Origin of the sequence: Caulobacter sp. SSI4214 (assembly GCF_012184455.1) — a bacterium.
GTDB lineage: Bacteria > Pseudomonadota > Alphaproteobacteria > Caulobacterales > Caulobacteraceae > Caulobacter > Caulobacter vibrioides_E.
This window is the reverse complement of the sequence record NZ_SZWJ01000020.1, coordinates 1-54,355: the sequence shown is the minus strand read 5'-3', so window position 1 is coordinate 54,355 and position 54,355 is coordinate 1. Positions and strand designations below refer to the sequence as shown.

The 54,355-nt window shown below is 66.4% G+C and carries 58 protein-coding genes (1 of these 58 cut by a window edge); 38 read left to right on the top strand and 20 right to left on the bottom strand.

The window, feature by feature from the left end; all coding sequences use genetic code 11:
- The 5 genes in view from sufD to FCU40_RS08515 are tightly spaced (at most 14 nt apart) and all read left to right on the top strand, a layout consistent with a single transcriptional unit that may run on beyond the window.
- Positions 1–32, top strand: partial view of a Fe-S cluster assembly protein SufD gene (gene sufD / locus FCU40_RS08535; RefSeq protein WP_168074363.1) — the final stretch only. The gene continues 997 nt to the left of window position 1, outside the view; only the last 32 of its 1,029 coding nucleotides appear in the window; the start codon falls outside the window, past its left edge; it ends in the stop codon at positions 30–32.
- Positions 29–1,297, top strand: a complete 1,269-nt coding sequence (locus tag FCU40_RS08530) for a cysteine desulfurase (protein WP_241693573.1) — start codon at positions 29–31, stop codon at positions 1,295–1,297. Before sufD ends, FCU40_RS08530 begins: the two co-directional genes overlap by 4 nt.
- A gap of 8 nt (positions 1,298–1,305) precedes the next feature.
- On the top strand, positions 1,306–1,665 hold the full coding sequence (locus FCU40_RS08525; RefSeq protein ID WP_004615274.1) for an SUF system Fe-S cluster assembly protein: 360 nt from the start codon (positions 1,306–1,308) through the stop codon (positions 1,663–1,665).
- Between the two features lie 14 nt (positions 1,666–1,679).
- A complete protein-coding gene (locus FCU40_RS08520) occupies positions 1,680–2,072 on the top strand; it encodes an iron-sulfur cluster assembly accessory protein (RefSeq protein ID WP_168074359.1) in 393 nt (130 codons plus the stop codon).
- Positions 2,072–2,272 (top strand): hypothetical protein, encoded by a 201-nt coding sequence (locus FCU40_RS08515; protein WP_168074357.1) that lies wholly within the window; start codon positions 2,072–2,074, stop codon positions 2,270–2,272. Before FCU40_RS08520 ends, FCU40_RS08515 begins: the two co-directional genes overlap by 1 nt.
- A gap of 19 nt (positions 2,273–2,291) precedes the next feature.
- Here the strand turns inward: FCU40_RS08515 and FCU40_RS08510 are convergent, their stop codons facing one another.
- Positions 2,292–3,092: a lysophospholipid acyltransferase family protein gene (locus tag FCU40_RS08510; RefSeq protein WP_168074355.1), complete on the bottom strand. Its 801-nt coding sequence runs from the start codon at positions 3,090–3,092 to the stop codon at positions 2,292–2,294.
- A gap of 11 nt (positions 3,093–3,103) precedes the next feature.
- Positions 3,104–3,664 carry a TetR/AcrR family transcriptional regulator gene (locus FCU40_RS08505; protein ID WP_168074353.1) on the bottom strand — a complete coding sequence of 187 codons (561 nt, stop codon included), beginning with the start codon at positions 3,662–3,664 and terminating at the stop codon, positions 3,104–3,106.
- A gap of 100 nt (positions 3,665–3,764) precedes the next feature.
- On the opposite strand from FCU40_RS08505, the gene FCU40_RS08500 reads away from it, so the two are divergent.
- From FCU40_RS08500 to FCU40_RS08490, 3 genes are read left to right on the top strand one after another with little or no spacing between them, the layout of a single operon-like run.
- The gene (locus FCU40_RS08500; protein WP_168074351.1) at positions 3,765–4,736 is read left to right on the top strand and encodes a glycosyltransferase family 9 protein; all 972 of its coding nucleotides are present in this window, start codon (positions 3,765–3,767) and stop codon (positions 4,734–4,736) included.
- Positions 4,737–5,141, top strand: a complete 405-nt coding sequence (locus FCU40_RS08495; RefSeq protein ID WP_168074349.1) for a DUF6165 family protein — start codon at positions 4,737–4,739, stop codon at positions 5,139–5,141.
- A complete protein-coding gene (locus FCU40_RS08490) occupies positions 5,138–5,545 on the top strand; it encodes an ACT domain-containing protein (RefSeq protein WP_168074368.1) in 408 nt (135 codons plus the stop codon). The genes FCU40_RS08495 and FCU40_RS08490 overlap by 4 nt, the downstream gene beginning before the upstream one ends.
- On the opposite strand, the gene FCU40_RS08485 is transcribed toward FCU40_RS08490, so the two are convergent.
- Both FCU40_RS08485 and FCU40_RS08480 read right to left on the bottom strand, forming a co-directional pair.
- Entirely contained in the window at positions 5,532–6,347 is an 816-nt protein-coding gene (locus FCU40_RS08485) for an enoyl-CoA hydratase/isomerase (protein WP_168074347.1), read from the bottom strand. The genes FCU40_RS08490 and FCU40_RS08485 overlap by 14 nt on opposite strands.
- Before the next feature lie 133 nt (positions 6,348–6,480).
- Entirely contained in the window at positions 6,481–7,542 is a 1,062-nt protein-coding gene (locus FCU40_RS08480) for a GGDEF domain-containing protein (protein ID WP_168074345.1), read from the bottom strand.
- Positions 7,543–7,736: 194 nt separating this feature from the next.
- Between FCU40_RS08480 and FCU40_RS08475 the strand changes: the two genes are divergently transcribed.
- Positions 7,737–9,194, top strand: a complete 1,458-nt coding sequence (locus tag FCU40_RS08475) for a coniferyl aldehyde dehydrogenase (protein ID WP_168074334.1) — start codon at positions 7,737–7,739, stop codon at positions 9,192–9,194.
- Positions 9,195–9,288: 94 nt separating this feature from the next.
- Here FCU40_RS08475 and FCU40_RS08470 read toward each other — a convergent pair whose 3' ends face one another.
- Positions 9,289–10,839: a DEAD/DEAH box helicase gene (locus tag FCU40_RS08470; protein ID WP_168074332.1), complete on the bottom strand. Its 1,551-nt coding sequence runs from the start codon at positions 10,837–10,839 to the stop codon at positions 9,289–9,291.
- A gap of 221 nt (positions 10,840–11,060) precedes the next feature.
- On the opposite strand from FCU40_RS08470, the gene FCU40_RS08465 reads away from it, so the two are divergent.
- Positions 11,061–11,354: a succinate dehydrogenase assembly factor 2 gene (locus tag FCU40_RS08465; protein WP_168074330.1), complete on the top strand. Its 294-nt coding sequence runs from the start codon at positions 11,061–11,063 to the stop codon at positions 11,352–11,354.
- A gap of 21 nt (positions 11,355–11,375) precedes the next feature.
- Positions 11,376–14,843, top strand: a complete 3,468-nt coding sequence (gene mfd / locus FCU40_RS08460) for a transcription-repair coupling factor (protein WP_168074328.1) — start codon at positions 11,376–11,378, stop codon at positions 14,841–14,843.
- A 49-nt stretch (positions 14,844–14,892) separates the two neighbouring features.
- Here mfd and FCU40_RS08455 read toward each other — a convergent pair whose 3' ends face one another.
- A complete protein-coding gene (locus FCU40_RS08455) occupies positions 14,893–16,008 on the bottom strand; it encodes a beta-ketoacyl-ACP synthase III (protein WP_004615291.1) in 1,116 nt (371 codons plus the stop codon).
- Positions 16,009–16,232: 224 nt separating this feature from the next.
- Here FCU40_RS08455 and FCU40_RS08450 point away from each other — a divergent pair, with 224 nt between their 5' ends.
- Complete coding sequence (locus tag FCU40_RS08450) at positions 16,233–16,766, top strand: porin family protein (RefSeq protein WP_168074326.1); 534 nt, start codon at positions 16,233–16,235, stop codon at positions 16,764–16,766.
- 61 nt (positions 16,767–16,827) lie between these two features.
- Here FCU40_RS08450 and FCU40_RS08445 read toward each other — a convergent pair whose 3' ends face one another.
- Positions 16,828–17,307, bottom strand: coding sequence for a DUF805 domain-containing protein (locus FCU40_RS08445; protein WP_168074324.1), 480 nt, complete (start codon positions 17,305–17,307; stop codon positions 16,828–16,830).
- A gap of 157 nt (positions 17,308–17,464) precedes the next feature.
- Here FCU40_RS08445 and FCU40_RS08440 point away from each other — a divergent pair, with 157 nt between their 5' ends.
- From FCU40_RS08440 to FCU40_RS08430, 3 genes are read left to right on the top strand one after another with little or no spacing between them, the layout of a single operon-like run.
- A complete protein-coding gene (locus tag FCU40_RS08440; RefSeq protein WP_004615297.1) occupies positions 17,465–17,848 on the top strand; it encodes a hypothetical protein in 384 nt (127 codons plus the stop codon).
- On the top strand, positions 17,848–18,762 hold the full coding sequence (locus FCU40_RS08435) for a sterol desaturase family protein (RefSeq protein WP_168074322.1): 915 nt from the start codon (positions 17,848–17,850) through the stop codon (positions 18,760–18,762). Before FCU40_RS08440 ends, FCU40_RS08435 begins: the two co-directional genes overlap by 1 nt.
- Before the next feature lie 9 nt (positions 18,763–18,771).
- On the top strand, positions 18,772–19,065 hold the full coding sequence (locus FCU40_RS08430) for a putative quinol monooxygenase (RefSeq protein WP_168074321.1): 294 nt from the start codon (positions 18,772–18,774) through the stop codon (positions 19,063–19,065).
- 21 nt (positions 19,066–19,086) lie between these two features.
- Here FCU40_RS08430 and FCU40_RS08425 read toward each other — a convergent pair whose 3' ends face one another.
- Entirely contained in the window at positions 19,087–20,067 is a 981-nt protein-coding gene (locus FCU40_RS08425) for an NAD regulator (protein WP_168074320.1), read from the bottom strand.
- Positions 20,064–20,711 (bottom strand): HD family hydrolase, encoded by a 648-nt coding sequence (locus FCU40_RS08420; protein WP_004615302.1) that lies wholly within the window; start codon positions 20,709–20,711, stop codon positions 20,064–20,066. The genes FCU40_RS08425 and FCU40_RS08420 overlap by 4 nt, the downstream gene beginning before the upstream one ends.
- 105 nt (positions 20,712–20,816) lie before the next feature.
- Here FCU40_RS08420 and FCU40_RS08415 point away from each other — a divergent pair, with 105 nt between their 5' ends.
- Both FCU40_RS08415 and FCU40_RS08410 read left to right on the top strand, forming a co-directional pair.
- The gene (locus tag FCU40_RS08415; RefSeq protein ID WP_004615303.1) at positions 20,817–21,629 is read left to right on the top strand and encodes a universal stress protein; all 813 of its coding nucleotides are present in this window, start codon (positions 20,817–20,819) and stop codon (positions 21,627–21,629) included.
- A 109-nt stretch (positions 21,630–21,738) separates the two neighbouring features.
- Positions 21,739–22,110 carry a hypothetical protein gene (locus tag FCU40_RS08410; protein WP_004615304.1) on the top strand — a complete coding sequence of 124 codons (372 nt, stop codon included), beginning with the start codon at positions 21,739–21,741 and terminating at the stop codon, positions 22,108–22,110.
- Positions 22,111–22,138: 28 nt separating this feature from the next.
- Here FCU40_RS08410 and FCU40_RS08405 read toward each other — a convergent pair whose 3' ends face one another.
- The 5 genes from FCU40_RS08405 to FCU40_RS08385 all read right to left on the bottom strand — a co-directional run bounded on the left by FCU40_RS08405 (position 22,139) and on the right by FCU40_RS08385 (position 27,084).
- A complete protein-coding gene (locus tag FCU40_RS08405) occupies positions 22,139–22,954 on the bottom strand; it encodes a hypothetical protein (protein ID WP_168074319.1) in 816 nt (271 codons plus the stop codon).
- Between the two features lie 81 nt (positions 22,955–23,035).
- Positions 23,036–23,905 carry a MoxR family ATPase gene (locus tag FCU40_RS08400; RefSeq protein WP_168074318.1) on the bottom strand — a complete coding sequence of 290 codons (870 nt, stop codon included), beginning with the start codon at positions 23,903–23,905 and terminating at the stop codon, positions 23,036–23,038.
- A gap of 95 nt (positions 23,906–24,000) precedes the next feature.
- Positions 24,001–24,567, bottom strand: coding sequence for a UDP-4-amino-4,6-dideoxy-N-acetyl-beta-L-altrosamine N-acetyltransferase (gene pseH, locus FCU40_RS08395; RefSeq protein WP_168074317.1), 567 nt, complete (start codon positions 24,565–24,567; stop codon positions 24,001–24,003).
- On the bottom strand, positions 24,564–25,283 hold the full coding sequence (locus FCU40_RS08390; protein WP_168074316.1) for a glycosyltransferase family protein: 720 nt from the start codon (positions 25,281–25,283) through the stop codon (positions 24,564–24,566). Before FCU40_RS08390 ends, pseH (FCU40_RS08395) begins: the two co-directional genes overlap by 4 nt.
- Before the next feature lie 4 nt (positions 25,284–25,287).
- Positions 25,288–27,084 carry a tetratricopeptide repeat protein gene (locus tag FCU40_RS08385; protein ID WP_168074315.1) on the bottom strand — a complete coding sequence of 599 codons (1,797 nt, stop codon included), beginning with the start codon at positions 27,082–27,084 and terminating at the stop codon, positions 25,288–25,290.
- A gap of 195 nt (positions 27,085–27,279) precedes the next feature.
- Between FCU40_RS08385 and flbT the strand changes: the two genes are divergently transcribed.
- From flbT to FCU40_RS08315, 14 genes are all read left to right on the top strand, one after another.
- The gene (gene flbT, locus FCU40_RS08380; protein ID WP_004615312.1) at positions 27,280–27,705 is read left to right on the top strand and encodes a flagellar biosynthesis repressor FlbT; all 426 of its coding nucleotides are present in this window, start codon (positions 27,280–27,282) and stop codon (positions 27,703–27,705) included.
- Complete coding sequence (gene flaF, locus FCU40_RS08375) at positions 27,665–28,027, top strand: flagellar biosynthesis regulator FlaF (RefSeq protein ID WP_004615313.1); 363 nt, start codon at positions 27,665–27,667, stop codon at positions 28,025–28,027. Before flbT ends, flaF begins: the two co-directional genes overlap by 41 nt.
- A gap of 249 nt (positions 28,028–28,276) precedes the next feature.
- The gene (locus FCU40_RS08370; protein ID WP_004615314.1) at positions 28,277–29,098 is read left to right on the top strand and encodes a flagellin; all 822 of its coding nucleotides are present in this window, start codon (positions 28,277–28,279) and stop codon (positions 29,096–29,098) included.
- Between the two features lie 276 nt (positions 29,099–29,374).
- Entirely contained in the window at positions 29,375–30,199 is an 825-nt protein-coding gene (locus FCU40_RS08365; RefSeq protein WP_004615315.1) for a flagellin, read from the top strand.
- A 119-nt stretch (positions 30,200–30,318) separates the two neighbouring features.
- Entirely contained in the window at positions 30,319–30,678 is a 360-nt protein-coding gene (locus tag FCU40_RS08360; protein WP_168074314.1) for a flagellar protein FlaG, read from the top strand.
- Positions 30,679–30,865: 187 nt separating this feature from the next.
- Complete coding sequence (locus tag FCU40_RS08355) at positions 30,866–31,702, top strand: flagellin (RefSeq protein WP_168074312.1); 837 nt, start codon at positions 30,866–30,868, stop codon at positions 31,700–31,702.
- 79 nt (positions 31,703–31,781) lie between these two features.
- Positions 31,782–32,336, top strand: coding sequence for a UDP-4-amino-4,6-dideoxy-N-acetyl-beta-L-altrosamine N-acetyltransferase (pseH, locus tag FCU40_RS08350; RefSeq protein ID WP_168074310.1), 555 nt, complete (start codon positions 31,782–31,784; stop codon positions 32,334–32,336).
- A gap of 77 nt (positions 32,337–32,413) precedes the next feature.
- Entirely contained in the window at positions 32,414–35,293 is a 2,880-nt protein-coding gene (locus FCU40_RS08345; RefSeq protein ID WP_168074308.1) for a hypothetical protein, read from the top strand.
- Positions 35,294–35,364: 71 nt separating this feature from the next.
- Positions 35,365–36,057 (top strand): hypothetical protein, encoded by a 693-nt coding sequence (locus FCU40_RS08340; RefSeq protein ID WP_168074306.1) that lies wholly within the window; start codon positions 35,365–35,367, stop codon positions 36,055–36,057.
- A 17-nt stretch (positions 36,058–36,074) separates the two neighbouring features.
- Positions 36,075–36,473, top strand: a complete 399-nt coding sequence (locus tag FCU40_RS08335) for a hypothetical protein (RefSeq protein ID WP_168074304.1) — start codon at positions 36,075–36,077, stop codon at positions 36,471–36,473.
- A 158-nt stretch (positions 36,474–36,631) separates the two neighbouring features.
- Positions 36,632–37,144, top strand: a complete 513-nt coding sequence (ssb, locus tag FCU40_RS08330) for a single-stranded DNA-binding protein (protein ID WP_168074302.1) — start codon at positions 36,632–36,634, stop codon at positions 37,142–37,144.
- A 193-nt stretch (positions 37,145–37,337) separates the two neighbouring features.
- Complete coding sequence (locus FCU40_RS08325; RefSeq protein WP_004615325.1) at positions 37,338–37,754, top strand: hypothetical protein; 417 nt, start codon at positions 37,338–37,340, stop codon at positions 37,752–37,754.
- A complete protein-coding gene (locus FCU40_RS08320; RefSeq protein ID WP_004615326.1) occupies positions 37,747–37,959 on the top strand; it encodes a helix-turn-helix transcriptional regulator in 213 nt (70 codons plus the stop codon). Before FCU40_RS08325 ends, FCU40_RS08320 begins: the two co-directional genes overlap by 8 nt.
- A 130-nt stretch (positions 37,960–38,089) precedes the next feature.
- Positions 38,090–38,859 (top strand): IS5 family transposase gene (locus FCU40_RS08315; protein ID WP_241693571.1). Its coding sequence is split into 2 segments (ribosomal slippage): positions 38,090–38,411 and positions 38,411–38,859, totalling 771 coding nucleotides; the frame shifts between segments, so codons are not numbered across the junction.
- Here FCU40_RS08315 and FCU40_RS08310 read toward each other — a convergent pair.
- Entirely contained in the window at positions 38,856–39,404 is a 549-nt protein-coding gene (locus FCU40_RS08310) for a GNAT family N-acetyltransferase (protein ID WP_168074298.1), read from the bottom strand. The two genes, FCU40_RS08315 and FCU40_RS08310, sit on opposite strands and share 4 nt — an antisense overlap.
- Positions 39,405–39,723: 319 nt before the next feature.
- On the opposite strand from FCU40_RS08310, the gene ppdK reads away from it, so the two are divergent.
- The 5 genes from ppdK to FCU40_RS08285 all read left to right on the top strand — a co-directional run bounded on the left by ppdK (position 39,724) and on the right by FCU40_RS08285 (position 46,123).
- Positions 39,724–42,411: a pyruvate, phosphate dikinase gene (gene ppdK, locus FCU40_RS08305; protein ID WP_168074296.1), complete on the top strand. Its 2,688-nt coding sequence runs from the start codon at positions 39,724–39,726 to the stop codon at positions 42,409–42,411.
- Between the two features lie 94 nt (positions 42,412–42,505).
- Positions 42,506–43,192 (top strand): class I SAM-dependent methyltransferase, encoded by a 687-nt coding sequence (locus FCU40_RS08300; RefSeq protein WP_168074294.1) that lies wholly within the window; start codon positions 42,506–42,508, stop codon positions 43,190–43,192.
- Between the two features lie 67 nt (positions 43,193–43,259).
- Positions 43,260–44,633 carry an APC family permease gene (locus FCU40_RS08295; protein ID WP_168074292.1) on the top strand — a complete coding sequence of 458 codons (1,374 nt, stop codon included), beginning with the start codon at positions 43,260–43,262 and terminating at the stop codon, positions 44,631–44,633.
- 102 nt (positions 44,634–44,735) lie between these two features.
- On the top strand, positions 44,736–45,194 hold the full coding sequence (locus FCU40_RS08290) for a heme-binding protein (protein WP_168074290.1): 459 nt from the start codon (positions 44,736–44,738) through the stop codon (positions 45,192–45,194).
- An 11-nt stretch (positions 45,195–45,205) separates the two neighbouring features.
- Complete coding sequence (locus tag FCU40_RS08285) at positions 45,206–46,123, top strand: DUF4861 family protein (protein WP_168074288.1); 918 nt, start codon at positions 45,206–45,208, stop codon at positions 46,121–46,123.
- 129 nt (positions 46,124–46,252) lie between these two features.
- Here the strand turns inward: FCU40_RS08285 and wrbA are convergent, their stop codons facing one another.
- Positions 46,253–46,852, bottom strand: a complete 600-nt coding sequence (gene wrbA, locus FCU40_RS08280; RefSeq protein WP_004615334.1) for an NAD(P)H:quinone oxidoreductase — start codon at positions 46,850–46,852, stop codon at positions 46,253–46,255.
- A gap of 80 nt (positions 46,853–46,932) precedes the next feature.
- Positions 46,933–47,631 (bottom strand): pirin family protein, encoded by a 699-nt coding sequence (locus tag FCU40_RS08275; protein ID WP_004615335.1) that lies wholly within the window; start codon positions 47,629–47,631, stop codon positions 46,933–46,935.
- A gap of 143 nt (positions 47,632–47,774) precedes the next feature.
- Here FCU40_RS08275 and FCU40_RS08270 point away from each other — a divergent pair, with 143 nt between their 5' ends.
- Positions 47,775–48,674, top strand: coding sequence for a LysR family transcriptional regulator (locus FCU40_RS08270; RefSeq protein ID WP_168074286.1), 900 nt, complete (start codon positions 47,775–47,777; stop codon positions 48,672–48,674).
- A gap of 6 nt (positions 48,675–48,680) precedes the next feature.
- Here the strand turns inward: FCU40_RS08270 and FCU40_RS08265 are convergent, their stop codons facing one another.
- Both FCU40_RS08265 and FCU40_RS08260 read right to left on the bottom strand, forming a co-directional pair.
- Positions 48,681–50,279, bottom strand: a complete 1,599-nt coding sequence (locus FCU40_RS08265; protein WP_168074284.1) for an ice nucleation protein — start codon at positions 50,277–50,279, stop codon at positions 48,681–48,683.
- A 194-nt stretch (positions 50,280–50,473) separates the two neighbouring features.
- Entirely contained in the window at positions 50,474–51,799 is a 1,326-nt protein-coding gene (locus FCU40_RS08260) for an Hsp70 family protein (protein WP_168074282.1), read from the bottom strand.
- Positions 51,800–51,941: 142 nt separating this feature from the next.
- Between FCU40_RS08260 and FCU40_RS08255 the strand changes: the two genes are divergently transcribed.
- Positions 51,942–53,123 carry an NAD(P)/FAD-dependent oxidoreductase gene (locus FCU40_RS08255; RefSeq protein ID WP_168074280.1) on the top strand — a complete coding sequence of 394 codons (1,182 nt, stop codon included), beginning with the start codon at positions 51,942–51,944 and terminating at the stop codon, positions 53,121–53,123.
- Positions 53,124–53,162: 39 nt separating this feature from the next.
- On the opposite strand, the gene FCU40_RS08250 is transcribed toward FCU40_RS08255, so the two are convergent.
- Positions 53,163–54,355 (bottom strand): DbpA RNA binding domain-containing protein (locus FCU40_RS08250; RefSeq protein WP_175582065.1); only part of this gene is annotated, 1,193 nt, incomplete at its 5' end.

Genomic DNA, 54,355 nt, shown 5'->3' with positions numbered 1-54,355 from the left:
GGGTCGCCCGCAAGCTGGGGAGCGAGGCATGACCAGCGCCGCGCTGACACCCCCATCCCCAACCCCTTCCACGCAAGGGGGAAGGGGCTTGGACGTCGCCGCGATCCGCGCTCAGTTCCCGATCCTGGCGCGAGAAGTCCACGGCAAGCCGTTGATCTATCTCGACAGCGCCGCCAGCGCCCAGAAGCCCGACGCGGTGTTGGACGCGATGATGGGCCTGGCGCGGACCTCCTACGCCAACGTCCATCGCGGCCTGCACACGCTGGCCAACGAAACGACCGAAGCCTATGAAAAAGCTCGGGAAACCGTGGCGCGCTTCATCAACGCCGACCGCGACGAAATCGTCTGGACCAAGAGCGCGACCGAGGCGGTGAACCTAGTCGCCAGCTCGTTCGGCCTAGGCCTGAACGCCGGCGACGAGATCGTGCTCTCGGAGATGGAGCACCACGCCAACATCGTGCCGTGGCACTTCCTGCGCGAGCGCAAGGGCGTGGTCCTGAAGTTCATCCCGGTGCTGGACGACGGGTGTCTCGACATGGAGGCCTACAAGGGCCTGTTGTCGGACAAGACCAAGATGGTCGCCGTCACCCACATGTCGAACGTGCTTGGCACGGTCAACGACGTGGCCGAGATCGTCCGCCTGGCCCACGCGGCCGGCGCGCCGGTGCTGCTGGACGGCTGCCAGGGCGTGGTTCACGCCAAGGTCGACGTCAAAGCCCTGGACGTCGATTTCTACGTCTTCTCCGGCCACAAGCTGTACGGCCCGACCGGCATCGGCGTGCTCTATGGCAAGGCCGAGCGCCTGGCGGCCCTGCCGCCGTACCAGGGCGGCGGCGAGATGATCGGCTCGGTTTCGCTCGACAAGATCACCTATGCCGACCCGCCGCACCGCTTCGAGGCCGGCACCCCCGCGATCCTGGAGGCCGTGGGCCTGGGCGCGGCGATCGAGTGGCTGAACGGCCTGGACCGCGACGCGATCTTCGCCCACGAGCACGCCCTCTACGAACGCGTCGCCGAGCGCCTGCGCGGCGTCAACGGCGTGCGGATCCTTGGCGAGGCTCCCGGCAAGGGCGCGGTGCTGTCCTTCACGGTGGAGGGCGCCCACGCCCACGATATCGCCCAGGTGCTGGACCGCTACGGCGTCGCCGTGCGCGCCGGGACCCACTGCGCCGAGCCCTTGATGCGCCGTTTCGGGGTCACCTCGAGCGCCCGCGCCTCGTTCGCCCTATATAACACCGAGGCCGAGGCTGACGCGTTCGTGGACGCGCTGGCCAAGGCCCGCAGTTTCTTCAGTTGAGCCGCTTCATGACCGACGCCGCCGCCGCTCCCGAACCCGCTTCGGCCCTCTCGCAAGACGAGCTGAACCGGCTGACCGACCAGCTGATCGAGAAGCTGAAGACGGTCTACGACCCGGAAATCCCGGTCGACATCTATGAGCTGGGCTTGATCTACAAGGTCGACGTCTCGGACGACAGGGACGTGGCCATCGAGATGACCCTGACCGCTCCGGGCTGCCCGGTGGCCGGCGAGATGCCCGGCTGGGTCAAGGATGCCGTCATGGAGATCCCGGGCCTGAAGTCCTGCGCCGTCGACCTCGTCTTCGATCCGCCGTGGGACGCCTCGCGCATGAGCGACGAGGCCAAGCTGCAGTTGAATATGTTCTGATCGGTTCGAACGCCATGGAAGCCGCCGTCTCGCCCCGTCCCCGCCGCCCGCGCCCGAAGGTCGTCACCCTGACCGACGCCGCGGCCGCGCGCGTCAAGGAGATCATGGCCAAGGCCGACAAGCCTTACGTGGGCCTGCGCGTGGGCGTGAAGAACGGCGGCTGCGCCGGCCAGGAGTACGTGTTCGAATACGCTGAGGAGAAGGGGCCGATCGACGAGGTCGTCGAGGACAAGGGCGTCACCATCCTGATCGAGCCGAAGGCGGTGCTGTTCCTGATCGGCACCGAGATCGACTACGAGGTGACCAAGCTGTCCTCGAAGTTCGTGTTCCACAATCCCAACGAAACCGACGCCTGCGGCTGCGGCGAGAGCGTGACGATCCAGCCGGCGGCCGAGGTTCAGGACTGATGCTCGCGAGAACCCCCGCCTGCGTCGAATGCGGTCTGCCGTGGGGCGCGCCGAGCTTCAAGCACGAGGACGAGGCGCCGCTCTATTGGTCGGATACCGGCCTGCTGTGCTCAAGCGGCTGCGCCCAGACCCACTTCGGCAAGCGGCGGGCCGAGGGGACGTTCGTGGCGATCCCGGCGGAGTGTCCGGTCGAGGTTTGAGCCGGGCGAAACCTTCTCCCTAGGGGATAGGCTTCGCTGTAACGGCCTTCGTTTCCATCGGCACGTTCTTCCGCCCATCCCATTCCACCAGCACCGACTCCCGCGCGGGCGCGCCGTGCGCCTCCGCGATCAGTTCGTTGGTGCGTGTCTCGATCACCGACTCCAGCAGCCGCATGAAGTCTTCCTTCTCAAGACCCTGAGGCAGGGGCGGCAGGAACGCGACGGTGGCCACGCCGGGAGTCTTTTGCTTTTCCGTTTGCCGCCAGAAGCACCCCAGGTTCGTCGCTACTGGCACGACCGGCAGGCCGAAGTCCTTGCTCATGTGATAGACGCCCGTCCGGTAGCGGAACCGCTCGCCGGGCGCGGCCAGGTGGCCTTCGGGATAGATCAGGATGCGCCGACCCTCGGCCGCGACCTGGGCCGCGCTCTTGGACAGGGCTTCGCGCGCCTCCGGACCGCCGCAGCTGTCGACGACGATGGCGCCGAACTTCTTAAGGATCGCGCCGACCAACGGGAACTTCTCCAGGTGATCGCCAGTGACGAACGAGAGGTTGTCCACGTGAGCGAACATCACGAAGCCGTCGCCCCAGCTATGATGCTTGGCGGCGATGATGCACGGGCCGGCGGGTAGGTTCTCCTGGCCCTTCAGCTGGACCTTCACGCCCGCGAGGCGATCTAGCGCCCAGAGCATCCGGCGACTGTAGAGCCGCAGCGTGAAGGTCACCGCCTCGCGTCCCGGCGCCAGCGCGGCGAGGGCGGCCGACAGGCCGTAGAAGATCGACAGGACCCAGTAATAGGCGTTGAACAGCGCGCTGCGCATTGTGTCCGATCCTAGCGAGCGAAGAGCACGGCCTGGACGGCCGCCGTCATGAGCGAAGCATGAGCCGAGAGGGCGTCGTCGCCCAGGCGGCCATAAGCTTTGTTTTGGGCGGTCTGGGTGATCACGCCGATGGCCATGGCGGCCAGTATGCGCGGGTCGCCCGGCGGCAGCTCGGCATTGATCATGGCGCGCTTGATCACGTTTTCGACCAAGGTGACGGGGTCGCGACCATCCTCCTGATAGTAGGGTAGGAAGTGGTTCAGCTGCAAAAGGTGGAACGAGAACAGCAGCCAGTCCTCGTCGGCTACCGCGCAATAGGCCTTCACCAGCGCCATGGCCTTGGCCTTGATCCCGTCGACGGCGGCGGCTTCGTCCTCGATCAGTCGCGAGAGCCGCCGATGACAATCCATGAACAGGCCGACGGCCAGCGCGTCCTTGCTCTTCCAGTGGCGATAGATCGCGCCCTCCGAGACGCCCGCGCGGGCGGCGATCGTCTTGGTCGTGGTCGCGTCGACGCCGTCGGCGACGAAGGCTTCGAGGGCGGCGCGTTCGATGCGGGACTTGGCGCTCATGAGACAAGCATCGCGCCGTGTTCTGGAAATGCAAGTGAGTAATCACTTACATTTTCGTGATCAACATTGACCCGGCGCGGCCGGGCGGCGACACACGGCCATGGTCCAGACGGTTTTGATCTATTCGATGGGCGAGGTGATCGGCGACGGCCTGATCAAGCTGCCCTTCATCGCCGGTTTGCGGGCGGCGTTCCCCGATGCGCGGATCACTTGGTGCGCCGCCAAGGGCGAGACCATCTACGCGGGGCCGCTGAAGGGCGCGATCCAGGGCTATATCGACGAGGTGATCTTGGAGGGCGCGAACGGCGCTAGCGTGCTCGACAGCCTGCCTTGGTCCAGGCCGTTTGGCGGTCGTAAGTTCGACCTCGTCATCGACACCCAGGAGAACCTGCGGCGCGGCGGCGTCGCCCGGCGCGGCGCGGCGGGGCGTTTCGTATCGGCGGCGCGGCAGGCGCGGAGCCAAGATTGGCCAGTGGCGGTAACTGACCGCCTGGCGCGACTGCTGGCGCTGGCCACGGACGGGCAGGGCGCGCCGAGGCCCCTGGCGCTGACCCATCCCGACGCCCTGAAGGCCGCCGAGATCCTGCTGCCGGCCGGTCAGACCTATGTCGGCCTCGCGCCCGGCGCGGGCGGTCAGGACAAGCGCTGGCCGCTTGAGAACTATCTCGACTTGGCGCGTCGGATCATCGCCAAGGGCTGGACGCCGGTGTTCTTCTTCGGGCCCGACGAGGCCGAGGACGCGGCGATCGCCGCGCGCGAGGTCCCGCAGGCGCCGCAGCCCGAACGCAATCGCACCGACGGCCTGCCGGTGAAGGGCCCGCTGCTGGTCATCGCCCTGGCCGGACGTCTAGCGGCTGGTGTCGCCAATGACGCCGGCCCTGGCCACATGCTGGCCGCCGGCGGCGCGCCCTTGCTCTCCTTGCAACAGGACCGCCGCAAAGCCGTGAAGTTCCGCCCCGCCGCCGCGCGGCTTGAGATGCTGGTCGCGGAGGACTACGGAAGCGGCATGGGCGCCCTGCCGACCAACGCGGTCTGGGCGGCTCTCGAAAAGTTGGTGTCCGGAGCGTCCTGAATGTCCATCCTCGCGCCGATCTCGGCGGGCGAACTGGTCGACAAGATCACCATCCTGCGGGTGAAGGCCGAGCGGATCGGCGATCCGGCCAAGGAGGCCAATGTCCGCAAGGAGCTGGCCCTGCTGGAAGCCACGGCCCGCGAGCACCTGCCCGATACCGCGGAGATCGCCCGCCTGACCGCCGAGCTGACCGACGTCAACGCCGCGCTCTGGGACATCGAGGACGGCAAGCGCGACTGCGAGCGCCGCCAAGACTTCGGCCCGGACTTCGTGGCCCTGGCCCGCCGCGTCTACATCGACAACGACAAGCGCGCGGCGATCAAGCGCGCGATCAACGAGGCCGCCGGCTCCGAGATCGTCGAGGAGAAGAGCTACAAGCCGTATCTCCAGGCGTCGAAAGACTGATGCAAGTCGTTCGCGGCGCTCGGGAAATGGTCGCCGGCATGACGCCCGAGCTTAAGAACGGAGTCTATGTCTTCTGCGCCGCCGGTGATCGGGATTGGTGGGCTTTGGAGCCGTTGGCGATGTTTCGCGAAGCCGAGGGTGTCAGCCTGATCCTGGAAGCCGAAGCGGCGAGGTCAGCGGGCTTCTCCGTCGACGCGCCGATGGCGATGATCACCCTGAACGTCTATTCCGCCCTCGACGGCGTCGGCCTGACCGCCGCCGTGGCGACCGCGCTGGCCGAGGCCGGGATCGCCTGCAACATGGTCGCGGCGCTGAACCACGACCATGTCTTCGTGCCAGCCGAGCGCGCGGCGGAGGCCCTGGCGGCGCTCAGGGCCTTGCAGGCTTCGGCTACCGTCCCTTGAACGCCGCCGCGCGCTTCTGCAGGAAGGCGCTGACGCCTTCGAGGAAGTCCTCGGTCTTGCCGGCGAACTTCTGGGCCTTGCGTTCGGCGTGCAGCTGGCCGGTCCAGTCGGCGTCCAGGCTGTCCCACACGAGCTTGCGGATCGCGCCTAGCGCCGCCGGGCCCCGCGCCAGCTCCTGGGCGATCGCCGTCGCCGCGCCGATCAGCTCTTCGTCGGGAACGCAGCGATTAACGAGGCCCCATTGCAGAGCGGTGGCGGCGGGAATCTTGTCGCCCAACAGCATCATTTCCATGGCTCGCGCCTTGCCGATCAGGCGCGGCAGCAGATAGGTCGAGCCGCCGTCGGGGACGAGGCCGATGCGGCGGAAGGCCTGCAAGAAATAGGCGCTCTCGGCCGCCACGATCATGTCGCCCATCAGGGCGATCGAGCAGCCGACGCCGGCCGCCGGACCGTTCACCGCCGTCACGATCGGCAACGGGAAGTCCCGCAACAGCGTCATCAGCGGATTATAGGTGTTCTCCAGCGCCGAGCCGGCGTCCGGCTTACCGTCGACGTCCAGTTCGCGGCCGGCCGCGCCGCCGCCCGACAGGTTCGCGCCGGAGCAGAAGCCGCGGCCCTCGCCGGTCAGGATGACGGCGCGCGCCTCGACCTTGCCGGCGGCGATCGACGAGAAGGCGTGGATCAGCTCGCGAGCGATCTCCAGGCTGGCGGCGTTCAGCGTCGCCGGATCGGCGAGGGTGACCGTGGCGACGCCGCCTTCGGTCGAGACGCGGATCTTTTGATAGTCCCCATGGGCGGTCATGACGCGGGCTCCCTAAGTTCTTTGGGGAGACTCTAGGCGCCTTTGCCGCTTGGGAAGGCTAGCGGAATCTTTAAAAAGCAAACGCCGCCGATCCTTCGATCGACGGCGCTCGGCGGTCTTTTGATGAATGGCGTCAGGCGGCGTTCGCCGATGCGGGCGAGGTTTCGGCCGAGGTGACGCGGTTGCGGCCGCCGCGCTTGGAGGCATAAAGCGCCGCGTCGGCGCGTTCCATGATCGAGTGGCCGCTTTCGCCCGGCTTACGCTCGGCGAAGCCCGACGAGATGGTGATCGCGCCCAGGTCCTCGTTGGTCGAGCGACGCTTGAGCATCCGAGAGGAAACCTCGACGCGAATTTCCTCGAGGGTGTTGGAGACGGCCTTGGCGGTTTCGCGCGGGAAGATCATCGCGAACTCCTCGCCGCCGTAGCGGGCCGCGAAGCGCGGCGGGGCGGCGACGCGGCCGATGACCGACGCGACATAGCGAATGACCTGATCGCCGGTCTGGTGGCCCCAGGTGTCGTTGAAGCCTTTGAAATGGTCGATGTCGAGCACGGCCAAACAGATCGTCGTGCCGCTTTCGTCAGCCTCCTGGCAGGCGCGGTCCAGTTCTTCGTCGAACGCTTTGCGATTGGCCAGATTGGTCAGGCCGTCGGTCGTCGCGTCGCGGCGGACCTGTTCGAGGTGCTCGCGCAGGCGCTCGACCTCCGAGGTCGATTCGGCCAGGCGCGCTTCGAGCGACCGGTTTTCCTTGGCGACGCGCCGGGTGGCTTCGGCGAGGCCGCCGACCAGGTTCTTGATGGCTTCGACGTCGGTGGTCTTGTCCAGGGTCTTGCTGGCGCCGGCCAATTCCTTGCCGAAAGCCGCGTTGGACTTCTGGGCGTTCTGGATAGCCTTGGAGACGGCTTCCAGTTCCTTGGACAGGATGTCGCCCGCGTCGCGGATCTGCTGGTTCAGTCTGGCCTTGGGCAGATAGGTGGCGGCCAGTTCCTCGGAGACCAGCTCGGTCATCGGTTCGCCGAGGGAAATCAGACGGGTCAGTTCGCGGGCTAGGGCGCCCTCGGGATCGGCCACATAGTGCGTCCACAGCTCGAAGTTCAATGCCGTTGGCCAGACCTGATGGCGTTCCATCAGTTCCAAAGCGCGCGAGGCGATCTTGTAGGCTTCTGGACCGCGTAGCGTGGTTTCGACGTCCGACATGTCTTCTTCCCTGGTCGACGCGGCCCCCTGCGGCGACGCCGATCACTTGGAGCGCGAGCATAGGCCCTAGAGTTCTTACGAGCCGTTAAGAACGAACGCCGTTCGCTTGCGCGATGACCTAGTCTCGCGCATGGTGAACGCTGATAAGGTGAGCCTCGCGCCGACAGGGCGGGCCGCGGGAGGAGCGACAGATCATGAACGCACCGGTTAATCTGACTTTGGACGCTCACAAGGCGCTCATGGACGACGTCTTGCGGAGGCAAAAGGCCGCGCACCTGCGCGACGGTCCGCCCAGCGCGGAGAAGCGGATCGACTGGCTGAACCGCTGTATCGACCTCCTTGTCGGGCATCAGGCGGAGATCGCCAAGGCGGTCAACGCCGATTTCGGGGCGCGCTCGGCCGACGCCACGGCTCTGACGGACGTGGCCGGGTCGATCGGCCCGCTGAAGTTCGCCCGCGACAACCTCGCCAAGTGGATGAAGCCCGAGAAGCGCAAGACGACCCCGGCGATCCTGGGCCTGTTCGGCGCGAAGGCTCAAATCCAGTACCAGCCCAAGGGCGTGGTCGGGGTGATCAGTCCGTGGAACTTTCCGGTCAACCTGACCTTCGCCCCTCTCGCCGGCGTCTTCGCGGCCGGAAACCGGGCGATGATCAAGCCATCGGAGTTCACGCCCGCCACCTCGGACCTGCTCAAGGCGATGTTCGCCAAGGCTTTTTCCGAGGAGGAGGTCGCGGTCTTCGTCGGTGGACCCGAAGTGGGTCAAGCCTTCTCGGGCCTGGCCTTCGATCACCTGGTTTTCACCGGGGCGACCTCCGTGGCCAAGCACGTGATGCGAGCGGCGGCCGAGAACCTGGTGCCGGTGACGCTGGAATTGGGCGGCAAGAGTCCGGTGATCCTGTCGCGCGGCGCCGACATGGCCACGGCTGCGGCGCGGATCATGAACGGCAAGACCCTGAACGCCGGCCAGATCTGCCTGGCGCCCGACTATGTGTTCGCGCCCCAGGATCAGGTCGAGACCTTCATCGAGGAGGCCAAGGCCGCCGTCGGCCGCTATTTCCCGACCATCAAGGACAATCCCGACTACACCGCCGTGGTCGCCCAGCGCCACTACGACCGCGTGAAGGGCTATGTCGATGACGCTCGCGCCAAGGGCGCTCGCATCGTCGAGATCAATCCGGCCGGCGAGGACCTGTCGCAGCAGGAGCACCGCAAGATCGCCCCGACCCTGATCCTGGACCCCACCGACGATATGAAGGTGATGCAGGAGGAGATCTTCGGACCCGTCCTGCCGGTGAAGACCTACAAGTCCGTCGACGAGGCCGTCGACTATGTGAACGCCCATGAGCGGCCGCTGGCGCTCTACTGGTTCGGGACCGACGAGGCCGAGAAGGATCGGGTGCTGGCGCGCACCACCAGCGGCGGCGTGACGGTCAACGACGTCATCTTCCACGTCGCCCAGGAGGAGCTGCCCTTCGGCGGCATCGGTCCGGCCGGCATGGGCGCCTATCACGGCCACGACGGCTTCCTCGAATTCAGCCACAAGAAGGCGGTGTTCCAGCAACTGAAGAAGGACATCGCGCCGATGCTGGCGCTGCGTCCGCCTTATGGTGAAGGCATCCGCAAATATTTGGCGGGTCAGATCAAGCGGTAGCGTCGAGGCCCCGGCCCAGCGCGCGCTGAGCGGAACATGAAAAAGGCGCCGGATGATCGTCCGGCGCCTTTGACGTTCGTGGGGCTGGAGAGCCTCAGTTGTCGGTATTGGCCTTCGCGACGCCCGGCGTGGGGCGGGCCAGGAAAGCCGGGATGTCGGCGCCGAAGCCGACCACGCGGCGATCGTCGTCGTCGCGGTCCCGGACCGGTTGGACGCCGCGCACGGGACGTTCGGGGCGCTCGGGACGGGCGGCGCGCGGTTCGGCCTCGATCGGGGTCGGAGCGACCGTTCTCGGCTCGCGCGGCTCGCGGTCGCGGCGCGGCCTGCGTTCGCGGACCGGACGCTCCTCAAGAGCTTCCGGCGCGTCGGCGGCGACTTCGGTGGGCGTCTCGGCGGCGTCCTCGGAGCGCCCGCGACGGCCGCGGCCGCCACGTTCTTCCCGGTCGCCGCGATCACGGCCGCCGCGCTTGCGATCGCGGTCGCCCTCGCGCTTGACCGTGACGGCGTTCGAGTAGTCGAGATCCAGCTTCTCTTCCTCGGGCGTCGAGCCGATCAGCTTGATGACCTTGTCGAAGCCCTTGTCGTCGGACGGCGTCACCAGCATGTAGGCTTCGCCGGTGCGGCCAGCGCGGCCCGTGCGGCCGATCCGGTGCACATAGTCGTCGGCGTGGTGCGGGACGTCGTAGTTGAAGACGTGGCTGACCGCCGGAATATCCAGGCCGCGCGCGGCGACGTCGGAGGCCACCAGGATTTTCAGCGCGCCCGAACGGAAGTCCGCGAGGGTCTTCATCCGCTGGGTCTGGTCGAGGTCGCCATGGATCGGGGCGGCGTCGAAACCGTGCACCTTCAGCGACTTGGCGACGATGTCGACCTCGGTCTTGCGGTTGCAGAAGACGATGCCGGTCTCGATGCCGGCCTTCTCGATCAACGCCCGCAGAGCCAGTCGCTTGGCCTTGGGATCGGAGGAGGGCACCTTGACCAGGCGCTGGGTGATGTTGGCGTTGGTCGTCGCCGGGCGAGCCACCTCGATCCGGACCGGGTCGCGCAGGAACTGCTTGGTCAGGCGGGTGATTTCCGGCGGCATGGTCGCCGAGAAGAACAGGGTCTGCTTCTTCGGCGGCGTCAGCTTGAAGATGCGCTCGATGTCGGGGATGAAGCCCATGTCGAGCATCCGGTCGGCCTCGTCGACCACCATCATCTGCACGCCGGTCATCAGGAGCTTGCCGCGCTCGAAGTGGTCGAGCAGGCGGCCGGGCGTGGCGATCAGCACGTCGACGCCGCGGTCCAGCTTCTTTTCCTGGTCGCCGAACGAGACGCCGCCGATCAGCAGCGCCCAAGAGAGCTTGGTGCCCTTGGCGTATTTCTCGAAGCTGGCGGCGACCTGGTCGGCCAGTTCGCGGGTCGGGGCGATGACCAGGGCGCGCGGCATGCGGGCCTTGGCGCGGCCCGAGGCGAGGCGATCGACCATCGGAAGGGTGAAGGCGGCGGTCTTGCCGGTGCCCGTCTGGGCGATGCCGAGGACGTCCTGGCCCGCGAGGGCGACCGGAATGGCCTGGGCTTGAATGGGGGTCGCGGTGGTATAGCCGGTGTCGGCGACCGCCTGCAGGGTCGTGGGCGAAAGCCCGAGGTCGGAAAATTCGGTCATTACACGCTGGTCTGATCCGGAGCCGCCCGTGCTTGGGCGAGCGGGCGGCGCGGATTCGCCAGACCTGCTCCGAAGTTGGGGATAAATAGGCCGAAAGTCGGCAAAGTCAATCTCCACAAGGCGATAGGGGGTATTCGGAGCTTTGCTCGGAACGACTGTCCGGACCTGAAAACGCCGTGGCGCTGGCGCCGCGTCGATGCTCGCTCTATATCCGCCGACACATGAGCATCGACCACGACTCCCGCCTCCGGCGCCTTCGGTTCCGCGCCTGGCATCGCGGTTTCCGGGAAGCGGACCTGATCCTAGGGCCGTTCGCGGACATCCATGGCCCGAGCCTGACGCCCGAGCAGTTCGACACCTTGGAAACCCTGCTGGAACAGTCGGACCGCGAGATCTACGCCTGGATCGTCGGCCAGGAACCCACGCCCGAACGGTTCGAGACGGACGTCATGGCGATGATCCGCGCGTTCAGGTTCCAGGCGCACGCCGCGCGCCCCGCCGGCGACGGCGCCTGACCCTTTAGATCAAGAGACCCGATGGCCTACGACGCCAAACAGATCGCCAAGGCCGCCGGCGGCCTGACCCTCGCCGGCGCGCCGGAAGGCTTCGACGCGCTGGTGATGGCCGACATCGCCCGGGCGCGGGGCGGCCTGACCGCGTTCGTGGCCCGCGACACCGCGCGCGCCAACGCGTTCGTCGACGCCCTGAAGTTTTTCGCGCCCGAGATCGAGGCCGTGCCGATGCCGTCGTGGGACTGCCTTCCCTATGACCGCATTGGCCCGTCGTCGGGCGTCTCGGCCACGCGGATGGCGACCTTGTCGCGCCTGGCCAGAGGCCTGGGCGACGGCAAGCCGGCCATGCTGGTCATCGCCGCGCCAGCGTTGTTGCAGCGCGTGCCGACGAAGGATGTGCTGCTGCGCGCCAGCTATAGCGCCAAGGTTGGCGCCGTGGTCGATATCAAGGACCTTGAGCGCTATTTCGCCGTCAACGGCTACGCCCGCGCCTCCACCGTCTCCGAGCGGGGCGAGTTCGCGATCCGCGGCGGCGTCATCGACGTCTATCCGCCGGCCGCCGAGGAGCCCGTTCGCCTCGACCTGTTCGGCGACACGCTGGAAAGCATCCGAGCCTTCGATCCCGAGACCCAACGCTCGACCAAGCAACTGACCGAGATCAATCTCCTTCCGGTCAGCGAGGCTTTGCTGGACGCCGACGGCATCTCGCGGTTCCGCAAGGGCTATGTCGCCGAGTTCGGCGCGCCGGGCGACGATCCCTTGTACGCCACCGTCAGCGAGGGCGGCCGTCGCGCCGGGTTGGAGCACTGGCTGCCGCTGTTCTACGAGCGGATGGCCAGCCTGTTCGACTATCTGCCGGCCGGCGCCCTGATCGGCGTCGACCACCAGGCGACCGAGGCGCGGGACGAGCGCCTGTCGATGATCCTGGACGCCTATGAGGCGCGGTCGCAGGCCGATCGCAAATCCTCGTACCGCCCTCTGCCGCCCGAGGCGCTGTATCTGACGGTGGAGGAGTGGGAGCGGGAGATCGCCGATCGCCCGAACCGTCGCTTCACGCCGTTCCAGCCGCAGGGGCTGGACGTCGTCGACATGGGCGCGAAGCTGGGCCGGGTCTTCGCCGCCGAACGCGCCCAGGACAGCGTCAACCTGTTCGAGGCCACCGCGGCCCACGCCCGCGATCTCGCGGGCAGAGGAAAACGCGTGCTGTTCGCCTCGTGGTCCGAGGGCTCGTCCGAGCGCCTGGGGACCATGCTGGGCGATCATGGTCTGAAGAAGATCCCGTATGCCGGCTACTGGCAGGCGGCCAAGGCCAATGACCCCAAGGTTCCGCAGCGGGTCGTGCTGCCGCTGGACCACGGCTTCGAGACCGACAGCCTGGCGGTCATTTCAGAGACCGACATCCTGGGCGACCGCCTGGCGCGGCCGCGCAAGAAGCGCCGCGCCGCCAACTTCCTGGCCGAGGCTTCGGCGCTGACGCCGGGCGATCTGGTCGTCCACATCGATCACGGCATCGGCCGCTACGAGGGCCTGAAGACGCTCGACGTGCAGGGCGCGCCACACGACTGCCTGGACCTGCTCTACGGCGGCGAGGCCAAGCTCTATCTGCCGGTCGAGAATATCGACCTCCTGACCCGTTACGGCGCGGCCGACGCCGACAACGTCCAGCTGGACAAGCTGGGCGGCGCGGCCTGGCAGGGGCGCAAGGCCAAGGCGCGCGAGCGTCTGCGGGTCATGGCCGAGGGCCTGATCCAGATCGCCGCCGCGCGCCAACTCAAGCATGTCGAGGAGACCGATCCGCCGTCGGGCGTGTTCGACGAGTTCTGCGCCCGCTTCCCCTACGAGGAGACGGACGACCAGCTGAACGCCATCCACGACGTGCTGGAGGACTTGGCGTCCGGCAAGCCGATGGATCGCCTGATCTGCGGGGACGTCGGCTTTGGCAAGACCGAGGTGGCGCTCCGCGCGGCCTTCGTGGTGGCGATGAGCGGCAAGCAGGTGGCCGTGGTCTGCCCAACGACCCTCTTGGCCCGCCAGCACTACAAGACCTTCAAGGACCGTTTCCAGGGCTGGCCCGTGAAGGTCACGCGTCTGTCGCGCCTGGTCACCGGCAAGGAAGCCGCCGACACCCGCGCCGGCTTGGCCGACGGCAGCCTGGAGATCGTGGTCGGCACCCACGCCATTCTGTCCAAACAGGTGTCGTTCAAGGACCTGGGCCTGGTCATCGTCGACGAGGAGCAGCACTTCGGCGTCAAGCACAAGGAGAAGCTCAAGGAGCTTCGCGCCGACGTGCACATGCTGACCCTGACCGCCACGCCGATCCCGCGCACCCTGCAAATGGCGCTGTCGGGCATCCGGGAGATGTCGATCATCGCCACGCCGCCGGTCGATCGCCTGGCGGTGCGCACCTACATCAGCCCGTTCGATCCTGTGACGCTGCGCGAAGCCCTGCTGCGCGAGAAGTACCGTGGCGGCCAGTCCTACTACGTGGTGCCGCGCATCAAGGACCTGGAGGACATCGAGAAGTTCCTGCGCGTCCATGTGCCGGAAGTGAAGTACGTCGTCGGCCATGGCCAGATGGCGGCCACCCAGCTGGAAGACGTGATGACGGCCTTCTACGAGGGCCAGTACGACGTGCTTCTTGCGACGACGATCGTGGAAAGCGGGCTGGATATTCCCTCGGCCAACACGCTGATCGTCCACCGCGCCGACATGTTCGGCCTGGCCCAGCTCTACCAGATCCGGGGCCGGGTCGGCCGCTCCAAGGCGCGCGCCTACGCCTATCTGACCACGCCGGTCGAGAAGTCGCTGACCCTGTCGGCGGAAAAGCGCCTGCAGGTGCTGCAGTCGCTGGACAGCCTGGGCGCCGGCTTCCAGCTGGCCAGCCACGATCTCGACCAACGCGGCGGCGGCAACCTTCTGGGCGACGAGCAAAGCGGCCATATCAAGGAGATCGGGGTCGAGCTCTATCAGCAGATGCTGGAGGACGCGGTCGCGGAGCTGAAGCAGCGGCAGGGCCAGGAAGCCCTGCTGGAAGACCGGGGCTGGTCGCCGCAGATCAATACCGGCGCGGCCGTGATGATCCCGGACGACTATGTGCCCGACCTGAATGTGCGCCTGTCGCTCTATCGCCGTCTGTCGGAAGCCGAGCAGGCCGCCGACCGCGAGGCCCTGGCCGCCGAGATGATCGATCGCTTCGGCCCGCTGCCGCCCGAGACCGACTCGTTGCTCAAGGTCGTGGCGATCAAGGGGCTATGCCGCGAGGCTAATGTCGCCAAGATCGACGTCGGTCCCAAGGGCGCGGTCGTGGCCTTCCGCAACGACGAATTCGCCAACCCGCTGGCGCTGGTTCAGTTCGTGGCCAAGAACAGCCTGATCTGGAAGGCGCGGCCCGACCAGAAGGTCGTGGTCAAGGGCGAGTGGGACACGCCGGCCCAGCGGCTCGACGCGGCCGAGAAGATCCTGACCGCGCTGTCCAAGCTGGCCAAGGCCTGAGCCCGAACGCCTTCCATCGGTGTCGCGCCGATGGAAGGCTTGGGCCCCTCTAGCGCTTGCGCACGAATACCGTGCCGGCCGAATAGCCCGCGCCGAAGCTGCAGATCAGGCCGGTTTCGCCGGCGGCGAAATCGTCATTGGCCGAATGGAAGGCGATGATCGAGCCGGCCGAGCTGGTATTGGCGTACTCGTCCAGGATGATCACGTTCTCGCCAGGAGCGGGGTCGCGGCCCAGCACCTTGCGACCGATCATCTCGTTCATGTTGATATTGGCCTGGTGCAGCCACAGGCGCTTCAGGCCGGTCGGGTCGACGCCCAGGTCGGCGGCGTGTTCGATGATCATCTCGCTGACCATCGGCACGACCTCGCGGAACACCTTCCGGCCTTCCTGGACGAACAGCTTGTCCTTGGCGCCGACGCCTTCCGGCGCGGCGCGGTTCAGGAAGCCGAAGTTGTTGCGGATATTGTTGGAGAACACGGTCTTCAGGCGCGTGCCCAGGATTTCCCAGCCGCCCTTGGCCAGGTCCGCGTCCTCGACGATCACCGCCGTGGCCACGTCGCCGAAGATGAAATGGCTGTCGCGGTCCTTGAAGTTCAGGTGGCCCGAGCAGATCTCGGGATTGACCATCAGCACGGCCTTGGCGCTGCCGGTGGCGACGAAGTCGGCGGCGGTCTTGATGCCGAAGGTGGCCGACGAACAGGCCACGTTCATGTCGAAGGCGAAGCCGTCGATGCCCAGCGCCTGCTGCACCTCGATGGCCATGGCCGGATAGGGGCGCTGCATGTTCGAGGCCGCGCAGATCACCGCGCCGATCTCGGACACGGGCTTGCCCCAGCGGGCGATGGCGTCCTTGGCCGCCTCGACCGCCATTTCGGCGAGGATGGAAATCTCCTCGTTGGGACGCTCGGGAATGATCGGACGCATGACCTCCGGATCGACGATGCCGTCCTTGTTCATCACGAAGCGCGCCTTGATGCCGGAGGCCTTCTCGATGAACTCGGGCGAGGAGGGGGCCAGGGCGACCACCTCGCCGGCCGCGATGGCCTCGGCGTTGGCGGCGTTGAAGCGCTCGACGAAGGTGTTGAAGGCCTCGACCAGCTCGGCGTTCGAAATGCTGTGAGGCGGGGTGTACAGCCCCGTGGCGGCGATGACGGCTTGCGGCAAGGCGACGGTCCCGATGATGCGCGCGGGCCTAGGAGCCCGCGTTCTGACGTTTGTTTGACCCGTAGATAGCATGGATGGCGGCACCGTCATCCCCGTGGCTTTGGGGCCTCGACACGCAATGGCCTTTAACCCGGCCGTGAACCGCCCCACGCCCGCCGCGTTATCCGCATAGCTCTAGGCTGGCTGAGGGAGCTGAAGAGTACGCGTAGCATAGGAGTTCAACAATGAAGACTCTCATCGCCACTACCCTGGTCGCCGGTTCGGTTCTCGCGGCCCCGCTCATGGCTCAGGCCCAGAATTCGACGGAGGTCTACGGCTCTCTGAATTATGACCAAACTCGGACCCGAGGTGCCGACACCGGCGCTATTCAAGGGCGCGTGGGCGCCAAGTTTACGCCTAATTTTGGCATTGAAGCCGAAGCCGCTGGCGGCGTCGATGGCGATACCGTCTACACCCCGGGCGGTCCCGCTCATGTGAAGATGGAGCACCAGGTAGCGGCCTATGCCGTCGGCTACCTGCCGGTGACCCAGAACCTCGATCTTCTGGGCCGCGTCGGCTATGGGTCGACGAAGTTCAGCACCAACAATCCGGCCGCCACCGACTTCGACGGCAGCCATGACAGCTGGAACTATGGCGTCGGCGCCCAGTACAAGATCGACGACAAGAATGGCATCCGCGCCGACTGGACCAAGTCCGAGTACACCAAGAGCGACCTGAGCTCGAACACGGTGTCGCTCGGCTACGTCCGCAAGTTCTAGGCGTCGGCTCGAAGCGAAGACGGCGCGCCTCTCGCGGGGCGCGCCGTTTGCTTGGGCGGGATCAACTAATGATGGTCGGCTGATCCGGCGTCGCGGGCGCGGCCGCGTAGTAGTGATTGTGGATCACCTGGCCGGCGCCGGGCGGACCGGGGCGGCCCTTGGGATCCTCGCCATAGCGGTTCGGGCCAGGCGTGCTGTCCAGAAGCGTGAAGATCAGGATCACGAAGCTGCCGAAGGGGATGAAGCTGATCAGCAGCCACCACCCCGATTTGTCCGTGTCATGCAGGCGCCGGACCGTGACGGCGAGCGCCGGAATGATCAGAGCGATGAAGAAGAGCAGCGCCAACAGGGTGAACAGGCCAACGAGGATAGCCACGGGTCCATCCTGTCGACCGCTCGTCGTCCCATAGGCGACCGAAGCAATGATGAAGAAGCCGGCGGTCACCAGCAGCTGGAAGAGCGCGAACAGCCAGTACTCCGACCGCCTGGCCCGGCCTTCGAACGCCGCGAACTTGCGTAGCGGCTCAAGCATCAAGCTCATCACACTTCCCCTTTTGGCGACGCCGAGGCGGCGCGCTCAACCCTAGGGGAGGATAGCCAAGGCCGGTGGTGTTGGTAAAGCCCGGGGCTCGCGCTTGACGCCCGGGCCTGGATCGTCAATCTGAACGGCAATAAGTTATCGGGGGGATGCGTCGGTCTTGGACAAGGCGCTGTTGATTCAGCTGGGCGGCTCCGCGGCCGGTATCGCTGTGCTCGTGGGGTTCACGGCCTGGATGGGCGTGGCGCGGCCGACGCCGCCGCTGGACGCCGAGTCGGCCCGGGCATTGCTGGCGCTCGAATTTCCCGATCAGCGGCCCGACAGGGTCTGGATTTCCGCCGATGGCGCGGCCGTGATCGCGCGCGATGGCGACGCGGCCTTGGTGCTGTACCGGCGGGGCGACGGTTACGTCGCGCGAGACCTGCCGTGGAGCGCGATCGCCAGCCTGAAGCCAATCAACGGCCGGGTAAGGCCGCGCCTGTCCGACGCCCGTCCCGTCCTCGCAGTCAAGGACGATGTCTGGCCGCCCAGAGAGTTCGCCTGATGCTCAAAGCGCCCTTCGACCCAGTCCAGCTGGCCATCCCGTTTTTCATTCTAGCGATCGTTCTGGAGATCCTGCTGGGCCGCTTCGGCAAGGCCAGGGCCCACTACGAGGTGCGCGATACGGCCACGTCGCTGACCATGGGTCTGGGCAGCACGATCGCCGGCGCGCTGTTCGGCGGCGTGATCTTCGCCACGACGGTCTGGGTCTATCAGCACCGTCTCTTCACGATCCCGATGAACGCGGTCTGGGCCTGGATCGCCGTCTTCCTGCTGGAGGACCTGACCTACTACTGGTTCCATCGCCTGGCGCACGAGCGGCGCGTCTGGTGGGCCAGCCACGTCAACCACCACACCTCGACCCACTACAACCTCTCGACCGCCCTGCGGCAGACCTGGACCGGCGGCGTCGCGGGCACCTGGCTTCTGTGGCTGCCGCTGTCCTTCCTAGGCTTCCCGCCGGCCATGGTGGCGATCCAGAAGGGGATCAGCCTCGTCTACCAGTTCTGGATTCACACCGAGGCGATCAAGCGGATGCCTGGCTGGTTCGAGGCGGTGTTCAACACGCCCTCGCATCACCGCGTGCACCACGCCCGCAACGCCCGCTATCTGGACGCCAACTATGCCGGGATCCTGATCATCTGGGATCGGATGTTCGGGACCTTCATCCCGGAGGTCGACGAGGAGCCCTGCCGCTATGGCACGGTGAAGAACCTGGGCAATTTCAATCTTCTGCACAATGTTTTCCACGAGTGGATCGGCATCGCCAAGGACGTGACGGGATCGCCGCGTCACGCGCTGGGCTACATCTTCGGCCCGCCCGGCTGGAGCCCGGACGGCTCGCGCGACACCTCGCATACGCTCAAGGCCAAATGGCGGGCGCGGGTGGGGGCGGACTCAACGGATCAGCGGATCTAGGGGCTGAATTTGATTGTTATTCTTGGTTCGGTCGATGTTCAGCCTGAGAGCCTGGACTTGGCGTTGCGGGTGGCGCTCGAGCATTGCGCGCGCTCGCGTGAAGAGTCCGGGTGTATTTCCCACGAGTGCTTTCAGGCGGTCGGGCGACCAAACCTCCTGCAATTTGTCGAGGTCTGGTCGGACATGACCGCCCTGCGCGCGCACTTCGCGGTCGACGCCTCGAAGCAGTTCGCGGCGCAGATGGGAAAGCTCGCCGTCAAGCCGCCGGTCATGCGCATTCTGCAAGCCGAGGAGCTGGGCTGAACTCGCCAGGCCCCTGACTCTCTAGTCGCGCAATAGCGGTAGCGAGAGACCCGTAGCCTGGCGCGTCGCCAGCATTTCCCTGCGGAAGCGGAACAGCTCGGCCGGGCGGCCGCCGGTCTCGGCGTCCAGGCGTCCCAAGCCCTCGACCAGTTCCTCGCGCTCGACCACGCGACGGAAGTTCTGCTTGTGCAGCGGCACCCCGGCGATGGCCTCGACCGTGCGCTGCAGGGTCGACAGGGTGAATTCCTCGGGCGTCAACTCGAACACCACGGGGCGGTACTTGATCTTGCCGCGCAGGCGCGACAGGCCGGTGGCCAGGATGCGCCGGTGGTCCGAGATCATCGGCTCGCCCAGGGCGGCCGAAAGGGCCTTGGGCTCGGCCGGATCATGGCCCTCGGCGCGGGCGGCGTCGCGGGCGGCCTCGGGGGCCAGGCCCGCCTCGTAGAGCAGCTCGTAGCGCTCCAGCACCCGCTCCTCGTTCCAAGGGGCGCCGTCCAGGGCGAAGGCGAGGCGGGCGCGCGACCATCGGGCCGCGTCCTCGCCCGCCCAGCGACGCAGCGCCGGCGCGATGGCGTCGTCCAGCAGGGCGGGGCGACCATTGCGCCAGTCCTCCCAAGGGAAGAACCGGCTCCAGGGGGCCCAGGCCGTGTCGGGGGCGTCGGTGTCGATGGCCTTGGGCGTCAGGCCCAGATAGCCGACCGAGACCACGCGGGCCGCGCCGGCCCCGACCTCGGCGCGCGGCGCCTCCCGGCCCTTGTCGCCAAAGGTGTAGAGCTGTTCGACATAGCCCAGCTGGAAACGAGTCTGCTGGGTCACGAAGGCTCGCAGCCCAAGCTCGAAAGTGCGGTGCGCCTCCGGATCGAAGGGGCCGAACGGCAGGCCCGAGAGCGGGGAGGCGACATCGGTGACGGCGTCGTGCGGTCGCACGGTCAGGACCACGGCCTCGCCGTCGCGGATCGCCACGACCACCGCCGACAAACCGATGACGACGGAGGCGTTCATTCGGTTTCGAACGCCGCGCCAGGGGCGCTCTCGTAACCCGCCGCGCGCGACAGCACGTGGAAGCGTTGGACATATCGCGCCTGGGCCTCGAACGGCGGCAGCGGGGTGATGCGCAGGTCATAGCCGGCCGGCGGCGCGCCGAAGATGGCCAGGGATTCAGCGTGCTCGAAACCCGCCAATTGCGTCGCCTCGAAGAAGGCGCAGGCGCGATCGGCCTGCTTGATCAGCTTCTTGATCGGCGCGGGCGTCTTCACCGGCAGGCCGAAACGAATGTGGATCGCGTCCTCCAACCTGGCCTCGAAGTCCTTGTAGCTCATGCCCAGCGCCGCCTTGAACGGGCTGATCATATCACCGATGACATATTCGCTGGCGTCATGCAGCAGGGCGGCCAGACGCCAGCGCGGCTCCAGGTCCGGCTTGATGTGCGCGGCGATCTCCTCGACCACCAAGCTGTGCTGCGCCACCGAGAAGCCGTGATCGCCGACCGTCTGACCGTTCCAGCGCGCGACGCGGGCTAGGCCATGGGCGATGTCCTCGATCTCGATGTCCATCGGCGACGGATCGAGCAGGTCCAGCCGTCGTCCGGAAAGCATCCTCTGCCATGCGCGGGGCGGCTTGCCCTTGGTATGCAGCCCTTTGGCCACGAGATCGTTCCTTGCGGTGAAGGTGGTTGACTGACCCATGGATTGAGAAAGATCAATGTGGTCGTCGCCGTCATCTGTGGAAATGCCCTCAAAGGGAGTTCGATCATGAGTTGGGCGAGAATCATGGTCCCGCTGGCCGGGACCGCGACCGACAAGGGCGTTCTGAGCTCCGCCGCGGCCCTGGCGGCCGCCTTTCAGGCCGAACTGGCCTGTGTTCATACGCCCGCCGACATGGCCGACCTTATGCCCTGGATGGGCGAGGGGTTCATGGGCGGCGTCCAGGTGACGGCGCTGGAAAGCCTCAAGGAAGCCGCCCAGGAGGGCTCCAGAAGCTGCGGCAAGCTGGTGGCCGAGACCGGCTATTCGCGTTCTCGGCTGATCAGCCTTGAATCGCCCGTGTGGGCGGGGCTGGCCATGGAAGGCCGCCTGTCCGACGTCGTGGTGTTCGATGACGCCGCCGCGCGCGGCAAGGGGCCTCTGGCCGAGTCCTTCCAGCAATTGGTCGCTGACGAGCAGCGTCCCACCCTGGTCGCGCGCGAGGGCTTCAAGGTCGACGGGGTCGCGCTGGTCGCCTGGGATGGCGGCAAGGAGGCCAGTCGCGCGATGCGGACGTCGCTGCCTCTGCTTCAGAAGGCCCGTTCGGTGGTTGTCGCGGGCGCGGCTGGCGCGTCGTCGCGGGCTTTCGACCTGGACCGTCTGGCCGAGTTTCTGGCTGCGCGCGGCGTCCAGGCGCAGGTCAAGGCCCTGGAAGGCTCCAGCGACGCGGCGGGCCTCCTGCTGGGCGCGGCGCGCGAGGTGGGCGCGAGCCTGCTGGTGGCCGGCGCGTTCGGTCACCCGAGGCTGCAGGAATATATCTTTGGCGGCACCACCCGCTCGCTGCTGAACAGCGACGGCCCCTCACTTTTCCTGTCGCACTAGCGCAAGCCGCGCGTGGCCTGAGCCAGATTTTGTCTCGCATCGCTTTCGCGGAAAACCGGCATTCACTTTCCGCGCGATGCTCTGAAACCACAAAAACAAGGGAGGCCCCATGTCTCTTTCACGCATCGTCATGCGCTTGGCGCGCAATCCGGGAACGGAGTTCTCCGGCGGCGACGACCATCGCGGCTACGCCCTGACCGCGCCCCTGACCGAGGACGGCCACCTCGACGAAGCCGAATACGCCAAGGTCAAGGATCGCTGCGACGTTCGCCGGTTCGCCCCCGACGAGGACCCGGTGGACGGCCGCCTGAACCGCCGCGGCGCGCGTTGGTTCTTCGACTACGACGACGCGGATGAGACCGACGACGAGCCCCTGTATCGGCTGGGCCAGCATCGCTTCGCGCTCGGCGAATATGTCACTGTCACCGACGAAGGCGGCCAGCCGCTGACCTACAAGGTGATGGAGGTCACGCCCGTCTAGCGGGCGTCTCGTTTGGATAGATCAAGCATCAGCCGCCGACGTTGTGTCGCAGCAGGGCCTTCATGTCCTTGAAGATGTCGTGGTCGCCGGTGTCGCGGGTCTTGGCCTTGACGACCGCGACGGCTAGCGGGCCGCCCTTGGGGCCGCGCGCCTCGTAGCCGGCCAGGCGATAGCCCTTGGGCGCCTTGTCGTTGGCCAGGATGAAGGTCGAGCGCACCAGATTGTCGCCGGCCTTGCGGGCCTTGATCTCGGCCCCGCCGTTGCTGGCGTTGATCGACACGTCGCCGTCGCCGTGCTCGTCATCGCTGGCCGCGCCCGCGACAGCGCTCTTACGATCGTCATCGGACAAGTTGACGTTCTTGTTGATCTTCACCTCGGCCGCGCCGCCGTCGCTATTGATGGTCAGGTGACCGATGCGAATGTCCGCGCCGTGCTCGTTGGAGTCGATATTCACGCCCGGCAAGTGAATGCTGGTGTGGCCCTTGCTCTTGGCGTTGGGGGGCTTGGGCGGCGGCGGAGGAGGCGGCATCACGCTCTTCAGCTCGGCCTCGATCGGCGTCAGGGCCGACTCGGCGTCGCCGCTGGTCAGCTTGACCAGACGCAGCTCCACGGTCGCCTTATCGGTGGCGTAGGCGCACGACTGGCCGTCCGGCGCGACGCTGATCCGCTTCAGGTAGCCCTGCTTTTCCGGACAATCCAGGCGGTCGATGACGCGAACCGGTTGACGACCCAGCTTGGGCGCGGCCGGCTTGGCTTGATCGCCATGGGTTTCGGCGCGCTGGCAGGCGGACAGGCCAGCCGCGCCGATCAGCAGCGCGGCGGCGAGCCATTTCGAGTGACGCATGGGTTTCCTTGGGATCTTCCCTGGTTTGAGCGGGAAGGTGAGCGTGCAACGTCCGCGCGTCCAGTGAAATCCCGGTAAGGGCTACTGACCGGGGCGTCCGCCAGACCCTTCGCGGCGCGCCAGGAAGGCCAGGCGTTCGAAGAGGTGGACGTCCTGCTCGTTCTTCAGCAGAGCGCCATGCAGCGGCGGGATCAGCTTCGTGGGATCCTTCTCCCGCAGGACCTGATCGTCGATGTCCTCCACCAACAACAGCTTCAGCCAGTCCAGCAGCTCCGACGTCGACGGCTTCTTCTTCAAGCCCGGGACCTTGCGCATGTCGTAGAAGATGCGCAGCGCCTCGGCGACCAGCTTCTGCTTGATGCCGGGGAAGTGGACGTCGACGATGGCCTGCATCGTCGCCTCCTCGGGGAAGCGGATGTAGTGGAAGAAGCAGCGGCGCAGGAAGGCGTCCGGCAGTTCCTTCTCGTTGTTCGAGGTGATGATGATGATCGGGCGGACCTTGGCCTTGATCGTCTCGTCTGTCTCGTAGACGTAGAACTCGTTGCGATCGAGTTCCTGCAGCAGGTCGTTGGGAAACTCGATGTCGGCCTTGTCGATCTCATCGATCAGCAGGACCGGGCGCGTGGGGCTCTCGAAAGCCTCCCAGAGCTTGCCCTTCTTGATGTAGTTGCGGACGTCCTTGACGCGCTCTTCGCCCAGCTGGCTGTCGCGCAGGCGGGTGACGGCGTCGTATTCGTAGAGGCCCTGCTGGGCCTTGGTCGTCGACTTGATGTGCCAGGTGATCAGCGGCGCGCCCATCGCCTTGGCGACCTCGTAGGCCAGGACGGTCTTGCCCGTGCCGGGTTCGCCCTTGATCAGAAGCGGCCGTTCCAGCGCCACGGCGGCGTTGACCGCGACCTTCAGGTCCTCGGTGGCCACGTAGTCGGAAGTGCCTTCGAAGCGTTGGCTCATGCCCTTCTCCGCCGGAATCGATCCGGTTCGAACAGTTGTTCAAATTGAACAGAGCAAACTACCGGCGCAAACGCGCTTGGCAAGAGCGCTTGGTTTCAGGCGGGTATCTCGTAGCCCTTGGCGCGGAGCTTGGCGGCCATCGCCTGGCGCTTTTCAGCCCAGTCTCGGGCCAGCAGGCCAAGTCCCACGACATCGACCGGCGCGCCGTTCTTGAAGACATGTTCGCGAAAGAGCGCTTCGCGCTTGAAGCCGTGCGCCTCGTGCAGTTTCCAGACGGCCTCGTTCGAAAGCAGCACCTCGCACCACAGCTTGGTGAGGCCCAGGACGCCGAAGACATGTTCGATCACCCAGAACTCGACGTAGGAGCCCACGCCCAGTCCCCGGATGCTGGGATCGGCGAGATAGTAGGCCCAGGCGCAACGCCCGTTGGCCCTGTCGATGTCGCTCAGATTGGCCAGGCCCACGGGGGCGCCATCCACCTCGATGATCCAATAGCGCCGGTCGCCGCGCGGCCTGATGGAGTCGAACCAGCGGTCATGCTCCTCGCGGCTGATGAGGTGGTCCGAGTACATATAGGCCGAGACGGCGGGGCTATTGCGCCATTCCAGCAGGCGCTCCCGGTCCTCATCGGCGATGTCGCGCATCCGCACGGTCGTGGTCATGAGCGAGGATCTCCGCCTAGGGTCTGGAGGTCGGGTCTCCGCGCGACGAGGGCTCTGACATCGTCCGACGAGAAGTCGGGACGGGCCGCGTAGAGCGCGGCGTAGACGGCTCGAACGAAGTTCAGGTCGTCGGGGCGGTCGACCGTCCACCGCGCATCGCCTTCGTCGCGCGCCTGGGTCAGGGTGACCAGCCTGTAGCGCTCGGGGCGTCGATAGAGGAACGGCGTGACGTGTTCGCGGTCGTAGGGATCGGTGGTTTCGGCGTGGGCCTCGCGCAGGGCGCTGGCGCGGAAGATCTCGACGTCGAGGCCCTTGGGAAAGGTGCGCGTGTCGCCCGTGTTCGACGCGTAGTCGGCGCCGGACTGGTGGAAGAGCGCGATCGTGTCATCCATAACAGTCGGATCGGCGAGGGGACAGTCCGCCGTCAGGCGCACCGCCGCGGGCTCTTCGGGCGCGGCGTCCAGGGCCAGAATGAAGCGCGACAGCACATCGTCGAGGTCGCCTCTGACGACCTCGACGCCGGCGTCCTTCAGGGTTTTTGCCAGCACGTCGTCATCCGGGCGCGTCGATGTGGCGACGATCAAGCGGCTGATGCTCCGGGCGCGGCTGACGCGCTCGATCTGTCGAAGGATCATCGGCGCGCCCGCCAGATCGGCGAGGACCTTGCCCGGCAGTCGGGAGGAAGACATCCGGGCCTGGAGGATGGCCAGCGTCATGGCCTTAACGCTCGGCCGCCAGCGCCGCGAGCGCGCCGCCGACCTCTTGCATCGCGTCCGTCCAGTCGCCGTACTGGCTGGCGATGAAGCAGCGCGTTTGGGGATACCAAGGGTAGCGGTCGGTGCCCAAGCGCGTCCAGGCCGCCGCGCCGGTGATCATCCAGATCGCCGCGCCGCACGCCCCGGCCAGGTTGATGGTGGCGTTGGAGAAGCCGATCGTCAGGTCGACCGCCACGCACAGCGCGGCGACGTCGTCCAGGTCCTGCTTGAGGTCGATGCCCGGCGGCTGCCAGATCTCAACGCCGAAGGTCTCCCGAGCATAGGCGATTTCGGTCTCGCAGTCGCCGTACTGCAGATTGATGAAGGTGACCCCGGGCGTTTCGAGCACCGGCCGCCAGGCCTCGAACGGCGAGAACTGACGCCCGCGCTCGGCGTCCAGCTTCAGGCTTTTCCACAGCAGGCCGACCTTGGGGGTGGACCCAAGCTTGGCGAGCTCCGCCTTCCAGTGGGCGACGCGCTCGGGATCGGCCGTCAGATAGCGATCGCGGTCGGGGAAGGATGCGACCGTTGGCCGCAGGCTCGGCAGAAAGTCCCCGATCGCGGCCCAGTAGTCGAAGCGGTCCCAATCCTCGATCTCCGGCGCGGAGCGATAGACGCGACCCTCCAGCGAGACGGTGCGGTGGGCCGTGACCTCGACCGTCGGAAAGGCGCGCTTGAAGAGCGGGATCAGACGGCGCTCGACCGCCAGCGACAGCGAACCGTCCGGCCCCAGCGCGTCCAGGATCTCCGGCAGCAGGCCCGCGAACATCACTTCGTCGCCCAGACCTTGCTCGGTGCTGATCATTAGGGTCTTGCCCTTCAGATCCTGCCCCGACCAGCGGGTTCCGGGGATCTGGAACAGCGGAGCGTGGCTCAGGGCCGGCGAGAAGCGGGCCTCGTAGGCTTCCCAGCCTTCGGCGACGCGGCCCAGGGCCAGCAGGATCGTGGCCTGGGCGAAGCGCATCATCGCCAGGTCCTCGGCCGAGTCCGGAAGCTTCATCGCCAGCTCGCAGTCGGCCAGCGAGCCCTCGACATCCCCCATGTCCAGCTTGGCGAAGGCGCGGTTGTGGTAGGCCTTGCCGAAGTCCGGCGCCAGCCGCAGCGCCTCGTCGAAAAAGACGATGGAGCCGGCGGCGTCGCCGGTATTGCAAAGCACGGTGCCGAGGGTGTTCCAGAGAATCGCCGCTTCCGGATGGGCGGTGAGCGCGCCTTTCAGAACCTCGATCGCCTCGCTCTCGCGATTCAGCTCCCGAAGCGCGCAGGCGAGATTATTGGCGCCTTCCACGTCGTCCGGCCGCGCTAGGCGATAGTGGGCGAAGAACTTCATCGCGATTTCCGGCATGTTCATCCGGAAGGCCAGCCGCCCTAGGTCGCCGGCGACGGGGCCATGGTCCGGCAACAGTCTCAGCGCCGCCTCATAGGCTCCGAGCGAGGACGCGAAGTCGCCTTGCTTTTCGCGCGTGATGGCCAGGATGTGCCAGGCTAGGCCCAGGCGTTCGTCCTTCTCCAGCAGCTTCAGCGCCAGCTTGTCGGCCTTGGGGTAGTCGCGCAGATGAACGGCCTGGACGGCGCGGCTCAGGGCCTTCGCATGTTCGGCGTTCTTGGTCTCCTGGGCGGCGCGTTGCAGGCGCGCCAGGGCCTCGGCGGAGGTCGAATCGCCGATCGCGCTGGCGATCGTGCCGCGGTGGACCGCGACGGCGCCGGCCTCGACCTGATGGGGGAGGGCGCTGGCGGACGTTTCGAGGGCGCTTTTGCGGGCCATGGGCCAACTCCTGGACTGGCGTTAACCATGTTTTGAGGCGTTATGCTTAATCGAGTCCTAAGCTGCGTCCGACCGTCGCAAGGGCGGCCGTCTGGTGGCAAGATGGCGTTAACAGATGTTCGCCTAGCTTGCCGTCGAAGCCGCCGTTCTCGGCGGAATCGGGCTCGCAGCGTTAACGGAAGGGAGCGGCGTCAAGTGCCTCTGAAGCTGTCGCTGAAGCCCGGCGAAAAGTTTGTTCTCAACGGCGCCGTTGTCCAGAACGGAGATCGGCGCGGTGTTCTGGTGCTCCAGAACAAGGCCTCCGTCCTACGAGAGAAGGACATCATGCAACCGGATCAGGTCACGACGCCCGCGCGTCGGATCTACTTCCCGGTGATGATGATGTACCTCGACGAAGGAGGAGCCGAGAAGTTCTACGAAGAATTCGCCGGCCGCCTTAATGAGTTCATGGGGGTGGTCCGGAACCCTACGGTTCTCCAGGACTGTATCGCCATTTCGAAGCACGTGATGGCGCGCGAGTACTACAAGGCTCTAATGCTGAGCCGTAAGTTGATTGAATACGAAGACGAGAGGTTGGGGCATGTCTCTTCGGGCGTATCAGCAGGCGGCGACGCGAGCTGAGAATCCCCGTGAAATGGAGTACCGCCTGTTCGGTCAGGTGACGCGCGCCCTCATGGACGCGTCCAAGGCCTCGGTGGACGACATTGCCACGCGGATCGACGCGCTGGACTGGAATCGCAAGGTCTGGTCCGCGCTCGCGACCGACTGTTCGTTGCCCGAAAACCAGCTGCCGATGGATCTCCGCGCCAGCATCATTTCGCTCAGCCTTTGGGTCAGCCGGCACTCCAGCGCCGTGATGCGCAAGGAGGAGGATTTCGAGCCTCTGATCGAGATCAATCGCATGATCATGCAGGGCTTGTCGGGACGGGTCGACGCGGCCTGATTCTTCTGTCTTCGCAAGACTGAACGTCTTGCCTATCAAAATCCGGAAAAACCTGCCGCCCGGCGAATGCTGCATTCGCTGGGCGGTTTCGTTTTGGGGTGGCGATCCGAAAAATAACCAATTAAATCAGCGTCTTAAATATCGCCTCCGCGCGTCGGTCAGTTGGCCCGCCGCTTGCGATGGTTCGCGCGGGCAAAACGCCCGCCCGGCAATAGGCCGGACAAATCCCACCAAAACGGTAGGTATCCAATGCTCAACTCGATCAACACCAACACCAGCGCCATGATCGCGCTGCAAAACCTGAATTCAACTGCTTCGGAGCTCGCTCAGACACAAACGCTGATCAACACCGGCAAGAAGATCTCGAGCGCCAAGGACAACGGCGCGATCTGGTCGATGGCGAAAATGCAAACGTCGAGCGCGGACTCGCTGAATTCGGTCAAGGACTCGCTGCAGCGCGGCCAGTCGACGATCGATGTGGCGTTGGCCGCGGGCGACACCATCACCAGCTTGCTCAGCACGATGAAGGAAAAGGCTCTGGCCGCTTCCGACACCTCGCTGAATACCGCCTCGTTCAACGCGCTGAAGGCCGACTTCGAATCGCTCCGCGACCAGATCACCAAGGCCGCGACGAACGCGAAGTTCAACGGCGTCAGCCTCGCCGACGGCACGACCGCCAAGCTTGCCTTCCTGGCCAATTCGGACGGGGGCACGCTGACGATCAATGCCCAGACCCTGTCTCTCACCGGCCTGGGCCTGACGGCGACCTCGACCTTCACCGATGCTGCTTCCGCGAAGACGATGATCGCGACGATCACCGCCTCGCTGCAAACGGCGACGAACAAGCTGGCCTCGCTCGGCACGGCCTCGACCGGTCTGGATACGCACCTGACCTTCGTGGGCAAGCTGCAGGACAGCCTGAACGCCGGCGTCGGCAACCTGGTGGATGCGGACATGGCGAAGGCAAGCGCCAAGCTGCAGTCGCTGCAAACCAAGCAGCAACTGGGCGTGCAGGCTCTGTCGATCGCCAACCAAAGCCCGCAGTCGATCCTGTCGCTGTTCAAGGGGTGATCCCGATACGCCGGACGGCCTTCAAAAGCCGTCCGGCGCCTCTTTCCCGCTGGGTGCGCATATTGTGCCCGGCAACAATTGCCTATGGCGGCTCGCCATCGGCAGAAAATGCCGGGAGAATTCAGGCTTAATGGAAGTTTAATTCATATTTTTCAGTAGCTTATAAAATCATATCAGCCCGGCAATATTGGCCCGGCAATTGCTACAGACCTTTTCGAGCAAAACGCTCCCGGCAGCCAAAATGGCGTCGGACACCTTGAAAAGGGAATTAGTCGTATGGGCTTGAACAGCATCAATACGAACGCGAACGCTTTCGCGGCGCTGCAAAATCTGAACTCGACCAACAGCGACCTCGCCATGGTGCAGCAACGCATCAGCACCGGCAAGAAGGTCGGTAGCGCCAAGGACAACGGCGCGATCTGGGCCACCGCCAAGAACCAGCAGGCGAACGCCGACAGCTTGAATTCGGTGAAGGACTCGCTGCAGCGCGGCCAGTCGACCATCGACGTCGCTCTGGCGGCCGGTGACACCATCACCAACCTGCTTAGCCAGATGAAGTCCAAGGCCCTGGCCGCGTCCGATACCTCGCTGAACACGGCCTCGTTCAACGCCCTCAAGGCTGACTTCGAGTCGCTGCGCGATCAGATCACCAAGGCCGCCACCAACGCCAAGTTCAACGGCGTCAGCGTCGCCGACGGCACGACCTCCAAGCTGACCTTCCTGGCCAATTCGGACGGCTCGGGCTTCACCGTCAACGCGCAGACCCTGTCGCTGGCCGGCATCGGCCTTTCCGCCAGCTCCACGATCACCGACGCGGCCTCGGCCAAGACGATGATCACCACGATCACCAACGCCCTGCAGACCGCCACGAACAAACTGGCCTCGCTGGGCACCAGCTCGACCGGTCTCGACACCCACCTGACCTTCGTCGGCAAGCTGCAAGACAGCCTGAGCGCCGGCGTTGGCAACCTGGTGGACGCCGACATGGCCAAGGAAAGCGCCAAGCTGCAGTCGCTGCAAACCAAGCAACAGCTGGGCGTCCAGGCGCTGTCGATCGCCAACCAGTCCACGTCGTCGATCCTGAGCCTGTTCCGCGGCTAAGGATTTGGAAGAGGGGGGCGGGTCCTCGGACTCGCCTCCGATCTTCTCGTCGGGGTGAGGCTACGGAGTAGAGCCAAAGGAAAGAGAGGAGGGTCGGCGCTCAACGCCGGCATGAGAGGATGGAACCTAAGGCCGCATTGTCGGCGATCAGAGACTTCATCGCCGTTTCACCGCCCGCTTCGAACGCCCCGGACCTGTCCGCGGGCGCCGCTGTCGTTTCGGGTCAAGCCATTCAAGGGGCAGGCGCGGTCGATCAGGCCGCTCCGCGGGCCAAGCCCGAGCCGCCCGTCGATAAGGGGCCCCAGCCAGGGGATCTGCGACTGGTGATCGACCAGGATCCAGGGTCGGGCGACTATGTCTACAAGACCGTCGATCGTCGCACGGGCGAGACGCTCCAGCAGTTCCCGCGCGAGGAGATCCTCAAGCTCCGGGAGGCCGCGCGCTACGAGTCCGGGCACGTCTATAACGGCAAGGCCTGACCGACAGGTCGTTGGAGGCTTTAATATTGGAGTCCTGACCCGCGGCCCCGTGTCGCAGGCTTCAAGGATTATGGTTTATAAGCGTTAACCATAATCTTACTTTCTGACCCCAGTCTCGACGGCGAGGAGATCGCGCGTCGAATCGCGCGCGATCGCAACCACGGCAAAAGCCAGTTGGAGGCCGCGCATGTCGCTGAGCGTCAATACGAACCAGCCCGCGCTGATCGCGCTGCAAAATCTCAATAAAACCAACGACGACATGCAGATGACGCAGACCCATATCAATACGGGTCAGTCCATCTCCACGCCGAAGGACAACGCGGCCGTCTGGTCCATCGCTCAGAGCCAACGCGCCGACCAGAGCGCTCTAGGTTCGGTCAAGATGAGCCTTGATCGGGCCACCTCGATCGCCGACGTGGCCCTCGCCGCCGGCCAGTCGGTCACCGACCTGCTGAGCCAGATGCGCGAGAAGGTGATTTCCGCCAAGGACACCTCGCTGTCGACCTCGTCGCGCCAGTCGCTGAACGCCGACTTCCAAGGCTTGCTGGCCAATCTGAGCAAGGTCGTGTCGACGGCCTCGTTCGACGGCTCCAACCTGCTGGACGGCAGCCAGACCGCCAACATGACCTTCCTAGCCGACGCGGACGCGGCTCAGGCGATCACCCTGTCTCTGCAGAACCTGTCGGTCGGCGGCCCGATCAACACGCTGACGACCACCGACGATATCCTGACCCCGGCCAACGCGGCGGGCGTGCTGACCCGCCTGGACGCCACGATGAGTTCGGTCACCCAGGCGCTGGGTAATCTCGGCACGCAGGCCAAGCAGATCGACGCCCACAACACCTTCGTGAGCAAGTTGAGCGACGTCCTGGAGACGGGCGTCGGCAACCTGGTCGACGCCGATCTCGCCAAGGAAAGCGCTCGCCTTCAGGCCCTTCAGGTCAAGCAGCAGCTGGGCGCCCAAGCCTTGTCGATCGCCAACAACGCGCCGCAAATCATCCTCTCGCTCTTCAAGGGCGGCTGACATCGCCGTGACGCGCCTAGGTCTGTCACGTTCGCCGGGCTAAACTGCCCGACGGGTAAACGGGGATTCGGCGACGAGCATGATCGAGTTGCGCGACTTGCGGGACGAGGACGAGGCCGTCCTCTTTCAGTGGCGTTCCGAACCCGAGGTCGACCGCTGGATGTCCGACGCCGACCTTCCCAGCCATGCCGCCCACGCCGCGTGGTTCGAGGCGCTGCGGAATGATCCCGACATGCGCGGCTGGATGATCACGCGCGCTGGCGCGTCCATGGGTCTGCTGACCCTGACGGGCCTGAGCAGCCATCACCGTCGCGCCAGCTGGAACTGGTTCCTGGGTTCGGCCGAGGCGCGGGGCCGGGGCGTCGGCCGCGCCGCCCAGGTGCTGGGTCTGGACAGGGCTTTCGGCGAACTCGGCCTGCACAAGGTGTTCGCCGAGGTGATGGCCGACAACGACGCGGCCCTAAAGGCCCAGGCCGCGGCGGGCTTCCGCCGCGAAGGCTATCTGCGGGGGCACGTTCTCAAGGGCGGGCGCCCTCGCGACGTGGTTCTGCTGGGCATCCTGGCGTCGGAATGGGCCGACCTGCGCGAGGCCGCTCGCCGAGGGCTGTCCGACGCTAATCTGATTGCCGCTTAGGCTCCCGTTAACGAGTCCTAAGTGATCGCCGGGCGAATGTAGCCGTGGGATACTCCGCGTCTCGTCCGGACAGGGCCGTGATCAGCTTCGATACCAGCGCTTTGCTCAGCTACTATCAGGCCAAGGCGGGCCTGACGGGCGCTGGCGCGTCTGGATCCTCCACGCCCACGGCGACGGGGAAGCCGAAGGCCGTGGTGCCGACGGCGCCTTGGCTGGCGGCGAAGACACCCCCGACCAGCGATCTGGTTCGCCAGGCCTTGAGCGGTCACAAGTTCGTCGACGAAGCCGCCAACACGTCCAGCCTCAAGGGCGCCAGTCCGGACTACGCCAAGCTGTTCGCCACCTATCAGGCGCTGAACACCATGTCGGCCCTGGTCACCCAGGCTGGCGCCAAGGGCGAGACGGCGGGGCAGATCGACGGGCTGCAGAAGGCCCTGACCAGAGGACTCGGCGAGGTCGGCGCCTATGTGCAAGGGCTGTCCCTGGATCAGCTGCGGCTGAGCACCGGGTCGGTGATGACGTCGGACAAGGCCAGCGTCGGCGTGCCCAAGGCCACCTACACCTATCAGACCGATACGCTGTACACCGGCCAGGTGGACGATGAGGTCCCACGTTTCAAGGGCGCGGTGACGTTCAACGTCGCGGTCAAGAGCTTCGGCGTGACGACGAATGTGGCGATGGACCTATCCGAGATGGGGTCCACGCCGCGCACGATGGGCAATGTCGTCGCCTACATGAACAACAGGCTGAAGGACGCCGGTTTCCGGACCTCGTTCTCGGTCCAGCGCCAAGCGACCCAGGGTCAGACCATGCAGGTCAACGGCAAGACCGTGACCCTGCCGTCCACCGGCGACGACTTCTCGCTGCGGATCAATGGCGACTCCACCGAACAGCTGACCTTCAGCGCGCCCTCGGCGGCTCCGGCGGTCTATGTCACGACCCAATCGGGCGATCCGGATCCAGACAAGAACCCGCTGACCAAAGACGGGGTCATCGAGAACACCCTGTCCAAGTACAGCGCCGCCGGCGCTGGCGGGGGCGCGGGGGCGGGCGCACCGGGCGGCAAGGTCTTCACCGAGACCCTGCAGGGCACGATTTCGACGGTCCACAAGTCGGTGACCGGCGCTGACGGCTCGGTCTATATGCTGGCCGACGTAGCCACGCCGGTGAACGGCCAGACCGACATCAATGGCCAGGTGATCAAGGGGAGCAGCGACACCGCGCTCCTGAAATACGACAGCGCCGGCCATCTGCTTTACGCCCGCACCCTAGGCGCGACCGACAACGCCAGCGGCCTGTCCCTGGCCGTGGCGGACGACGGAAGCGTGGCCGTGGCGGGCTCGGTGACCGGTCGCCTGGACGGCGCGGTCAACGGCCCCATCAACAGCAGCGACGCCGGCACGACCAGCGATAGCTTCGTCACGCGTTACGATTCCAGCGGCAACGAACAATGGACTGTGCGCCGGGGCAGCCTGGATGACGACGCGGCCACGGCGGTGGCGTTCGGCTCCGACGGCGTGCTCTATGTGGGCGGTCGCACCAAGGCCGGCCTGCCGGGCGCGACCAGCACCGACCCCAGCGGCGGCTGGGACGCCTATCTCACCGCCTACGCCAACGACGCCAACGGCCAGCCCAAGTCGCTGTTCACCCAGCAGTTCGGCACCACCGAGAACGACTCCGTCTCCGACATCGTCGTCAACGGCTCGCAGGTCATCGTCGGCTCCAAGGAGAACGGCGAGGCCAAGCTACGCAGCTTCGACGTTTCGCCCAACGTGGTGACCGAGAACGTCAATCAGCTTGACCAGTACGGCGCCATGCAGAACGTGGCGGTGACCTATACCAAGTCGGCGACCCTGACGGCCGGCGCGACGCGCGACCTGGGCTCCCTCAAGGGCGGCGACCTTGTCGGCCTGAAGATCGACAATGGCCAGCTCTATGTCGGCGGCTATACGGCCAACAATCTGATGTCGATCGGCGGCGCGACGACCGCGCCGCAAGGCGGGACGGACGCCTTCGTCGGCCGCATGGCGCTGGATCTTGGGGACACCAGCGCGGACGCGCTGACCTATTACGGCGGGACCGGCAATGACACGGTGACCGGTTTCGACGTCTCCAACGGCACGGCCTGGCTGGTCGGCTCGGCCGGCGCGAACCTCGACGGCCAGTCGACGGTCGGCACCAAGGACGGCTACGTCGCCCAGATCAATGTCGGGACGGGCGCGGTCGACTGGAGCCAGCGGCTGACGGGCAAGGACGGCATCGCTACCCCGACCTCCGTCGCGGTCGACAAGTCCGGCGCCTCGGCCCTCGACGCCCTGGGCTTGCCGACGGGGACGATGGATTACAGCCAGTCGGACCGGATCACCTCGGCGACGACGGCCCGGGCCGGGGACACCTTCCAGATCCGGACGCGAGAGCGCGGACCGCTGACGACGATCACCATCGACGCCAAGGACACGCTGGAAACGCTGGCCGACAAGATCAAGCAGGCCACCGGCTATCGCGCCAAGGTCGACATCTCGACCAGCGGCTCCAGCAACGTGCTGAAGATCAGCCCGGCCTCGAACAGCTCGACCATCGAGATCGTGGCGGGGAAGGGCGGCACGGACGTCCTGAAGTCGCTGGGGCTGGCCGGCGGCGTGGTGCGCGCCACCAAGACCGATAGCAATGGCAAGACCGTCTCCGCGGACGGCGGCGGGCCCGCCTATGGCCTGCAATTGACGCCCGAGCTGGACCTGACCACCGACGCGGGCCGCAAGAACGCCACCCTGGTGATCACCCGGGCCATGTCGCAGATCCGCACGGCCTATCGCGACGTTTCGAACACGGCCCTGGGGCTGGACAGCAGCGGCAACTCGCCGACGTCGGGCAAGACCGGCGGCACGGTGCCGGCCTATCTGACCAACCAGATCGCCAACTACCAAGCCGCCCTGGATCGTCTGACCGGCGGCGGCTGAACCAGCGACCCGAGCCGGCTTAGCGGACGCTCGCGCTTGAAAGCGTCATCGACGCGTCGTAGCCAGTGGACATGGATTTTCTCAAAGATCGACGCATCATCCTTGGCGGCGGCGCCGGTCTGGCCTTGTTGGCCGGCCTGGGCATCGCCGTGGCGCTCATGGCGGGTCACGACAAGAAGCCGACCGAGGAGCCGCCGGCCTCGCGCGGCGGCCTGATCGTCGAGACCGGGCGCGCCGACGACACCAAGCTGGACCCGGCCCGGCCGTTGCGCTGCTTCGTGGGCGGCAATTTCGTGGGCGAGATCACGCTGGCCCAATGCGCCAAGAAGAACGGCGTGGCGACCGGCGGTCTCGACGTCGGCGTGGATGAAACCGGGGCTCTGGCCGCCGCCGACCAGGCCGGCACCCTCCTGACGCCGCTTCCGCCGCCGCCCGCCGCGACTCCGTCCGTTCCGGCGACTCCCACGCAGCCCGCCGGCGCGCCCGTCGCGCCGACCAGCGCTTCGGCCAACGCGCCCCTGGGGGGCTGCTGGCGCTACTCCGGCGCGGAGTGGCGACGGCTGCCGGGCGACATCACCTTGAACGCCTGCGCCCAGCAGCTCTTCAACGGTCGCTGCGAGAAGCCCGGCGGCGCCACCTACGGCCGCTGGGGCGAGCAGACGCTGCGCCTGGTGCCCGGCCGCGTCGAGATCTCGTCCGACAACCGCAGCTTCCATGCCGCGTTCGAACAATCGACCAACTGCACTATCCCCAACGCCGGATAGGTTTATAAGTGTAATCCATGAAAAAGACCGTCCTCGCCGCCATCGTCCTCGCCGCCTCGGGTCTCGCCCTGGCCGGCTGCCAAAAAGAGACCAAGGCGCCGTTCGAGACCGGCGTCTGCTTCCAGGTGGCGGCGAACAAGGACAAGTCGCTTCGCTTCAACCCGGTGGCCCACAACGTGCCGCAGCTCGAGGAATGCGCCGCGACCCTCGAAGGGATGCGCATCCGCTTCGTGCGCCTGGGGCAGTCGAACAACAAGAGCATGGTCGGCGCCTATCAGGGCTCCTTCATCTTCATCGAGAAGGAAGGCATCTACGTCGGCCAGACCTTTGAAGGGCCGCGCTACATGTCGCTGGTCCGGACCGGCGATGGACGCCTAGCGGTTCCGGGCGCCATCCGTCGGGTTCCCGCCGAGTAGGCGGGCGCCCGAGAAGGGCGGCCTCATCGTCCGTCCACAGCCGTCTTGCTTGCCCACAAGAACGTTACAAGAACAAAACTTGCTTCCGCCTTAGCGTCTCGTTAACGTCATGCTCGGATTCCGGCGCGAGGGTCGCCGGGCGAGAGCAAGGTCAGTCGATGGCGGGCAGCGTCAACAAGGTCATTCTGGTGGGCAATCTCGGGGCCGATCCCGAGATCCGCAGCCTCGGTTCGGGCGACCGCGTCGCCAATCTTCGCATCGCCACCTCGGAAACCTGGCGCGACCGCAACAGCGGCGAGCGCAAGGAAAGGACCGAATGGCACCGGGTCGTGATCTTCAACGACAACCTGGTGAAGGTCGCCGAGCAGTACCTGCGCAAGGGCTCGACGGTCTATATCGAGGGCGCGATCCAGACCCGCAAATGGACCGACAATTCGGGCGTCGAGAAGTACTCCACCGAGATCGTCCTGCAGAAGTTCCGCGGCGAACTGACCATGCTGGGCGGGCGCGGGGATAGCTCTGGCATGTCGTCGGGCGGCGGCGACGACAGCTATGGCGGCGGTTATTCCGGCGGCGGTGGCGGCTCCAGCTTCGGCGGCGGTCAACGCAGCCAGCCCAGCGGCCCGCGCGAGAGCTTCTCGGCCGATCTGGACGACGAAATCCCGTTCTAGAGACAGTGGACGGCCGGTTGGCGACTAACGAAAGCCGACATCGGCGCTCCACGGGGGCGAGCGGCGGGCGATCCGGAAACGGTCGCCCGCCGCTTTCGTTTTGGCGCGAACCCGCCCCATGCGTCAAATTTCATTGACTCAATGTTATGTATAAATAACATTGAGTCGTAGATAATTGACGTGGAGGATCGCCATGGCGTGGCGTGAGAAGCAGGCGTGGTTGGCCTTGTCGGTGATGGTTGTCGCCTATGGCGTCTATTTCGCCCTAGTCGCGGGGGAGCGGCGATCCATGCTCGCCATGTTGCTCCTGTTTGGTGGCGTGGCGATCGCGCAGGCGGTTGTAATGATCGTCGGAAGCATCGTTCTCGCCGCGCGGGCCGGCAAGGAAGCCCAAGCCCGAGCCGACGAGCGGGACCGCGCGATCGATCGGCGCAGCGCCCGTATCGCCTATTTCGTGTTGCTGATCGGCATGATCATGGTCGGAGTCGTTATGCCGTTCAGCGAACAGGGATGGCGGATCAGTAATGCGGCCCTGCTCGCGTTGGTCGTCGCCGAGGTTGTCAGGTACGGCGTCGTGGTCGTCAGCTATCGGCGAGGCTGGAATGGTTGAGGGTAAGATCACCAACCAGCTCCGAACGCTTCGCTTCCTCGCCGGCGAGATGACACAGGCGGAATTGGGTGAGCGCATCGGCGTGACGCGCCAGACCATTGCCGCGATCGAACAGGGTAAATATTCCCCGTCCCTCGAAGCGGCTTTTCGGATAGCGAGGGTGCTCGGAAAGTCTCTCGAAGAAGTCTTCCAATGGACCGAATAGGGCTTTCCAAAAGCCGTCGGCGTTTTTCGATGGATTGAAGGGGGCGATATCCTCCTAGGCCACAGACCCATAAGCGGGATTCCCAAGACGGCTTGTGGCTGATTCAATTCTCCTAGGACAGGAGGTTTGAATGGCGCGGTTTGACCTGACGGATTTCGAGTGGTCGGTGATCGAGCCTTTGTTGCCCAACAAGCCGCGCGGGGTTCCTCGGGTGGATGATCGGCGGGTGCTGAACGGCATCTTCTGGAGACTGCGCACGGGCGCGCCCTGGGCGGACATCCCCGAGCGCTATGGCCCGCACACGACGTGCGTGAACCGCTTCAACCGCTGGCGCAAGGCCGGGGTCTGGGACCGACTTCTTGAAGCGGTGTCAAAGGCTTATGATGGCGACATCCAGATGATCGACAGCTCGTCGATCCGCGTGCATCAGCACGCCGCCAACGCCCAAAAAAAGACGACCGATCCCGTTGCATGGGTCGCTCGCGCGGTGGGCTGACCACCAAGATCCACGCTCTGGTCGACGCCGAAGGGCTGCCCATCGCCCTCAAGCTCACCGAAGGCCAGGCCCACGACGGTCGCAGCGCCGCCGACATGCTGTCGGCCATCCGGTCCGGCCAGATCCTGCTGGCCGACCGCGCCTATGACAGCGACGCCCTGCGCCAAGATCTCGCCAGTCGAGGCGCCTGGGCCAACGTCAAGCCCATGCCCAACCGCAAGAACGTCCCCGCCTTCAGCGGCTTCCTCTACCGCTACCGAAACCTCGTCGAGCGCTTCTTCAACAAGCTCAAGCACTTCCGAGCCGTCGCAACACGATACGACAAGCGCGCCGACAACTATCTCGCCAGCGTCAAGCTCGCCTCAATCCGCATCTGGTTGCGATTTAATGAGTCCATGGCCTAGAGGAGCGACGCTGGCCGCTCCCACCGGTATCGCACCACGTCCGTCTCGCGTCCGCCGGGGACCGTTTCCCGATAGCGCGCGACCGCCACGCCGCCCTTGCGCTCGTAGAAGCCGAGGGCCGAGGCGTTGGGCGCATAGACCTCCAGGTGCAGCGGCGCGCTGGCATGATCCTCGATCAGCCACCGCGCCACGCCGGCCAGGAGCGCCGAGCCGAGGCCGTCGCCCTTGCGCTCGGGCGCGACGTGCAGGTTATCCAGCAGGAGGCCGACCGCCGGATTGAGCCGGAACGAGGCGTAGGCCAGGCCGACCGGCGCGCCGTTCTCGATCGCCGCCAGGATCAGGTCGCGAGACGGGTCGTGGTTCTCGAACCGCGCCCGCCAGGAGGCTCGCGAGACCGCGGCCAGCTCGTGGTCGAGGAACGCGTCGCCATAAAGTCCGCGGTAGGCGATCTGGCGGCTCCGGGTGTGGAGGTCCGCCAAAGCGTCCGCCAGGGTCGGGTCCGCGTCGTTTCGAGACGGTTCGAGTCGGGCGATGACGGGCGACATGGGCTTCAGAAAAGGCCTTCCGCGACGCGGGGACAAGGGGTCCTGATCGTCCGTACCCCTCTGAAGTCGAGGATTCGAGGCGCATTTGACGGGATGCTCGCGAGCACGGCCAACGGGACAACGTTGTCATTGGAATTATTTGCCGAATTCTCGTCTAATCGCCTGGAACGCCAACCGCCAGTGGACGCGTTCTTGGGCGAGGTGCTAGTGAAACGCCCGGATATTGCACTGCGGGACACGACGAGCAGCGCTTGTTCCAGGGCGAGACGTCTCCAACAGAGAGACGCGGCCTTATTCACTTATCGCAGGGTGAGATCATATGCCGGTTGAGACGTTGACCAAGGCCCGGTGGGTTTACGCATTTGGGGGAGGCGGCGCCGACGGCGACGCCTCCATGAAAAACCTCCTGGGGGGCAAGGGCGCCAATCTGGCCGAGATGTCCGCTTTGGGCTTGCCGGTGCCGCCGGGATTCACGATCACGACCGAGGCCTGCGTCCACTATTACGCCAACGGCAAGCAGTACCCGGCCGAGCTGGCCGAGCAGGTGAAGACCGGTCTGGCCAAGATCGAGGAGATCACCGGCAAGACGTTCGGCGATGTGACGAACCCGCTGCTGGTGTCGGTGCGCTCCGGCGCGCGGGCCTCGATGCCGGGCATGATGGACACGGTCCTGAATCTGGGTCTGAACGACGAGACCGTCGAAGGTTTGGCCAAGCTGTCCGGCGACCGCCGTTTCGCCTATGACAGCTATCGCCGTTTCATCCAGATGTATTCGAACGTCGTGCTCAATCTCGAGCACCACATGTTCGAGGAAATCCTCGACGACCATAAGGATCGCCTGGACGTCCATGTCGACACCGGCCTGACCGCCGACGACTGGGCCGCGGTGATCAAGGACTACAAGGCCGCCGTCCGCGATCAGTTGGGAAAGCCGTTCCCGCAAGACGCCCAGGAGCAGCTCTGGGGCGCTGTAGGCGCCGTGTTCGCCAGCTGGATGAACGATCGCGCCAAGTTCTATCGCCGGATGCACGACATCCCGGAAAGCTGGGGTACGGCCGTGAACGTCCAGTCGATGGTGTTCGGCAACATGGGCGACACCTCGGCCACGGGCGTCGCCTTCACCCGTAACCCATCGAACGGCGACAACCGCCTGTACGGCGAGTTTCTGATCAACGCCCAGGGCGAGGACGTGGTGGCCGGCATCCGCACGCCGCAGTCCCTGACCAAGGCCGCCCGCGAGGAAATGGGCGACACCGCCCCCTCTATGGAAGAGGCGATGCCCGAGGTGTTCGCCCAGTTCAAGTCGGTGGTGGAGACGTTGGAGCGTCACTATCGCGACATGCAGGACATCGAGTTCACGGTGGAGCAGGGCAAGCTCTACATGCTGCAGACCCGCAACGGGAAGCGCACGGCCAAGGCCGCGCTGAAGGTCGCGGTCGACATGGCGGCCGAGGGCGTGATTTCGAAGGAAGAGGCCGTGGGCCGCGTCGAGCCGGCCTCGCTGGACCAGCTGCTGCACCCGACCATCGACCCGACCGCGCACCGCGACGTCATCGCCGTCGGCCTGCCGGCCTCGCCCGGCGCGGCGACCGGCAAGATCGTCTTCGACAGCGACGCCGCCGAAAAGGCGGCCGCCGCCGGCGAGAGCGTCATCCTGGTCCGCGAGGAGACCAGCCCCGAGGATATCCACGGCATGCACGCGGCGCGCGGCATCATCACGGCGCGGGGCGGCATGACCAGCCACGCCGCCGTCGTGGCGCGCGGCATGGGCCGGGCCTGCGTCTCGGGCGCTGGCGACGTCGCCATCTTCGAGAAGGAAGGTCTGTTCCGCGTCCGGGGGCGCGAGTTCAAGGCCGGCGAGATCATCACCATCGACGGCTCAACCGGTGAAATCCTGGCCGGTGCGCCGAAGATGATTGAGCCCGAGCTGACCGGCGACTTCGCCACCCTGATGGGCTGGGCCGATCAGGTCCGCCGCCTGAAGGTGCGCGCGAACGCCGAGACGCCGCTCGACGCCAAGACCGCCCGCCAGTTCGGCGCGGAAGGTATCGGCCTCTGCCGCACCGAGCACATGTTCTTCGACGACACCCGGATCGCCGCCGTGCGCGAGATGATCCTGGCTGACGACGAAAAGGGCCGTCGCGCCGCCCTGGCCAAGATCGCCCCGTTCCAGAAGGCCGACTTCGTCGAGCTCTTCACGATCATGGAAGGCCTGCCGGTCACGATCCGACTGTTGGATCCGCCGCTGCACGAGTTCCTGCCGCACACCGAGGAAGACGTGGAAGCCGTGGCCGCCGCTACCGGCCTCGACGCCGCCAAGCTGCTGCGCCGCGCCAAGGAACTGCACGAGACCAACCCCATGCTGGGCCACCGCGGCTGCCGCCTGGGCGTCTCGTATCCCGAGATCTACGAGATGCAGGTCCGGGCCATCCTCGAGGCCGCGTGCGAGATCGCCAAGTCGGGCAAGGCCGCGCCGGTCCCCGAGATCATGCACCCGCTGGTCGCCAAGGGCGAGGAGATGAAGTACCTGCGCGATCTGACCGACCGCGTCGCCAAGGCGGTGCTGGAAGAGCAGGGCGTGGACCTGAAGTACACCGTCGGCACGATGATCGAACTGCCGCGCGCGGCCCTGCGCGCCGGCGATCTGGCCGCCAACGCCGAGTTCTTCAGCTTCGGCACCAACGACCTGACCCAGACGACGTTCGGCATCAGCCGCGACGACGCCGGCAAGTTCCTGAACGCCTATATCGACAAGGGCATCTTCGAGAAGGACCCCTTCGTCAGCCTCGACCAGGACGGCGTCGGCGACCTGATCCGCATCGCCGCTGATCGCGGTCGGGCCGCGCGCCCGGACGTCAAGCTGGGCATCTGCGGCGAACACGGCGGCGATCCGGCCTCGATCGCCTTCTGCGAGACGGTTGGCCTCGACTACGTGTCGTGCTCGCCCTACCGCGTGCCGATCGCGCGCCTGGCGGCCGCCCAGGCGGCGCTCGCCAACAAGAGCTAAGCGCTCGCTTCAAGCCTGAACTCACTGGGAGGGCCTCGGACTAGACAGTCCGGGGCCCTTTCCCTATCCGAGGCAAGGGTTTGGGGGGAACATCATGGCCTATCTGCGCTGGCGCCGGTTCACGGAGCTGCTGTCGCTGGACAATCCGGCGCTGGGCGAGCTGTTCATGCGCAAGCGCCACAAGCCGATCGTGGCCGCGCCCGTCGAGAAGTGGGACGCCGAGTACCAGGCCGGGATCTACGACCGCCTCAGCCGTTCCGAGCAGCGCCACCATCACCGGCTGCTGGCGGCGATGATCGCCGACCGCTGGCCCAATCCGCGCGTGCTGGAGATCGGGGCGGGCGAGGGGGTGTTCTACGAAGCCCTGCGGCCGCACCGACCGGCCCGCTATGTTGGGGTCGACTTTTCCAAACCCGCCATCGCGCGGGCCGAGACGCGCCTGGCGCCCGAGATCGCCATCGGCGAGGTCAAGATGCTGCTGGGCGACGGCCGCGACTTCCAGACTGAAGAGACCTTTGACGTCGTGGTCTTTTCCGAATGCATCGAACATCTGGGCGAGGTGGACACAATCGTCGCCCATTACCGACCCAACCTGAAGGCCGGCGGCGCCGTGGGCCTGACAATGTGGCTGGCGCTCAAGCCGCTGCGCCTGTGGCATCGGCTGAAGGCGATAGGCGAGGTGCTGGACGAGGCGGTGATCAACACGCCCTGGGGCGGCGGCTGGCTGGTCGCGGTCGTTCGTCCGCCCGCGTGCCGCGGTGAAGCGTCGCTTGAAGCTTGACCTACGACAAGGCTAGCCTGCGAGTCTGGCGGGGCGGGGGCGCGTCCGAGCCACGGGGGCGGTGGACATGGCGAACTTCGAGACGGCCGAGCGCGAGCTCGAGGCGCTGGGCTATCGGCAGGAGCTGAAGCGTTCGCTGAGCCTGACGGACCTGGTGGTCTATGGTCTGATCTTCATCGGCCCGACAGCGCCGTTCACGGTCTATGGCTTCGTCTACAACGCCAGCCACGGGATGCCCGCGCTGGTCTACGCGGTCGGCTTGGTGGCGATGACTTTCACCGCGCTCAGCTACCTGACCATGTCGCGCGCCTTTCCGCTGTCGGGCTCGGTCTACGCCTATGTCGCGCGAGGAGCGGGCCCCTTCGCCGGGTTCCTGGCGGGTTGGGCTATTCTGCTCGACTACATCCTGCTGCCGACCCTGTCCTACGTGATCGCCGCCACGGTCCTGCACGTGCTGTTCCCGGTGCTGCCGAAGATCCCCCTGATCATGGGCTTTATCGTCGCCATCACCGCGGTCAATCTGGCTGGCCTGGAGGCGGCGGTTTGGGTCAATCGCCTCCTGCTGCTGGCCCAGGTCGCCGTGCTGGTCGCCTTCTTGGGCTTCGGAGGTTGGGCCTTGGCCCATGGCGTGGGCGGCGCCCATCTCAGCCTGGCGCCGCTGGTCCAGCTCGAGGCAATTTCTCCAAGCCTGATCTTCGGGGCGCTGTCGCTGGCGGTGCTCAGCTTTCTGGGCTTCGACGCGGTCTCGACCCTCGCCGAGGAAGCCAAGGGCGGCGCGCGCGCCGTCGGCGTCGCCACCCTGTTGTCGCTGACCTTGGCCGCGGCGCTGTTCATCGGCCAGACTTATCTGGCCAGCCTGTTCGTTCTCGGGCATCCGCGGTTCGCCGACGGTGACGAGGCGGCGACGGCTTTCCTGGTGGTTTCCGAGACCATCGGCGGACCGCGCTTCCGGCTGGCGGTGTCGGTCGGGGGCATGGCGCTGGGCGCCCTGGCCGGGGCGGGCGTCGCCCAGGCCGCCGCGGCGCGGATCCTCTACAGCATGGGGCGGGACGGCCAGATGCCCAGGTTCCTGGCCCATGTCAGCGGCGCGCGGAAAATCCCGGATCGCGGCGTCCTGCTGATCGCCGGGATCACCATCGTCACGGGTCTGTTCTTCAGCGAGCGGCTGGAGCAGCTGACCTCGTTGGTGACCTTCGGCGCACTCGCCGGGTTCATGGCCCTCCACGTCTCGGTGATCCTGCATTTCCGGGCGGGCGCGAACGGCGGCAGCCTGTGGCGTCACCTGATCGCGCCGGTGCTGGGCGCCGCCATCATCGGCTACGTACTGATCAACGCCGATCCAATGGCCAAGCTGGGCGGGCTGAGCTGGCTCGGGCTTGGGGTCGTGGTCGCGTCGTGGCTGCGCTGGCGCGGTCGCTCCTTGGCGCTGCGGGAGGTTTAACGCCATTCTGGACTATCCAATTCCGTCGATGTCGAACTTTTGGATAGACCAATTTTGTGGCGTCGGTATATCCAGAGGTGAAGACTTCTGGGAGGAAGCAGCATGTTGGCGATCCTGGCCTTGGCGGCCGGCCTGACGGCGCCGCCGCAGCCGCGCGTGCTCACGCTTCCCACCGCGATCGAGCTGGCGCGGGCCGCCATCGACGCCTGCGTGGCTAAGGGCGAGCATGTCTCCGCCGCCGTGGTCGACGCCCAGGGTGTTCCCCTGGTCGTGCTGCGGGATGACATGAGCCCCAAGCCCCCGATCGCCGCGCCCCGAAAGGCCAACGCCGCCGTGGTCTTCGGTGAGCCTGGCAGCGTCCTCGAACCGCGTCAGAAGACCGATCCCGACTTCGCCGCCAGACTCGCCGCCGATCCCGAGCGCCTCAATCCGCACGCCGGTTCGTTGCCGTTGCGCGTCGGAACCTTCGTGGTCGGAGGCCTGGCCGTCGCCGACACGAGCCATGAGACCGCCGATCGGTGCGCGCGCGCCGCCCTGGCCCAGTTCCCGCAATTCCACTGAGAGCGCGTCCGATGACCAAGACCCTCGTTCTCGCCGCCGTCCTGTCGCTCGGGGTTTCCGCCGCGATCGCGCAGGAGCACGCCGGAGTGTCCGCGACGCTCGAGAAACCCGACGCCGAGGGACAGAAGCCCCGGGCCACGGTCAGCCTCGCGCCGTACCGCTTCAACGACATCCTCTGGGAAAACGACCGCACCGCGCACCGCATCTACGGCAAGGCGCTGGAAGCGAATGAGCCGCCATCGAGCTCGGGCATCGACGCCTGGGGTAAGCAGGTGCGCTGGCCGTTCATGGAGCGCCAGCTGAAGACGGGCGATCAGCACCGCTATCACGGCGAGGGCCTGGACTTCTACGACGTGGGCACGGCGCGCGGCGCCGGCGGCCTGGGGATCTGGTACGACAACAAACTGTGGACCTCGCGCAACTGGACGTCCTGGAAGCTGATCAAGAACGGTCCCGACGTCGCCAAGTTCAGCGTCGACTACGCGCCCTGGCCAGTGGATGTGAACCGCAAGGTCTGGGAGACGCGGGCCTTCGCGTTGCCCCTCGGTACGAACTTCACGCGCATGGTGTCGACCATCCGTTCCGACAAGCCCGGGCCGCTGATCGTCGGCATCGGGATCTCCAAGCACAAGCATCCGGGCGGCCCTGGCGTGTTCCGCAAGGATCTGGCGCCGGGCCGGGTGACCTATTGGGAGGGCGCGGAGCCCGAGAAGGGCTCGATGGGCGTCGCCCTGATGGTCGATCCAAAGTCCGTCGTCGACGTGCGCTCGGACTTCGACAACTACCTGGTCCTGGTCAAGGTCATGCCCGGCCAGCCGTTCGTCTACTATATGGGCGCGGCTTGGGACAAAGGGCTGGACATCCACAGCCAGGCCGAGTGGGACGCCTATGTCGCGGCGCAGAAGCCGGACTTCGATCCAAAGCACTAAACCCGCGCGGCTTGGATCTGACCATCCAGACCAGATAAAAACCGCCCCGAAACCATTCGCGGCTTCGGGGCGGTTACTGGCCGTCCGACCTAAGGGGGGAGGGGTGTCGAACGGCCGCTGGCTAAGGTCTTAGCCGTGCAGCTTAAGGGCGGTCTCGGCGATCTTGCGGCCCTGATAGCGGGCGCCGACCAGCTCGTTCTCGCTAGGCTGACGCGAGCCGTCGCCGCCGGCGATCGTCGTGGCGCCGTAAGGGCTGCCGCCGGTGACTTCGTCCAGGGTCATCTGGCCGGCGTGACCATAGTCCATGCCGACGATCACCATGCCAAAGTGCAGCAGGTTGGTGATGATCGAGAACAGGGTCGTTTCCTGGCCGCCGTGCTGGGTGGCGGTCGAGGTGAAGGCCCCGCCCACCTTGCCGTGCAGAGCGCCACGCGCCCAGAGGCCGCCGGCCTGATCGAAGAAGGCCGCCATTTGCGAGCTCATGCGGCCGAAGCGCGTGCCGGTTCCGACGATGACGGCGTCATAGTTGGCCAGATCCTCGACCGTGGCGACGGGAGCGTCCTGGTCGAGCTTGAAGTGGGCCTTCTGGGCGACTTCCAGTGGCGCTGTTTCGGGAACCCGCTTTATGTCGACCTGAGCGCCGGCTTCGCGAGCGCCCTCGGCGACCGCCTTGGCCATGGTCTCGATGTGACCGTAGGACGAATAGTAGAGCACCAGAACCTTGGCCATGAGGGCCTCCTTTTTTGATCTCGTAGACGTGAAGAGGGCGGACGCGGGATAGCGGTTCCCGCGTCCGGTTTCTTGAAGGGTTAGGCGGCGTCGACCAGCACCAGCTCGGCGTCTTCCAGGGCCGTGACGGTGATGGCGTCCTCGTCCTTGATGGCGGCGCCGTCGCGGCTGTTCAGCTTGACGCCGTTGACCTCGACCACGCCGACGGCCGGCACCAGATAGCCGCTACGGTCCTTGCCCAGGGCGTAGGTCGCGGACTCGCCGGCCTTCAGCGTCGCGCCCAGAACCCGCGCGTCGGTGCGGATCGGCAGGGCGTCGTTATCATTCTCGAAGCCCGAGGCCAGGGTCACGAACTTGCCGGAGCGGTCGCCCTTCGGGAAGGGCTTGGCGCCCCACGACGGCGCGCCGCCGAAGGCCTTGGGCTCGATCCAGATCTGAAAGATCCGGGTGGTTTCCGACTCGAGATTGTATTCCGAGTGGCGGATGCCCGTGCCCGCGCTCATGACCTGGACGTCGCCGGCCACGGTGCGCCCCTTGTTGCCCAGGCTGTCCTGGTGGGTGATGGCGCCGTCGCGAACATAGGTGATGATCTCCATGTCGCTGTGCGGATGTGGCGGGAAGCCCGTGTTGGGGGCGATCTCGTCGTCGTTCCAGACCCGCAGCGCGCCCCAGTTCATGTTGCGGGGATCGTAGTAGCTGGCGAACGAGAAGTGGTGTTTGGCCTTGAGCCAACCGTGGTCGGCGCCGCCAAGCTTGTCGAACGGTCTGCGCTCGATCATGGCTCTAACCTTTCCTTTCTTCTGGGCCTCGGGCCCGGCGGAGCGCCGCGTCGGCGCGTCCTGTTGAGGGAAAGATAAGCCGCTCACCCGCATCATAAATAGAAACTGTTGAAACTCATTGTTTCCAAATATAGCTATGCGCCATGTCCAAGCTCCCCGATCTCGAAGGCCTCGCCGTATTCGCCAAGGTGGTGGAGCTGCGCTCGTTCGCGGCGGCCGCGGACGAACTGTCGATGTCCAAGGCCACGGTTTCCAAGGCCGTCACCCGCCTGGAAGAGCGGCTTGGCGCGCGGCTCTTCAACCGCACCTCGCGACGTCTGGCTCTGACCGACGCCGGTCAGTCCCTGGTCGAGCGGGCCACCCGGGTGCTGGCCGAGGCACAGGCCGCGGAGGAGGAGGCGTCCAGCCAGTCCTCGGCCCCGCGCGGCGTGGTGCGCCTGGCCGCGCCGATGTCATTGGGGATCACCACGCTGGGCCCGGTTTTGCCGGGGTTCCTGGCGGCCTATCCCGAGGTCTCGATCGACCTGCATCTTTCGGACGCCACCGTTGATCTGGTCGGCGCGGGCTTCGACATGGCCCTGCGCGTGGCGTCCTTGCCCGACAGCTCGCTCGTGGCGCGCCGGCTGCGGAGCGTGACCCGATACGTCGTCGCCTCGCCGGACTATTGGGAGCTTCAGGGCCGTCCGCGCCATCCCGCGCACTTGGCCGAGCATCGCGGCGTGACCTACGGCCATCAGAGCGCGCCAGAGACCTGGCGCTTCACCCAAGCGGGCGAGGAGGTCTCGATCCGGCCTCGGGCGGCCATCCGCGCGAACAACGGCGACGTTCTGGTTCCGTCGCTGGTCGCCGGGATCGGGGTTGCGGTGTTGCCCGACTTTATCGTCGGTCCCGCGATCGCCGAGGGCAAGTTGGAGGCGGTGCTGGCCGACTGGACCGCCGCGCCGATCGCTCTGCATCTCGTCATGCCGCCCGGCGGGCCTCGACCGGCCCGGGTAGAGGCGCTCGCGGCCTATCTGGCCAAGACCCTGTCCGGCAAGAGTTAGGCCCTCTTAGCCGAGGGCCTGGACCTGCGTCGGCGTCAGCGCGGCCACCTGCAGCGGAGTCATGGCGTTCAGATTGGTCTTGGACAAGGCGCCGAGCTGGCTGATGGTCAGGCCAGGGATCTGGGCCGGCAGCAGATAGCCGATCTGGGTGGTGCTGAGGCCGGCGATCACCGTCGTCGAGACCGAACCGAGCTGCGTGCCGCTCAGCGCCTGGACCTGGGTTCCGCTAAGCTGACCAAAGGCGGTCGAGGACAGGCTCCGCACCTGGTAAGCCGACAGTCCCTTCAGGGCGTAGGTCGAGAGCGACGCCATCTGCGTCGACGACAACGCCGCCAGGTCGGTCACGGAGATCGCGCTCAGTTGGTTGGCGGAGAGGGCGGCGACTTGCGTCGTGGCGATCTCGCCGATGTCGGTGGTCGTGAGCGCGCCCAGCTGGGTCGCGGTCAGCCCAGAGACTTGGGTCGAGCTCAGGCTCTGGAAGGTCGTGGTGTCCAAGCCGGAGATGTTGGTGGTCGACAGGCCGCCGATCTGGCTGGCGCTCAGGCTCTGGACCTGCGTGCGGGTGAATTCCGCGAAGTCGGTTGTGGTCAGGCCGCCCATCTGGGTCGTCGTCAGTCCGCCGAGCTGGGTCGCGCTCAAGGCTTGGATCTGGGTCGCGCCGAGGCTGCTGATATTGCTGGCGGACAACGCGCCAAGCTGCGACGCCGAGAAGCTCGCCACCTGGGTCGCGGTCAGTTCGGCGAAGTCGGTCGTGCTGAGCGAGCGCAGCACGGTGGTCGAAAGGCCCGAGACCTGGGTCAGGGAGAGGTTCCCGACCTGGGTCGAGTTTAGTCCCGAGAAGCCGGTGGCGCTAAGACCGGCCACCTGGGTCGCGGTCAGCAGCCCGACCTGGGTGCTGGACAGCTGGGCGGTTTGGGTGTCGACCAGCCCCCCCAGTTGTTGAGGCGACAGCAGCCCGATCGCCGTGCTCAGCGACGACAGCTGCGTGGTATTGAGCGCGCCGATCTGGCTGGCGGTCATCCCTTGATACTGGGTGGTGGTCAGGGCCGCGGACTGCGTCGCGCTCATCTGCGGGATCAGCGCGGCGGGGATCGCCGCGACCTGAGCGGCGGACAAAGCGGCCACTTGGCTGTCGCTGAGTTCGCCGAGATCAGTGGTGGTGAGCGCGCTCAACTGCGTCGCCGTCAGGCTTCGCACATGGGTGGCGTCGAGCGTGCCGACCTGCGTGGCGTTCAACGCGGTGAAATGCGTGGCGTCCAGCGCGCCAACCTGCGTGGCGCTGAGCGCGCTCATCCGCGACGTGTCCAGCTGGGCCAGCTGGGTCGAGGTCATGGCGTTCAACTGGGCCCCGCTGAAGGCCGAAAGCTGACCGGCGTCAAAGATCAGATTCTGGGCGAAAGCCGGGATCTGCGTGGCGGTCAGGCCCTTGACCTGCGTTGAGGACAGGGCGCTGAGCTGACTGGCCGACAGCGCGGCGACCGCGGTGTTGGAGAGGGCGCTGACCTGGGTGCTGGCCAGTCCTTCAAGTTTGGTCGTCGAGAGACTCTGGATCGTGCTCGCCGACAGAGCCGAGATCTGGGCGGCGGAGAGGTACGAGATCGGCACTTGGGCCTCACGGAGCGACGACGCGAATCGATCGTTTGAATGTTAGGCGAAGCTCCCGAGCGGAGCCATGCGACACATGGATTACGATCGCCAAGTATAGATCGCGTTATGCGAACCGGTTAAAAAGGCTTTAAATCAGGAGCTTAAGGCGTGCTCGCGCGGACTTGCTCCTGTTGGCGAGACCCCGATTACACTCACCTCGGCGCGCGCATCGTCCACAGATCCAGGTCCTTCTCGCGGCCGATCAGGGCCAGGCCCGAGGCGATGGACTCGAATTCGCCGCCGCTTTCGATCTTCTCGGCTCCAAAGCGACGCAGGAAGATCTCGCGCACGGCCGGAACGAACGAACTGCCGCCGGTCAGGAAGACGCGATCGACGCCCGTCTCCGTAAGTCCCGCCTGGACCAGCGCTTCGCCGACGGCGTTCTCGATCGCGGAGAGCTCCGGAGCGATCCAGCTTTCGAACTCGGTCCGGGCCACGGTCTTTTCGATATGGACCGAGCCGGCTTCGAAGTGGAACCTCGCCTCGGCCTGGCTGGACAGCGCTTCCTTCAGAGACGACACCGAGCGGTAGAGGGCGTAGCCGTGATTGCCGTCCAGCACCTCGATCAGGGCGGCGATCTTGTCGGGCTCCAGGGCGGTGCGCTCCAGGGCGCGAATATCGCGCATATCCTTGGACGCGCGCAGCAGAGCCAACTGGTCCCAGCGGGCGAAGGCGGCGTAATAGCGCTGCGGGATCGGCAGGTTGTTGGAGAACGACCGATAGTCGGAGCCCTTGCCGAGCTCGGGCGAAACCAGCTGATCGATGATCCGATAGTCGAAGGCGTCGCCGGCCAGGCCCACGCCCGAGCGTGACAGCGGCGTCGAGCGCAGGGTCCCGTCGGTGTCGCGCTCGAACCGCACCAGCGAGAAGTCCGACGTGCCGCCGCCGAAATCGGCGACCAGCACCGTGGCGTCGCGCTTGAGCTGCCGGGCGAAGAAGAAGGCGGCCCCGACGGGCTCGTAGGCGTAGCGGATGTCGGAAAAGCCCAGCCGCCGGAAGGCCTCCTCGTAGCGGGTCAGGGCCAGGGCCTCGTTCGGCGCGCCGCCGGCGAAGGTGACGGGGCGGCCGACGATGACGCGCGGCGGCAGGTCGTCCAACTGACCGGCGGCGTGGTCCTTCAGGCGCAGCAGGAACGCGGCCAGCAGGTCCTCGAACTGATAGCGCTTGTTGAGAATGCGCGTCTCTGTGAAGGCCTGCGAGGCGGCGAAGGTCTTGAACGACTGGATGAACCGCGTCTCCAGCGGATCCTCCAGATAGGCCTCGATCGCCCAGGGGCCGGCCTCGATGACCCGCTCGTCCGGCGCGCCGCCCTGGCCTTGAAGGCTGTGGAAGCTGAGCGCCGAGCGGAACGCGAAGAGCTCGCGATGGTCCAGCGTGAAGCGAACGAGCCGCGCCCCATCATCGCCGTGGGTCAGCGAAATGACGGTGTTGGTGGTGCCAAAGTCGACGCCGATGGTCGGCGCGGGAGCGGCCGTCATGGAAGGCTCGATCGGTTGGGAAGAGGAGGGCGTGCGTCGTAGCGACTTCGCCAGGAAGGTCAAGCGCAAGGCGAGGCCGGCCGGCGATTGACTTCGATGGCCGGCTCCGGTCGAAGAAGCGGGAGCTGATGATGGGAAGACCTTGGAACATCACGACGTCCTGGTGATCGGCGCGGGCGCGGCCGGCATGATGTGCGCGATCGAGGCCGGCAAGCGCGGGCGCTCGGTGCTGGTCGTCGACCACGCCAAGGCGCCGGGCGAGAAGATCCGCATCAGCGGCGGCGGTCGGTGCAATTTCACCAATCTCGGCGCGACGCACCTGAACTTCCTGTCGGCCAATCCGAAGTTCTGCGTCTCGGCTCTGCGGCGCTATCGGCCGCGCGACTTCATCGCGCTCGTTGAGCGCCACGGCGTCGCCTATCACGAAAAGACCCTGGGCCAGCTCTTCTGCGACGGTTCGGCCCGACAGATCGTCGACCTGCTGCTGGCGGAGATGAGGGCCGCTGGCGTCCAGCTCCGCCTGGAGACCCGCTTCGAGGGCGTGACCAAGGCCGAGGGCGGCTTCGAGGTTGTGCTGTCGTCCGGAAAGGTCGCCTGCGCTTCGCTAGTCGTGGCCAGCGGCGGCAAATCGATTCCGAAGATGGGCGCGACGGGCCTGGGCTACGACATCGCCCGGCAGTTTGGCCTCGGCGTCGTGGACACTCGTCCCGCGCTCGTGCCCCTGACCTTCGAGCCCGCCACGCTGGCGCGGTTGTCGCCGTTGTCGGGGATCGGGCTGGACGCCGTGGTTTCGCACGGCAAGACCAAGTTCCGCGAAGGCATGTTGTTCACCCATCGCGGGCTGTCCGGCCCCTCGATCCTGCAGATTTCGTCCTATTGGCGCGAGGGCGACGAGATCCGGGTCGACATGGCGCCGGGCGTCGACGCGCTGGCGGCGCTGAAGGCGGCCCGGACCGCGACCCCGCGCCAGGCGGTGGCGACGGTGCTGTCGACCCTGCTGCCCAGGCGCGTGGCGCAGCTGATCGCCGAGGAGGAAGCCCCAGACAAGGGCAATATCGCCGACTGTTCGGACAAGGTGCTTGGCAGGCTGGCCGGGGCGGTGAACGCCTGGGCGGTCAAGCCGGCGGGCTCCGAAGGCTATCGCACGGCCGAGGTGACGCTGGGCGGCGTCGATACCGACGCTTTGGACTCCCGCACCCTGGAGGCCAAGGCCGTTCCGGGGCTGTATTTCATCGGCGAGGTGGTCGACGTCACCGGCTGGCTGGGCGGCTATAACTTTCAGTGGGCCTGGGCCTCGGGCTGGTCGGCGGGGCAGAGCGTGTAAGAAAAAAGCCCCTCCGGCGAAGGAGGGGCTCGTTGTCATCTACTTCTTCTTGAACGGCTTGCCGCCAGGCTTGGCGTCGAAGCTCTTCTTGAAGGGCTTGGGGCCCTTGAACGGCTTGGCCGGACCGTCGCCATCGCGCTTGCCGGCATAGGGCTTGGCATAGGGCTTGGCGTAGGGCTTGGGGCCCGCCGCGTTGTCGCCAAAGCCCTTCTTGAACGGCTTCTTCGGACGCTCGCCGTCCTCGCGAGGCGCGCGCGGCTTGAACTCGCGCGGCGGCGGAGCGTCGCTGGACGCCTCATGCCGCGGCTTGAACGCGCGCTTGGGGCGATCGTCGCCGTCCCGCGGCGCGTAGGGGCGCGGAGCCTCGTCGCGGGGCGCGCGCGGCTTGAACTCCCGTTGAGGACGATCGGCGTCCTCGAAGCGCTTCTTGAACGGGCGATCCTCGCCTTCGCCGCGCGGGGGACGCGGCTTGAACTCGCGCGGCGGGGCGTGCGGATCGCGCGGCTCGTAGGTCCTGGGCGGGCGCTCGCCGCGCGGGGCCGGCGCGGTCGTCGGGGTGATGGAGACGTCCTCGCGCACCGTCGCCTGGACCGCCGCGCCGAACTTGGTCGCCGCCTCGGCCGAGATCTCGAACTTGGTGTCGTAGTCGAAGATCCGGATCGCGCCGATGTCCTTCTTGGTGATGTGACCCAGGCGGCAGATCATCGGGATCAGCCACTTAGGATCGGCGTTGCCGCGACGGCCGACGCTGATCCGGAACCATTCGGAGCCTTCCATGTCGACGCGCGGCTCGCGCGGCGCACGCTCGCCCGGTTCGCCGGTTCGGGCGCGGGGCCCTGGATCGGCGCCGTGGCGCGGATCGTCATAGATGTCCTCGGGCGAGGGCAGCTTGGCGCGGCGGGTGCGGATCAGCGCCGCGGCGATCTCGACCGGCGTGCGCTTGGCCAGCATGGCCTCGGCCAGGGCGATGTCTTCCTCGGTCGAGGTTTCGGCGAAGATCGGATCCTCGAGCAGGCGCTCCTGGTCCTTCTCGCGGATGGCGTCGGCGCTGGGCGCGCCGCCCCATTCGGCGTCGACGCCGGCCGCGTACAAGAGCTGCTCGGCCTTGCGGCGACGGGTGTAGGGCACGACCAGGGCCGAGACGCCCTTCTTGCCGGCCCGGCCCGTGCGGCCCGAGCGGTGCAGCAGGGTCGCCTTGTTGATCGGCAGCTCGGCGTGGATGACGAGGCCCA

What these genes read in the sequence shown, in the direction of transcription:
- FCU40_RS08510 (WP_168074355.1), bottom strand. Translation starts at nt 3,092, where the DNA reads ATGCGCAGCGCGCTGTTCAACGCCTATTACTGGGTCCTGTCGATCTTC.
- FCU40_RS08415 (WP_004615303.1), top strand. Translation starts at nt 20,817, where the DNA reads ATGAGTTGGGCGAGAATCATGGTCCCGCTGGCCGGGACCGCGACCGAC.
- FCU40_RS08385 (WP_168074315.1), bottom strand. Translation starts at nt 27,084, where the DNA reads ATGGCCCGCAAAAGCGCCCTCGAAACGTCCGCCAGCGCCCTCCCCCAT.
- FCU40_RS08435 (WP_168074322.1), top strand. Translation starts at nt 17,848, where the DNA reads ATGCTCAAAGCGCCCTTCGACCCAGTCCAGCTGGCCATCCCGTTTTTC.
- FCU40_RS08390 (WP_168074316.1), bottom strand. Translation starts at nt 25,283, where the DNA reads ATGACGCTGGCCATCCTCCAGGCCCGGATGTCTTCCTCCCGACTGCCG.
- pseH (WP_168074317.1), bottom strand. Translation starts at nt 24,567, where the DNA reads ATGACCACGACCGTGCGGATGCGCGACATCGCCGATGAGGACCGGGAG.
- pseH (WP_168074310.1), top strand. Translation starts at nt 31,782, where the DNA reads ATGATCGAGTTGCGCGACTTGCGGGACGAGGACGAGGCCGTCCTCTTT.
- FCU40_RS08505 (WP_168074353.1), bottom strand. Translation starts at nt 3,664, where the DNA reads ATGAGCGCCAAGTCCCGCATCGAACGCGCCGCCCTCGAAGCCTTCGTC.
- FCU40_RS08270 (WP_168074286.1), top strand. Translation starts at nt 47,775, where the DNA reads ATGTCCAAGCTCCCCGATCTCGAAGGCCTCGCCGTATTCGCCAAGGTG.
- FCU40_RS08290 (WP_168074290.1), top strand. Translation starts at nt 44,736, where the DNA reads ATGTTGGCGATCCTGGCCTTGGCGGCCGGCCTGACGGCGCCGCCGCAG.
- FCU40_RS08340 (WP_168074306.1), top strand. Translation starts at nt 35,365, where the DNA reads ATGGATTTTCTCAAAGATCGACGCATCATCCTTGGCGGCGGCGCCGGT.
- FCU40_RS08520 (WP_168074359.1), top strand. Translation starts at nt 1,680, where the DNA reads ATGGAAGCCGCCGTCTCGCCCCGTCCCCGCCGCCCGCGCCCGAAGGTC.
- FCU40_RS08425 (WP_168074320.1), bottom strand. Translation starts at nt 20,067, where the DNA reads ATGAACGCCTCCGTCGTCATCGGTTTGTCGGCGGTGGTCGTGGCGATC.
- FCU40_RS08405 (WP_168074319.1), bottom strand. Translation starts at nt 22,954, where the DNA reads ATGCGTCACTCGAAATGGCTCGCCGCCGCGCTGCTGATCGGCGCGGCT.
- FCU40_RS08310 (WP_168074298.1), bottom strand. Translation starts at nt 39,404, where the DNA reads ATGTCGCCCGTCATCGCCCGACTCGAACCGTCTCGAAACGACGCGGAC.
- FCU40_RS08525 (WP_004615274.1), top strand. Translation starts at nt 1,306, where the DNA reads ATGACCGACGCCGCCGCCGCTCCCGAACCCGCTTCGGCCCTCTCGCAA.
- FCU40_RS08360 (WP_168074314.1), top strand. Translation starts at nt 30,319, where the DNA reads ATGGAACCTAAGGCCGCATTGTCGGCGATCAGAGACTTCATCGCCGTT.
- FCU40_RS08325 (WP_004615325.1), top strand. Translation starts at nt 37,338, where the DNA reads ATGGCGTGGCGTGAGAAGCAGGCGTGGTTGGCCTTGTCGGTGATGGTT.
- FCU40_RS08370 (WP_004615314.1), top strand. Translation starts at nt 28,277, where the DNA reads ATGCTCAACTCGATCAACACCAACACCAGCGCCATGATCGCGCTGCAA.
- ppdK (WP_168074296.1), top strand. Translation starts at nt 39,724, where the DNA reads ATGCCGGTTGAGACGTTGACCAAGGCCCGGTGGGTTTACGCATTTGGG.
- FCU40_RS08475 (WP_168074334.1), top strand. Translation starts at nt 7,737, where the DNA reads ATGAACGCACCGGTTAATCTGACTTTGGACGCTCACAAGGCGCTCATG.
- FCU40_RS08480 (WP_168074345.1), bottom strand. Translation starts at nt 7,542, where the DNA reads ATGTCGGACGTCGAAACCACGCTACGCGGTCCAGAAGCCTACAAGATC.
- FCU40_RS08365 (WP_004615315.1), top strand. Translation starts at nt 29,375, where the DNA reads ATGGGCTTGAACAGCATCAATACGAACGCGAACGCTTTCGCGGCGCTG.
- FCU40_RS08515 (WP_168074357.1), top strand. Translation starts at nt 2,072, where the DNA reads ATGCTCGCGAGAACCCCCGCCTGCGTCGAATGCGGTCTGCCGTGGGGC.
- FCU40_RS08355 (WP_168074312.1), top strand. Translation starts at nt 30,866, where the DNA reads ATGTCGCTGAGCGTCAATACGAACCAGCCCGCGCTGATCGCGCTGCAA.
- FCU40_RS08300 (WP_168074294.1), top strand. Translation starts at nt 42,506, where the DNA reads ATGGCCTATCTGCGCTGGCGCCGGTTCACGGAGCTGCTGTCGCTGGAC.
- wrbA (WP_004615334.1), bottom strand. Translation starts at nt 46,852, where the DNA reads ATGGCCAAGGTTCTGGTGCTCTACTATTCGTCCTACGGTCACATCGAG.
- FCU40_RS08450 (WP_168074326.1), top strand. Translation starts at nt 16,233, where the DNA reads ATGAAGACTCTCATCGCCACTACCCTGGTCGCCGGTTCGGTTCTCGCG.
- FCU40_RS08500 (WP_168074351.1), top strand. Translation starts at nt 3,765, where the DNA reads ATGGTCCAGACGGTTTTGATCTATTCGATGGGCGAGGTGATCGGCGAC.
- ssb (WP_168074302.1), top strand. Translation starts at nt 36,632, where the DNA reads ATGGCGGGCAGCGTCAACAAGGTCATTCTGGTGGGCAATCTCGGGGCC.
- FCU40_RS08470 (WP_168074332.1), bottom strand. Translation starts at nt 10,839, where the DNA reads ATGACCGAATTTTCCGACCTCGGGCTTTCGCCCACGACCCTGCAGGCG.
- mfd (WP_168074328.1), top strand. Translation starts at nt 11,376, where the DNA reads ATGGCCTACGACGCCAAACAGATCGCCAAGGCCGCCGGCGGCCTGACC.
- FCU40_RS08410 (WP_004615304.1), top strand. Translation starts at nt 21,739, where the DNA reads ATGTCTCTTTCACGCATCGTCATGCGCTTGGCGCGCAATCCGGGAACG.
- FCU40_RS08530 (WP_241693573.1), top strand. Translation starts at nt 29, where the DNA reads ATGACCAGCGCCGCGCTGACACCCCCATCCCCAACCCCTTCCACGCAA.
- FCU40_RS08335 (WP_168074304.1), top strand. Translation starts at nt 36,075, where the DNA reads ATGAAAAAGACCGTCCTCGCCGCCATCGTCCTCGCCGCCTCGGGTCTC.
- FCU40_RS08495 (WP_168074349.1), top strand. Translation starts at nt 4,737, where the DNA reads ATGTCCATCCTCGCGCCGATCTCGGCGGGCGAACTGGTCGACAAGATC.
- FCU40_RS08445 (WP_168074324.1), bottom strand. Translation starts at nt 17,307, where the DNA reads ATGAGCTTGATGCTTGAGCCGCTACGCAAGTTCGCGGCGTTCGAAGGC.
- FCU40_RS08285 (WP_168074288.1), top strand. Translation starts at nt 45,206, where the DNA reads ATGACCAAGACCCTCGTTCTCGCCGCCGTCCTGTCGCTCGGGGTTTCC.
- FCU40_RS08295 (WP_168074292.1), top strand. Translation starts at nt 43,260, where the DNA reads ATGGCGAACTTCGAGACGGCCGAGCGCGAGCTCGAGGCGCTGGGCTAT.
- FCU40_RS08400 (WP_168074318.1), bottom strand. Translation starts at nt 23,905, where the DNA reads ATGAGCCAACGCTTCGAAGGCACTTCCGACTACGTGGCCACCGAGGAC.
- FCU40_RS08320 (WP_004615326.1), top strand. Translation starts at nt 37,747, where the DNA reads ATGGTTGAGGGTAAGATCACCAACCAGCTCCGAACGCTTCGCTTCCTC.
- flaF (WP_004615313.1), top strand. Translation starts at nt 27,665, where the DNA reads ATGTCTCTTCGGGCGTATCAGCAGGCGGCGACGCGAGCTGAGAATCCC.
- FCU40_RS08485 (WP_168074347.1), bottom strand. Translation starts at nt 6,347, where the DNA reads ATGACCGCCCATGGGGACTATCAAAAGATCCGCGTCTCGACCGAAGGC.
- FCU40_RS08260 (WP_168074282.1), bottom strand. Translation starts at nt 51,799, where the DNA reads ATGACGGCCGCTCCCGCGCCGACCATCGGCGTCGACTTTGGCACCACC.
- FCU40_RS08465 (WP_168074330.1), top strand. Translation starts at nt 11,061, where the DNA reads ATGAGCATCGACCACGACTCCCGCCTCCGGCGCCTTCGGTTCCGCGCC.
- FCU40_RS08275 (WP_004615335.1), bottom strand. Translation starts at nt 47,631, where the DNA reads ATGATCGAGCGCAGACCGTTCGACAAGCTTGGCGGCGCCGACCACGGT.